Here is a 54,666-nt window from a genome sequence, read left to right on the forward strand (position 1 = left end):
CGCTGTACTCCGGCGAGATCCGCATCGAATCGCTGGAGAAGATGCTGTCCCTGGTCAGCACCGTGTCGCTGGAACCGGAGGCCATTCCGCTCGACGTGAAGGTGGTGATCGTCGGCGACCGCATGACCTATTACCTGCTGCATGAATACGACCCGGACTTCGCCGAGCTGTTCAAGGTGGCCGCCGACTTCGAGGGCCGTATTCCGCGCAACGACGACAACAAGCGCATCTACGCCCAGCTCATCGCCACCCTGGCGCGCAAGGAAAAACTGCGCCCCTTTGACCGGCACGCCGTGGCGCGCGTCATCGAACACGGCTCGCGCCTGGTGGAAGATACCGAACACCTCACCGCCCACATGCGCTCCATTGCCGACGTGCTGCGCGAGGCGGACTACTGGGCCGGCGAGGCCGGTCACGCGGTGGTCGGCTCCGCCGACATCCAACAGGCCATCGAGCACCAGGTACACCGCTCCTCGCGCGTGCGCGAACACCTGCTGGAGGAGATCCGCCGCGGCACCATCATGATCGACACCGACGGCAGCCGGGTCGGCCAGATCAACGGCCTGTCGGTGCTGTCCATGGGCGACTTCGCCTTCGGCCAGCCCTCGCGCATCACTGCGACGGTGCATATCGGCGAGGGCAGCGTGGTGGACATCGAACGCGAGGTGGAGCTGGGCGGCGCCATCCATTCCAAGGGCGTGCTGATCCTGTCGTCCTTCCTCGCCGCGCGCTACGCCACCCATCACCCGCTGGCGCTGTCCGCCAGCCTGGTGTTCGAGCAGAACTACGGCATGGTGGACGGCGACTCCGCCTCGCTGGCCGAACTGTGCGCCCTGCTCTCCGCCATCGCCGGGCTGCCGATCCTGCAATCCTTCGCCGTCACCGGCTCGGTGAACCAGCACGGCCAGGTGCAGCCCATCGGCGGCGTGAATGAAAAGATCGAAGGTTTCTTCGATGTCTGCCGCCTCAAGGGCCTCAACGGCCGGCAGGGCGTACTGATCCCGGCCAGCAATGTAAAGCATCTGATGCTGCGCCAGGACGTGGTACAGGCGGTGAGCGAGGGCCAGTTCCACGTCTATGCGGTAGAGACGGTCGATCAGGCCCTCAGCCTGCTGCTCGATACCGAGGCCGGCGTGCAGGACGCCGACGGCAACTGGCCGGAGGACAGCGTCAACGGCCGCGTGCAGGCGCGCCTGTCCGAGATGGCACACATCCGCGCCAGCTTCGGCGACCACGCCAGGGACAAGGGCGACGGCAGCCCGGCGCCGGACACCAGCGATGCCGACGCCCCGCCCCGCCATGTCGACTGAAGACACCCGCCGCACCGTGCGCCGCATCCTGCTCGCCCTCGACTCGGCGCAGGATGCCTCGGCACTGGAACTGGCGGCGCAACTGGCCGCCCTGTTGCAAGGGACGCTGCACGGCGTGTTCGTGGAAAACAGCGAACTCCTGCGTCTGGCGCAACTGCCCTTTGCCCACGAGATCGCCCTCGACTCCGCGGCGATCCGCCGGCTGGAAACGGCGCAGTTGGAGCGCGATCTGCGCGCCCAGGCCGAACAGGTGCGCCGCCTGCTGGAAAGCCAGGCACAACAATACCGCGTGGCATGGACCTTCCGCATCGAACGCGGCGCCCTCACCACCACACTTGCCGCCAGCGGCGGCACCGACGTGGTGATGCTGGGGCGCAGCACTGTTGCAACGCGTGAGCAACGGGCCACCACGCCGGTGCTCATCGCCTTTGACGGCAGCCCCGCCGCCCGGCGCGCCCTCGACACCGCCGCCGACCTTGCCGGCGAGGATCTGCTAGTGCTGCTTCCTGCGGAGGGTGCGGCAGAACTGCGCCGTGCAGCAAGCGCACAACTGACCGCGCGCGGCCTGCGCGCCAGTTATCTGATGCTCCCCGAACTGTCCCCGCACCACCTCATCGCCGCCGGCCGCCGCCACCACTGCCGCATACTGGTCCTGGCCGGCAACCCCGCGGAGTTGCTGCCGCGCATGCAACATGCCAGCTGTCCGGTGGCGGTGGTGCAGTAAAGACAGATACAAGTGACCAGTGGGTTGATGGGGTGCGCTACGCTCCACCCCTACCGCTGTACCAATGGCACGAACGCCACCGGCAGTACCGCGCGCCGGGTGATGGCGCCGTTCGCGCCCTTCTCCACCACCAGCAGTTCCTGCGGTCCGCCCTGCTCGCCCACCGGTATGACCAGGCGTGCACCCGGCTTCAGTTGGGCGAGGAGTGCCGTGGGGATGCAGGGCGCGGCGGCGGTAACGATGATGCCGTCGTAAGGGGCGTGCTCAGGCCAGCCGGCGTAGCCGTCGCTGTTGTGCACCTCGACGTTGGCGCAGCCCAGTTGCCGCAGGCGGGACGCAGCGGCCGTGGCCAGAGCGGTGACGATCTCCAGGCTGTAGACCTGGCGCACCAGCCGTGCCAGCACCGCCGTCTGATAGCCCGAGCCGGTCCCTACTTCAAGCACCACATCATCGGGACGCGGCCGCAGCAGGTCGGTCATCAGGGCAACGATATAGGGTTGGGAAATGGTCTGGCCGTGGCCGATGGGCAGGGGGCCATTGTCGTAGGCGGCCTCCTGCAACTCCGGCGGCACGAAGTAATGACGCGGCACCAGCGCCAGCGCCGTCATCACGCGTTCGCTGAAGGCATCCTGGCCGATGTAATCGCGGGTATAGCGCAACTCACGGCCGATGTCGTCCAGCATGCGCCGCAACCCTTGCGGGTCGGGCGTCACCGGAGATGCGGGTGCAGAGTCGATTACTCCTCCCACTCCAGCGTATCCAGCGGCCCGGACCAGTCCTCCGGATGACGCACCATCTCGGTATCGCCGAAATCATCCCTCTCCAGGTCATCGAAGGGACCGGACCAGTCCTCCGGCGCCTCACGCTGGATCAGTTCCATCTCGTACCAGGTATCCATATCCAGCTCTTCCACGGCGCCGTCGAAGTACTGGATCTCGACGATGCCTTCCTGCTCGTCGACGGCGATGACCTCGAAGGACTCGCCCTCCAGATTTTTGTACCACGCACCGATTTCGGGGTTGAATGCCGTAGCCATGTCACACCTCCACTGCATGTATACATGCCTATAGTAGTCCCATTATCCGCCGGCCGAGAACCGTCAATTTACAGCACACGGTTCCACCTTTGACTTGGATCCCTTGCCGCGCCTATGCTAGCGCCCGGCATTTCATCCCAATGCTACAGAAAATCATACAGATACGGTCCACATCTAAAAATTTGATGAAGCGCACGGACAGTCCACAAAATCCGCTCCGCCTCTGTCGGCTCTCCAGTCTGCGCAACCGTTATCTGGCTGCCACGCTGCTGCTCACCGCCCTGTTCACCGCCAGCGCCCTGCTGCTGCAACACTATGTCACCACCGTGCGCAGTGAACGCACCGCCAGCATCGAAAGCCGCCAGCAGGCCACTCAGCAGAGCCGGTTGCTGCGCGAGGCCATGCTCGACACCGAGCGAGCGCTCATCGCCTATTTCTGGGCGCCATCACCGCTACAACGCCAGACCGTACGCGGCGCCATGGATGTCGCCCTTGAACGCCAGCATCGGCTGACCGACCTTCCTTGGGTACGGCAACATGCCGAGCCCGCTGCATTGGAGGCAGAGATGCAGACCCTGCGCAGCCGCCTCGATCAATTGATGACCACACGGGAGGACAGCGCCCTGCCGCCGCCCGCTGATATCTTCGCGCCGTTCTGGCAGCAACTGCAGGTCTTGGACCGACGCCTGGAGGAGTCGGCCAGCAACGAAATCGCCTATATTCTGCGTGCCTCCAACCACATCATCGGCAGCATCTGGGTGCTGGCCCTTGCCACCCTGTTGCTGATGCTGCTCGGCTTCTTTCTGTTCCAGCGCTACGTGCTCGGCCCCATTTCGATCATCGCCCGCGCCCTGCGCGACGAGGCCCATGGCAAGCACGACCTGATCCTGCCCCTGCCGGCCACGGCGGAGACCCAGCATCTGGTCGATGCCTTCAAGGAGATGCGCCGCCAGGTCGCGGAACGGCAGGCGGCACTGGAACATCAGGCGCTGCACGACGCCCTCACCGGCCTGCCCAACCGCGTGCTGCTGCAGGATCGGGTGCAGCACGCCATCCAACAGCAGCGCCGTGCCGGACATGGCGGTCTGGCCCTACTGATCATGGACCTCGACGGCTTCAAGGAGATCAACGACACCCTGGGTCACCCCATCGGCGACGGCCTGCTGCAGCAACTGGCCGATCGCCTGCAGCGCGAGGTGCGCGACAGCGACACGGTGGCCCGCCTCGGCGGCGATGAGTTTGCCGTGCTGCTGGAGCAGGCCGACGAGACGGAGGCACGCCACATGGCCGGCCGCATCCTGCGCCTGCTCGATCAGCCCTTCGAGGTGGCCGGCCAGAGCCTGTATGTCGCCGGCAGCATCGGCCTGGCGCTCTATCCGCAGCACGCCCACACGCCGCAGGAACTGTCGCGCCGCGCCGACGTGGCGATGTATGTGGCGAAGCGCGAGAAGAACGGCATCGCCGTGTACGACCCGGCCCAGGACCACTACACCCTGCAGCGCCTGGCCCAGGCCAGCGACCTGCGCAGCGCCATCGGCAACGAACACCTGCTGCTGCACTTCCAGCCGCAGATCGACCTGCGCAGCGGCCTGTTCAGCGGCGTCGAGGCCCTGCTGCGCTGGCAGCACCCGCAACTGGGCTACATCTCGCCCGACGATTTCATCCCGGTGGCCGAGCAGACCGGCCTGATCCGCCACCTCACCTACTGGGTACTGGACAACGCCCTGGCCCACATGGCGGCCTGGCGCCATCACGGTCTGCCGCTCGGCACCATCGCCGTCAACCTGTCCGCCTATAACCTGCAGGACGCCGGCCTCGCCCTGGAAGTGGCGCGGCTGATCAGGAAGTGGGGCGTGCAACCCTGGCGGCTGGTGCTGGAGATCACGGAAAGCTCCATGATGGCCAACCCGGCACGCGCCCTGGCGACGCTGGAAAAGCTCAACGACATCGGCGTGCAGATCGCCATCGACGACTTCGGCACCGGTTACTCCTCGCTGTCCTATCTGAAGCAGCTGCCGGTGGACAAGCTGAAGATCGACAAGTCCTTCGTGATACACATGAACGAGGATGACAGTGACGCGATGATCGTGCGTTCCACCATCGATCTGGCACACAACCTGGGGCTGGAAGTGGTGGCGGAAGGTGTGGAAAGCGCCGAGGCGCTGGAACTGCTGCGCATCCTCGACTGCGATGCGGCCCAGGGCTACTTCATCAGCCGCCCGCTGGCGGCAGCGGCACTGGAGGAGTGGCTGGCCTCGAGCGATTACTGCCGCGGCTTTCAGGAGGCCGAGGGACCGGACGACGCGCCGGAACCGGACCTGCCGACCACCCACTGACAAGACAGGCACGAGGGGCAAGGGACGAGAGGCGGGGGGGTTGAGCGCTGCGCGCTGGTTTGATCACGAACACTGTGAGTGCAGCGAATTCACTCCTCGTATCTTGTTCCTCGCCTCTCGTCCCTTGATTCGAGTTTACTGGCCGTAGCTGAACTCGCGGCTGACCAGCACCTCGCCGTTGGCGTCCACCACGTTGACCATCCAGGTGCCGGCCCACTCCGGCATCATGTTCTTGCTCGACCAGACACGCCAGCGCGGACCGTTGACGTCGAAGCCCACCTCGGCCATCACCGTATCGTTGTGCACCCAGCGGTGCAGCACGCGCTGCCCCTGCATGCCGCGCAGCTCGGTGAAGAAATAGACCTGGGTCATCTCACCGGCCACCTGGTTCAGCTCGTCCACCGGCTCGCGCTCATTGATGCCGCTGGTCACGACGGCGCGCGCCACCGACCATTGCGCCGGGGGCGCAGCCTCCTCGGCCAGCGCCGGCAAGGCGGCGGCCAGCAAACCCAGTGACAGTACCCAAGAAATCATCCGCATGATCAATCTCCCTGTTGCTTGTTGTGTGAATTTCGCCCACGGCGTGGCCGCCGCGGGCGCAGGGAAAGGTATAGACCAGAAAGGGATGAAAAACCGCGACCCCCTCGGCAGAAAGCGGGGAATTGCCGGCGTAATCACACCCCGGCGGCGAACACGTAAGGCGTTTCCTGCCGTGCGCGGTAGGCGGTGGCGTCCTGCACCGTGCCGTCCGCCACCTGGCCGCGGGCGCGGCGCAGGGCGACCTCGATACGGCGGTCGCGCAGGTGATAGCGCGCATCCAGACCGATCGCGGCCAGCGCCGGACAGTCCTCGCCGAATACATGGCGGTACAGCTCGGTCATCATGCCGTAGCGAGCCGCCATCAGGGTATTGGTGGCGTTCTTGATGGCGTCGATGTCCTGCTGCTCGCGGGCGTAAAAGCTGGTCACCAGCATCACGGCGATGGCGTGCAGCACGTCGTAGCGCACATGCGCGATGAACACGAACAGATGACGCTGGGTCAGCGGCACATGGTGCTCCTTGGCGAAACGGATCATGCCACCGAGCAGCAGGCTGAAGAACTCCGGTACGCCCCATTCCATGCCCAGCCCCACCGAGGCCAGCGATTCCAGCGGCGTGAACTCCTCGCTGCCCGCCACCAGACGCTGGGTCAGCACGTTGTCGGCCACGCCCGGCAACATGGGAATGTCCTGTTGCTCGAACGGAACGCCCAGCCCCTCGAACAACTGGCGGTACATGACGATGTGGGTGGTGGACTGGAACAGCCCGCCCATGGTCGGGTAGTCCTCCACCGCGTGGCTGCCGACGCCGTACTCGTCGGCCACCAGCTGCGCCAGCACGATCTGGGTCAGCTCGGAGATGCGCTCGTTGAGCACGCCGTAGGGCAGCGCCATCACGCCGGAGAAACGCCCCAGCGACAGCGCCACGCACTGGCGCGTGTTCTTGATCTGGTTGAAGTAGTGCAGCGCGAAGGCGGTCAGCTGCGGCTGGGTGATGCGGCCCTCGAACACGCGCACGAAGAACGGATGGCGCCACACCGGATGCTCCATCACATGGTTGTGCAGGTCGAGGAACATCGCCTGCAGGGCGCCCGGTGCGAACAGGCGGTGCTGCGCAAAGGGGTTGCCCGGCTGGGCGGCGGCAATGGCGCGCAGCTCGTGCAGCATCCGGTGCAGCGGATTGGCCGGGTCTTCCAGCTCCTGGATCACGCGGCTGAAATCCGCCTGCTGGCTGTCCTTGAAGCGCGCCAGCACCTGCTCGGCGGACAGCTCCAGCAGGTCGGCCATGGGATGCACCGCCTCCGGCAGGCGGATGGAACCGTCGGCCAGGACTTCGGCCAGATCGGAGAACAGGGTGCCGGCAGTGCGGCCTTCGGCGGTCATGGACATGGGGCGGGGCTCCTGAATACGATGGGCGCTACGTTAACGCCTGTAGGTGGGGTCGCCAATGACAAATATCAAAAAATCACCCGAAACACCTGCGATCCGTATTGGAATAAGCGCCTGCCTGCTGGGCGAGAAGGTGCGCTTCGACGCCAACCACAAGCTCGACACCTACATCCGCGACACCCTGGGCCAGTACTTCGACTTCGTGCCGGTCTGCCCCGAGGTGGCCATCGGCCTGGGGGTGCCGCGCCCGACCCTGCGCCTGGTGGGCGACCCGGCCCGGCCGCGCGCGGTGGGCGTGCTCGACCCGAGCCGCGACGTCACCGCCGCCTTGGAGGATTACGGCCGGCGCATGGCGCAGGAGCTGCCGCCCCTGGCCGGCTACCTGCTGAAGAGCAAATCACCCTCCTGCGGCATGGAACGGGTCAAGGTCTACCAGGACAAGGGCATACCGAAACTCGGTCGCGGCCTGTTCGCGCGCGAACTGATGGCGGGCCGCCCGCTCCTGCCGGTGGAAGAGGAAGGCCGCCTCGGCGACCCGGTGCTGCGCGAGAACTTCATCGAGCGCGTATTCTGCTACCACCGCTGGCAACAGATGGCGGCGCAGGGCCTCACCCCGGCGCGACTGGTGGAGTTCCATTCCCGCCACAAGCTGGTGCTGATGAGCCACGGCGCCGAATACTACCGCGCCCTCGGCCGCCTGGTGGCCGCTGCCGGCAGCACCGACATCAAGGCACTGGCGCAGGAATACATCCACGGCTTCATGGCCGCCCTGGCCCGCCCCGCCACGCGCAAGCGCCACACCAACGTCCTGCAACACCTGATGGGCTACCTGAAAAAGCAGCTCGACAGCGCCGACAAGGCCGAACTGCTGGAGATCATCGAGGCCTACCGCCTGGGCGAGGTGCCGCTCATCGTCCCCGTCACCCTGCTCAACCACCACTTCCGCCGCCATCCCAATGACTACGTGGCGCAGCAGGTCTACCTCGCCCCGCACCCGCGCGAGCTGATGTTGCGCAACCATATCTGACGCCGGGCGCGCATCCAGGTCGCAAGCTGTATATAATCACAGCATCCGACCGTGAGGCACGACCATGCACGACCTTACCCCCCGCCAGGCCGAGATCCTGGAACTCATCCGCCAGACCGTGAAAGCAACCGGCATGCCGCCCACCCGCGCGGAGATCGCCGAGGCCTTCGGCTTCAGCTCGCCCAATGCCGCCGAGCAGCACCTGCGCGCCCTCGCCCGCAAGGGCGTGATCGACATGGTGCCCGGCGCCTCGCGCGGCATCCGCCTCAAGGAGACGGTTGACGGGCTGCCGGTGGTGGGACGCGTCGCCGCCGGTACGCCGATCCTGGCCGAACAGCACATCGACGATCACCTGCGCATCGACCCGCGCATGTTCAGCCCCCACGCCGACTACCTGTTGCGCGTGCGTGGTCTCAGCATGATGGACATCGGCATCCTCGACGGCGACCTGCTCGCCGTGCACCGCACCCCCGAGGCGCGCAACGGGCAGATCGTGGTGGCACGCATCAACGACGAGGTGACGGTGAAGCGCTACCGCCGCCGCGGCAACAAGGTCACCCTCAGCGCCGAAAACCCCGACTTCGACCCCATCGAGGCCGATCTGAAACAGGACGATTTCGCCATCGAGGGCATTGCCGTCGGCATCATCCGCAACGGCGGGCCGCTGTGAACCTGCGGAAAATCCTGCCGCGCCCGGCGCGGCGGACTACACAGCGGCAACACACGCCTGAATCGTGCTGCGGCCCCCCCCTCCGGGGAACGAATTCCCCCCGCAGGGTGGGGCGCGCTGCACCGCAGGGCCGGCTTCAGCCGGTCAAGCCGGGACAAACCGGCCTACACGTCCGAAAACTATCCTCCCTGCCGGCAGCGCACCTGTGCTGACACCTTATTGACTCAATCCAACAGACCATTCTCCCCCTGTATCCCGCATCAGTCTTTTTATAACCCCATACACAAAAGCTCGTTGCGCCTTCCATTCGCGCCTGTGCAAACTCGGATACATGCCCACTGCAACGCTGGGTCTTTGATAACTGGAGGGAGAAAACATGCTGGTAAAAGATGTCATGAGCCGCACCGTGCGTACCGTTGATCCGGAGACGAGCATGCTGGAAGTCTCCTCGCTGATGTGCCTGTACCGCTTCAGCGGTCTGCCGGTGGTGGACGACGGCAAACTGGTCGGTTTCGTTGCCGAGAAGGACGTGCTGGATCGCCTGTTTCCCTCCATCGAGGAATTCATGGAAGGCACCGCCGCCATGAAGCTGGACGACATGCAGGGCCAGTACCGCGACCTGGTCAAACTGAAGGCCGCCGATCTGATGGCCCGCAACGTCATCACCGTCTCCCCCGACATGCATGCCCTGCGCGCCGCCGCCGTGATGGTGCGCAACCGTTTCCGCCGCATCCCGGTCGCCGAAGGCGACAAGCTGATCGGCATGCTCAGCCTGGGCGACATCCACAAAGCGATATTCCACTCCAGCATCGCCAAGATGCGCTGCACACCGGAATAAACACTCGTTCACCGCCATCCCGCACCGCCGCTCCGGGCAACCGCAGCGGCGGTTTTGTTTTCACAGCGCGCGCCGCCCGCCTCGGCAACGGCGCCGTGCACCACGGCGACGGAAACAACGGTTCATGGTGTCTACCAGCAACCACACCCGCCGGTATGACATGCCCATTTCGTGTGCCGGCGCAGAAATGGAGCCGCTACGCACCAGCGCATCCAGCAGAACAGCCTTGCCCGCTCCCAGGGCTACATCGGGGCCAAAAAGGATACGTAACCGAGGAGCAGATTGCCGTGCCATATCAGACCCCGCCGACCGCCATATATGTGCTTATATAGCGGCATACGCCATGAACTCGAAGCCGGATTGAAGCCGGCTTGCCGGACGGTTCCGTCGCCACCCGAGGCCTCAATCCTCGATGACGCGGCCGCGATATACCCGCTTCGGCCTGGCGGGGGTCGCCGGCGCGGCCTCCGGCGGCGCGGCCGCAGCCGGAGCCGCCGGAGTGGCCGGCGCCTCCTGCACCACTCCGCGATAAGTACGCGTGGCGGCCGTCAGCTCGGCAGGCGGTGCCTCCGCCTGATCCGGCACCATCGCCCCGCGATAGATATGCGCGCCCTGCGCCACCAGCTCGCGGATCTCGTTCGCCGTCAGCAGGCCGACGAAGGCGTCGTAGTAGCGACGATACTCCTGATTCAGCGAATGCAGCGCGAAGTTGATGATGGCAACGATATCCTCGTCGCGGCTCAGCTTCGCCCGCTTGCCCTGTTCGCGCTGATAGATCAGGCTCATGCGCGTGAGCATCATGCGCGCATCCAGCGACATGTCGATGGGCACCATGTGATCCTCCTTGTTATTACTTTCCGTTACCCTTCCTCCGCCTCGACCCAGGCCACCACCACCCCACTGGCAGCGGCAGGATCGCTGGTCAGACCGAGGCAATGACCGCCGCCGTCGACCAGATACAGATTGAAGCCCTCCCGTTCCAGCACCGGCCGTGCACCGATGATGTCGTCATCGGCGCACACCGTGACATGCAGGTCGGGAAATTGCGCATGCAGGCGTGCCGCCAGGTCCGGCGCCGTGGCGTCATCCACGGCAGCGGCGATGGCGGCAAGTCGCTCCGGTTGCAGTCCCACTAGCCGGCCTCTTCCTCGGTCAATACGAAGCGCCCGAGGCCGGCGTTCTTGCCCATGATGCGCGCCAGCCAGGGCGGCGGCGATCCGGCCAGAACCTGTTGCAGGTCGGCGATAATTTCCCGGGCCACGCCGCCGTGCGGATACTTGATCGGATGCACCCCGGCCTTCACCACCTTGGCCGCCGCCGGGCCGCCGATCGACACCACGCAGAGCAACTGGCAATCACGCAGCTGCTCGGCGCGCGAGGCGTTCTTGTCGACGCCGACACCGTCGGTGTTGGCCCGGCGCACATCCACCAGCCGCGCCTCGTCCGGCGTTACCTGATACACCAGGAAACGGAGGCAGCTACCGTAGTGACCGTCCAGATTCTCACCGCTGTTGGAGGCCAGCGCGACGCGGATCGAACCCGGCATGTCGCCGTCCCGATACGGCAGCGGCCTGGGCAGGTCCGGATCATCGACATCGACACCGGCCTTGCCCCAGAGATAATCCAGCGCGCCCTTCAGCGCCGGCATCGAGACATTGCCGAAGCGGCCGTCGTCTGCCGCGCGCAGGGTACGCACCGTCAGCTGCGCCAGTTTGTCCTCGGTAACAGGCATTCCCAGTGCAGCCACCAGCACCTTCATCAGTTGGGCAGCGTCGGTATCCGGCAGCATCCGTGCCGCCAGACCGATACGCAGCGCAGCCTCGCGGGACAGCCCCGGCGCGCTCATCGACTTACGCCTCCAGCGGCAGGATGCAGTTGTCGATGGGGCAGACATCGACGCACTGCGGATCGTCGAAGTCGCCTTCGCACTCCGTGCAGGTGTCGGCGTTGATGGCGTACAAGCCCTTCTTCTTGACGATGGACTGCGTCGGGCAAACCGGTTCGCAATCACCGCAGGAGGTGCACTCTTCTTTAACGATATACAAGGCCATGATCGTATCTCCGAATGGTCATGAGGGTGCGCAACGACGGCACCCTACAGTTTTTTCGCGCGCACGGTGATCGGCAGCCTGGGTGCCGGCATCGGATCGATGTAGAACAGCGAGCCGTCGGTCAGCTTTACCTCGCCGCCCCATTTGTCGGACGCTGCGAACTCCATCGTCTCGATGGTTTCTTCCAGATCCTTCTTCGCGACATAACAGGACAGCTTGCCGTCTGCCGTCTGTCGAATCATCACGCTGGGCATGGATGCTCTCCATTGGGTTGGAGGGCCGGACCGAAGCCCGGCCCCCGTTCCAGGTTAACGCACCAGGTCGAAGTTGTAGTCGGTGGTGCCCATGCCCATGGTCTCTTCGTCGAGGCGTTCCAACACGGCGTTGACCAGGGTGGTGAGGATGTACATGGCCCCCTCGTAGCCCAGGGTGGTCATGCGGTGCAGGTGGTGACGATCGAAGATCGGGAAGCCGAGGCGAATCAGCGGCACCTCGAATTCCTTGCCCTTGTACAGCGTGTCGCGCTGGATGAACTTGCCGTAGCTGTTGCCGATGAGGAAATCCGGCTTGTTGGTGAAGCACAGCGAGCGCAGGTGCCACAGGTCTTTGCCGATGTGTACCTCGGTCTCCTTGCCGTACGGCGACTCATCCAGCATCTTCTTCATCGCCTTGGCCCACTTCTTCGAACCGTTGTGACAGACGATATCGGTCGGCTCGGCACCCAGCTCCAGCAGGAACTTCGTCAGGCCCATGAGGAAGTCCGGATCACCGTACAGGGCAAACTTCTTGCCATGCAGCCAGGCGTAGCTGTCGGTCATCATGTCCACCAGGCGGCCGCGCTCCAGGGTCAGCGAGGCCGGGATGGCCTTGCCGGTCAGCTCGGAGATCTTCATCAGGAATTCGTCGGTCCAGGCAAGGCCCATGGGGATATTCAGCTTGGGCACCTCGTGATTCCAGGTGGTTTCGACGTACTTGCGGGTCTTCTCCAACTGCGACGGCTGCAGCAACACGGTGGTGATGGCGTTGGGCGCATCCTTGATCGCGTCCTGGGTGGTACCACCGGCGTACATGCGGAATTCACCGTCGGCCGGTGTGTCCAGTACCTCGGTCGGATCGGACAGTAGGGTGGCGTCGACGCCCATCTCGGCCATCATGCGCTTGATCACGCGGTAGTTGCCCAGATAGGTCTCGAAACCCGGCACGAAATTGATCTTGCCGTTCTTGCCCGGCGCCTTGCCCTCCATGCTGTTCAGCGTGAAATAGCGCAGGATACCCTCCTCCATGTTGTCCCAGCCGGTGGTGTGGCTGCCGACGAAGGAGGGGGTATGGGCAAACGGGATCGGGAACTCGGTCGGGATGTGACCGGCCTTCTTGGCGTTGCCGATGAAGGCGTTGAGGTCGTCACCGATAACCTCGGCCATGCAGGTGGTGGACACGGCGATCATGTCCGGCTGGTACAGCGCCTTGGCGTTCTCCAGGCCGGCGAACATGTTCTTCTGGCCGCCGAACACCGCCGCGTCTTCGGTCATGGAGTCGGACACGCAGGCAACCGGCTCCTTGAAGTGGCGGTTGAAGTAGCTGCGGAAGTAGGCCACGCAGCCCTGCGAGCCGTGCACGTAGGGCAGGGTCTTCTCGTAACCCAGCGCGCACAGCACGGCGCCCAAAGGCTGGCAGGCCTTGGCCGGGTCGACGGTCAGGGCCTCACGCTGGAAGTTGAGGTCCTGATATTCCTTGGTGGTGGTCCACTGGAACACTTCGTCGATTTTGGCCTGCGGCACGACGTTTTCGTACTTCGCCTTCTTGTTGGCGAGGGTCTCCTTGTATTCCGGCTCGCGGAACAAGGGATAGCAAGGCATCACTTTTTCAGCAGACTGGCTCATGTCATTTCTCCTGCCGCGCCACTCATCCGTGGACTACGGCCAATTGGATAAAGAGTTCAACGCAAAGAGCGCAAAGAAACCCGCATAACAGCCTTCAAACCTTTGCGCCCTTTGCGTACTTGGCGCCTTTGCGTTTCGCTTCTTTGATTACTCGTTGACCGCCTTCGCAGCGGGGGCCACAGCGCCAGCCAGCCAGGGAGCCTTCATCTTGCTCCAGGTCGGGCTGTTGATGGCCATGTCCATGTCGCGGGCGAAGATGGCGAAACCGTCATAGCCGTGGTATGGCCCCGAGTAGTCCCAGCTGTGCATCTGGCGGAAGGGGATGCCCATCTTCTGGAAGATGTACTTTTCCTTGATGCCGGAACCGATCAGATCGGGCTTGAGCTTCTTGACGAACTCCTCGAACTCGTAGCCGGTGACGTCGTCATAGATCAGCGTGGCGTTGCCCATTTCCTTCACGGTGCGGTCGTAGTCGTCGTTGTGGGCGAATTCATAGCCCGTGCCGACCACTTCCATGCCGAGGTCTTCGTAGGCGCCGATGACATGACGCGGGCGCAGGCCGCCGACGTACAGCATCACCTTCTTTCCTTCCAGACGCGGCTTGTACTTGTCCAGTACGGCCTGCATCAGCGGCTGATACTTGGCGATAACCTTCTCGGCGCCTTCCTTGATCTTGTCGTCGAAGTGGGCGGCGATGGCGCGCAGCGACTCCGCAATCTTGGTGGGGCCGAAGAAGTTGTACTCCATCCATGGGATGCCGTACTTCTCTTCCATGAAGCGGGAGATGTAGTTCATTGAGCGGTAGCAGTGCAGCAGATTGAGCTTGACCTGCGGGCAGGCCTTCATCTCTTCCACCGTGCCGTCACCGGACCACTGCGCCACGACGTTGAGGCCCATTTCCTCCAGCAGGATGCGGGAAGACCAGGCGTCGCCGCCGATGTTGTAGTCGCCGATGATGGATACGTCGTAGGGACCGCCTTCCTTCTTCTCGACGCCTTCCAGCATATGGTCGCGGATGGCGTCGTTGGCGATGTGGTGACCGAGGGACTGCGACACGCCGCGGAAACCCTCGCAGCGCACCGGCACCACCGGCTTGCTGATGGCGGCGGAGGCCTTCTTGGCAACGGCCTCGATGTCGTCACCGATAAGGCCGATGGGGCACTCGGACTGCACGGAGATGCCCTTGTTGAGCGGGAACAGGGTTTCCACTTCCTCAATCAGCTTGGCCAGCTTCTTGTCACCGCCGAACACGATGTCCTTCTCCTGGAAATCCGAGGTGAAGTTCATGGTGCCGAAGGTATTGATGCCGGTGGTGCCGACGTAGTAATTGCGGCGGCCGGCACGGGAGTACTGGCCGCAGCCCACCGGGCCGTGGGAGATGTGGATCATGTCCTTGATCGGACCCCACACCACGCCCTTGGAGCCGGCGTAGGCGCAGCCGCGGATGGTCATCACGCCGGGCAGTGACTTGCGGTTGGAGGTAATGCACTTACCGGCCTTGTCTATCGTGGGATCATTGGCCATCAAATGCTTGGCACGATCCTCCTTGGCCTCGGCCGGGTAGACCTCGAGTACCTCGGCAATGAGGGCTTCGGTCTCTTCACGAGTCATCGTCGTCATGGTTTTCTCCTCTCGCCGCCCAATCCGGCGGACGAAGTAAAAGAATGTTTAACCGCAAAGTTCGCGAAGGAACGCAAGTCACGGCACGTCATAGGCAGCGCAACTTCGCGCCCTTCGCGGCGCGTCTTTCATCAGGCAGTGGCCAGTTCTTCGGCAGTCTTGCCGACGATGGACTCGTCCTCGGCTTCCATGATGCCGAACTCCATCAGCAGGGCCTCCAGCTCGTCCATGGTAAGCGGGGTCGGGATAACGAACTTCTTGTTGTCCATGACCTTGCGCGCCAAGGCACGATACTCGTCAGCCTGACCGGCCTTCGGGTTGTACTCGATGACCGTCATACGGCGGATCTCGGCGTGCTGCACGACGTTGTCGCGCGGCACGAAGTGGATCATCTGCGTGCCGAGCTTGGCGGCCAGCGCCTCGATGAGCTCGTCCTCACGGTCGGTGTTGCGCGAGTTGCAGATCAGGCCGGCCAGGCGCACACCGCCGGAATTGGCGTACTTTACGATGCCCTTGGCGATGTTGTTGGCGGCGAACATGGCCATCATCTCACCGGACACGACGATGTAGATTTCCTGCGCCTTGTTCTCACGAATCGGCATGGCGAAACCACCGCACACCACGTCACCCAGCACGTCGTAGAACACGAAGTCGAGGTCTTCGTCATAGGCGCCTTCCTCTTCCAGGAAGTTGATGGCGGTGATGACACCACGACCGGCACAACCAACGCCGGGCTCCGGGCCGCCGGACTCGACGCACTTCACACCGCCGTAACCGACGGACAGTACATCTTCCAGCTCCAGGTCTTCGACCGAACCGGCCTCGGCGGCCAGGTGCATGACGGTGGTCTGCGCCTTGGAGTGCAGAATCAGACGGGTGGAGTCGGCCTTGGGATCGCAGCCGACAATCATCACCTTCTTGCCGGCCTCGGCGAGGGCGGCCACCAGGTTCTGGGTAGTGGTGGACTTGCCGATACCGCCCTTGCCGTAAATCGCGCATTGACGTAGTGCCATGGTATGTTCTCCTTGCGTTGGGACACGGATACTGCTGTCGAACAGGTATCAGCAACGCCCGTGCCAACAACAACAACACACTTCATCACACTGTAAACGTTGAAGTTTTTTACTCACGACACGCTGTGCGCGGCAGTGTCATATGCGACAAAGGCATAGCGGCTGTATGGTTAGCGACAAAGCATCTGCAACAGACCAGTCGACCACGCTGCCGGCCTGCGCGCGCCTGCCCATCAACCGCTGCAATCTGCCCGCCGTGATCCTCGGCAGCCTCACCTTCCAGCAACATCCCACCGCGCTGCACATCGACGGTGTCGCCGAGCTGCACCGTGAACTGTTCCGCCTGCTGGCGCCACTGGAGCGCGCCGAGCATCGCGCCCATCTGTTCATGGACTATCTCGCCGCCCACTTCCTGCTCGATGCACCGGAGGAGGCCGGACTGGATCGCAAGGCGCGCGTGCGCCGCGACAAGGCGGACTATCTGCGCGTGCTGCGCGGCTGGTCATTCGATGCGGACGGACGGGAGGCGGCGGTACTGAAGGGCTGGGTGGAATCGCGCTTCGGCCTGCTGCCGCGCTACCACGGCGCGCCGATCCGCGACGCCGGCGACGATGCCTACCATGCCTACATGGAGGCGCGCGCGCAGGGGCTGTACAACACCAATGCCCTGGAGGCGCAGCTCGACCTGCTGTACGCGTATTGCCAGTACGAACTGGCGCGGCAGCATCCGGGCCACAGCCATCTGCGCCTGTACCGTGGCGTCAACCGCCTCGACCAGCACGATCTGCTGGCGGCCGGGGAGCGGCAGTCGGTGGTGCTGCTCAACAACGCCAACTCCTTCACCGACCAGCGCGAACGCGCCGACGAATTCGGCGATCGCATCCTCGAGGCCGAGGTGCCGCTGCCCAAGATCCTGGCCTACAGCCGCCTGCTGCCCGGCCGCCTCCGGGGCGAGGACGAGTACATCGTCATCGGCGGCGTGTATCAGGTGCGCACCAGCACCTGAACACGGCACACCTCTGTAGCAAACGCTACATTGTGGTGCATCCTCCGTGACTGCCATGGAAAAAATCCAGCCAAAACAGTTGCATCAGAGGTAGGCCCGCTAATTGCAATGCTTACTCCCGACAAGCATGCACGGAGCGACCCATGACCCTTCCGACCATTGATGAACTGAGTGCCGGCCTGCGTGACGGCAGCATCGCCGCCTACCTCGGCCCCGCCGCGCTGCGCGGTGCCGTCGACGCCGCCGGCACCCCCATCCCCGCCGACAGCGAGTCGCTGATCCTGGCGATGAACGGCGGCCGGCCGATGGCGCCCAAGCTGATGTATGAATTTCCGCGCGCCGCCATGAATCTGGAACTGAAGAAGGGGCGCAGCTTCGTCAACCGCTTCCTCAGCAAGACCTACGCCGACACCGCCTGGAGTCGCGCGCCGCTGCACGACTGGCTGGCAGCCGTCAAACCGCGCTACGTGATAGACATCAACCGCGACACCCAGCTGCAGGACAGCTACAAGGACACGCCGCACCTGCTGATACAGGGCATCGCGCGCATGGCCGGCGGCTTCCGCTTCCGCATCTACCAGTGGGACGGCGCGAGCTATCACACAGTGACGCAGGACGAAGCAGACACCGCGCTGCCGGTACTGTTCAAGCCCATGGGTTGCCCGCACCCCGAACCAAGCTATATCGCCGCCGATGCCGACTATGTGGACTACATCACCAAGCTGATGGGAGGCTTCGCCATCCCCTCCTTCCTCAAGCAGCGGCGCCAAGGTCTGCGCTACCTGCTGCTCGGCCTGCGCCTGACGCGCGATACCGAACGCATGGTGATGTCCAACATCGTCTGCAACGCGGCGCAGCCGGCCGGCTGGGCGCTGCTCCCGGACGCCACACCGAAGGAGCGGCGCTTCTGCGCCAACCTCGGCATCGAGATTATCGACGCCGATTACAGCGCCCTGCTGGATGGCGTGCTTCCGAACCAGGAGCAGTCCGCCGCCTTGTAGGAGCCGAGTCCTCTCGGCGAACGGGCTCGGGACAGGCACCGTTTTCACCCACGACGTGGGCTCCAACAAAAGAAGATTGGAAACTGAAGGCCATGCAATTCACCACCTGCGTCAACCGCACCGCCTGCACCGAGGATGGCGTCCACTGCCGCGCCTGTGGCCGCTCCCATGACGAGATCGCCCGCCTGCGTCAGCTCACCGACATCGTCGCGGCCTTTGCGCTCGAAATGGACTACGACAACCTGGACGATTTCCTCAACTACCTCACCGCCAAGGTGAGCAAGAAAGTCAATGCCACCCGGAATGAACGCCCCCTGTGAATTTACCGTCCCTGACATGCCGGACTCGTCGCCTCCCCCCGTGTGCCGCCGCGCATCAGGGCCACCCTCCCTGCTCGGCCAGCTGTTGCATGACAACGTGCAGTACCAGGGTACCTGTGCCACGGCACAATTCAGGAACTACCGGCTGAGCAGCGCCTTTCAGCCGATCTTCGGCCTGGCCCACCGCCGTCCCGTCGGCTATGAGGCCCTGCTGCGCGCCAGCGACGAAACGGGCATGGCGGTATCGCCGCTGCAGGTATTCCGCAGCGCGGCCACCGACGAGGGCACCGTCCACCTCGACCGCACCTGCCGCCTCCTGCACGCCCACAACTACCAGCCGCTGGCCAGCCGCGAACACTGGCTGTTTCTCAACATCAATCCCCGCGTGGTGGTGGAGGGAACGCGCTATGGTCCGTTCTTCTCCGAACTGCTGCGCCGCCACCAGCTGGCGCCGGCCCAGGTGGTGGTGGAAATACTGGAAAACGAGATCACCGACGAAGGCCTGCTGGCCGATTCGGTGAATTACTACAAGGAGCTGGGCTGCCCGGTCGCCATCGACGATTTCGGCGCCGGCCATTCCAATTTCGACCGCATCCTGCGCCTGGCACCGGACATGGTCAAACTGGATCGCGGGCTGCTGCAGCAGGCGCGGCACACCCCGACGGCCCGGCGCATGCTGCCCAACCTGGTGTCCCTGCTGCACGAGGCCGGTTGCATGGTGGTGCTGGAGGGGATCGAGGACGAAACCGAGGCCTTGCTGGCGCTGGAGGCCGGCGCCGATTTCGCCCAGGGCTATTTCTTCGCCCGTCCGGCCGCAGCACAGCACATCAGCACACTGGCCACCGCTGCCTTCGACCGCCTCAGCCGCAGGGCGCGCGATGATCTGCACCAGGAAACCAGCCGCCGCAACGCCATGCTGCAACCGATCATCGATGCCTTTCAGCGCTGCAGCGCCGACTACGGCGCCGGTGCGGCGCTGGCCCTCGCCGCCGCCCACCTTGTCGGCACGCATGAGGTGCTGCGCTGCTACGTGCTGGATGGCGACGGCATACAGATCGGCAGCAACGTCACACCGCCGGGCGCCGAACACACCCTGCACCCGCGCTATGCGCCGCTGCGCTCCACCACCGGCAGCGACTGGAGCGGCCGGCCCTATTTCCGCGCCGCCCTGGCCGAGCCCGGCGCACTGCAGATCACCCGCCCCTACTTCTCCATTACCGACGCCGCCATGAACGTGACGCTGTCCATCGCTATGCGCCGCGACGGCGCCCTGCACGTGGTGTGCTGCGATATTCGCTATCCGTGACTGATTCGTTCCCTGCGTAGGATGGACAAAGCACAGCGTGCCCATCATAGATGTCGGTGTGCGTCTGATGGGCACGCTGCGCTTTGCCCATCCTACGGAGGACCGTGCTTCGTTACGCTCCGGTCACCGAGGCGGATCAGCGCCCGCGCCTGCCGTTCGCACGCCTCACGCACCGCGGGATTGAGCGCCCGCACCCACGGTGCCGGGATCGCTTCCAGTCCGAAGCAGGCGCCGGCCAGCATGCCGGCGATGGCCCCGGTGGTATCCGCATCGCCGCCACGGTTCACCGTTTCCACCACGCAGTCGGCGAAGCTGTCGGTATCGAAGAAACACTGGAACACGGTCTGCAGGGTATCGACCACGTAGCCGGAGGGGTTTTCGCGCGGCTTGCCGCCGCGAAAGCGGAAGGGGGGATATTGCTCGATCAGGGGATACACCTGCTCGTGCATCACCTCGGCGCGACTGCGTCCGACAAGAAAGGCCTGCACCATCTCGATGACGCACACGGTGGCGGCATCGGACAAGGGATGGTTGTGGGTGACGTGCGCCTGCGCCAGCGCGGCCGCGCGCACCGCGTTACGATCACTGTGCACTGTGGCCAGGGCCACCGGCAGGGTGCGCATGCAGGCGCCATTGCCGGCATCGTGTTCATTGGGGGGCGTGCAGGCCTCGCCCGTCTGGCGGAAGCGCAGGATGCCGCGCCGCACCGTGTTGCCGATATCCACCGGCTTGGCGCGCATCCAGCCATCAAACGCGCGTGCCACGGCAAGCGCCTCCACACGCCCCTGCTCCAGGATCGACTGCCCCAGCGCCAGGGCCATGGTGGTATCGTCGGTCACCTCGCCGCTTTTCAGCTTGAGCCAGCCACCGCCGCGGATGGTGTCGTGCACGCCGTATTCGGCACGAATCTCCCGCGGCGTCATGAACTCCACCGTGGCGCCGAGGGCATCGCCGATGGCAAGGCCCAGATAGGCGGCAACGGCGCGCTCTTCGACCGCCTCGTTCACTCCTCCGGCCCGAAGCAGCGCACGTAGTCGTCACACACCTCGCACGACGGCGAGCGGCAGGTATAGACCCCCTCCTGCACGCACAGCTGCTTGTAGAAGAAGCGCTTCCACTTCATGTCGCGATCGTTCTTCGCCTTCAGCGCCGGGAAGTTGTGCTCGATCAGCCCGGAGAGGTCCTGGCGCGACCACAGGCCGAGGTCCTGCCACAGGTGATCGCTGCCGAGGCATCCGGCGGCAAGAATCTCTGCCATCCATTCCTTCTCCGGCGCAACCTTTGGGCAATGGGCCAGAAACAGCGTGCGCAATTCCGCGAGCTCCGGCGCGCGCGCCAGATCGATCTCGGCGCCGCCCATCCAGTGTTCCGCCACCGCGCCGGGAAAGTGCAGCCGCATCATGGCGGTGAACTGTTTGTGCGACAGGCCGAGACACAACGGCATGGCGCCGATACCGGCGCGCTGGCTCGCCAGCATGCGAGCCAGCGGCTCGTCGTTGCCAAGACCGGCCGCCTGGCTCTTCAGTTCGCCATACAGGTCGCGCACATCCAGCGTCATCGCCTCTTTCATCGTCAGCGCCATCGTGACTGTCTCCTTCACCGGTATCCGGCCGGCGTGCAGCCGGCCGCCACTACATCAATCGCAGCGGTGCCCATCACGACGCGGACAGGATTCATCCGCCTGCGCCGCATTCAGATCAATACCCAGCAGCGCCATCACATCCGCCGCCTCGAACCCCACCGAGCGCCAGCCATCCACATCCAGCAGCGGGCGGCGGATGAGCAGCGGATCGGCCAGCATCAGCGCCAGAGCCTGATGCTCGTTCAATCCGGCGGGGTCGACGTCGCCGGCCGTGACAGCCGGCGCGCTGCGGTTGAACCACTCCGCCACCGGTCGCATGCCGAAGAAGCTGCGCAAGAATGGTGCCGTCCATGCCTCGGCCAGCAGGTTGCGAGCCTCCACCTCCAGTCCGGCGGCCAGCAGGAGGGCCTTCTGCCGCGTGTTATTGACGCAGCCGGGCTTTTCGTAAAACAGCACGCGCATGGTCGTCAGCGCCTGGTGCTGTAGTGCAACAACGCGCTGTGGCGCACGCGCACCCGTTGCGGCAGATGGCCGAATGCGCCATGACCTGCCAGCGGGAAACACAATTTCAGCATCCGCAGCCACATGATGGTCACCCCAGAGCCGCCAGGCGTTCCGGCGGGATATTGGTCAGCGAGCCCGGCGGATTGAGCGGCACACCGGCGGCATCGACGATGGCACACTCGATGGGGCAGATACTGGCACACTGGGCATCGGCATAATCGCCGTCACACTCGGTACATTTCTTGGCGTCGATGACGAAATGCGGCACCGCGGCGGAAATCGCCTGCGACGGACAGAGCGGCTCGCAGGCCCAGCAATTGACACAGGCGGCAACGATCTTCAGTGCCATGATGTTTCTCCTTCCGGTTCAGGCGACGCTGGCGCCGGCGGCCGGTGCCGCCGTCAGTTCGCCCGCCTCGGCCATGGCCGCATACAGCGCTGCCACCGCCTCCTCGATGGGCTCCATGGCATGGTCGCTGTCCGGCTTGATGCCGGCCGCCTCCAGCGCCTCCCATGGCGTGATGCCGATGCGGGCACACAGCACGGCACGGCAGCCCTCCAGCGCGCTGATGGTGCGCGCCAGCGTGTCCTCGCCCTCGTCACAGTGGTCGGACCCGACGCAGTACTGATCGGTGCGGCGCGTGCCGACAAAGCGCACGCCATTGGCGGAGGCCTCGTAGACCAGGAACTCGGTGGCATGACCGAAGTGCTGATTGACCACATTGCCGCCGTTGCTCGCCACCGCCATCAGCACCGGCGGCATCGCCGCGGCACGCCGCCTGAGCGAGGCCAACGACACCGTCGCCACCTGCACCTTGGGCTTGTTCATCTCCGCGGCGATGGACGCCTGCACCGCCGCACGGCGGGCACGGATTTCCTCATAGTCGAATTCCATCGCCTCGATCTTGTCCAGGGTGAACTCGGCGCCGCGATCCTCGCCCAGCAGGCCGACCGCATCGGCGCGGCACTGGCGACAATGACGCATCATGTTCATGTCGCCGGCACAGGCATCCTGCAGTGCCTGCAATTCCTGTGCGCTGGGGGAGCGCTGCTCCATGATGCCGTAGTAGGTGCCGTGCTCGGGCTCGGCGATGAGCGGCATGACGTTGTGCAGGAAGGCGCCTTTGGACTTCACCACGCGGCTCACCTCCTTCAGGTGAGCATCATTGACGCCGGGGATCATCACCGAGTTCACCTTCACCAGCACGCCGCGCTCGGTGAGCATCTCCAGGCCGCGCTGCTGCTGCTCTATGAGGATGCGCGCCGCGGCGCGGCCGCGCACGCGCTTGTGATTCCAGAACACCCACGGGTAGATCTCGGCGCCGATCTCCTCGTCCAGGGTATTGATGGTGATGGTGACGTGGTCGATGTTGTGGCGCGACAGCTCGTCGATGTGCTGCGGCAGCGACAGACCGTTGGTGGACACGCACAGCTTGATGTCCGGCGCATACTCGGCGATGCCGCGGAAGGTGGCGAAGGTGCGCTCGGGATTGGCCAGCGGATCGCCGGGACCGGCAATGCCGACCACCGTCATCTGCGGAATCGCCGCCGCCACCGCCAGCACCTTCTTCACCGCCTGCTCCGGATGCAGCACCTCCGACACCACGCCGGGACGCGACTCGTTGGCACAGTCGTACTTGCGGTTGCAGTAGTTGCACTGGATGTTGCACGCCGGCGCCACCGCCACATGCATGCGCGCAAAGTGATGATGCGCCTGCTCGGAATAACAGGGATGGTTGAACACCCGCTCGCGGATATGCGCGGGCAGGTGCGACATCTGATCCGCCGTGCTGCCGCAGGATGATGCGCTGCAACCGCTCTGCTTGCCGATTTCGATAGGGGTGGTCGTGGCCATCGCATAGCTCCCGTTGGTCTTTGCCTAGGGCAGTGCAAGGGCCGTGCCTGAACACTAAACCATTGAATATTCTTCGATATAACTAATCCAACGGGGCCGTTTGTGGGGAAGGCTACGCGGATCGGGCGGGGTGTTGGAGGGGATGTGACATTACGCCCCTACCCCGCGGATGCGGGGGAAGCCGGGAGGGGTTTACTACTCCTCCCCCATGAACATGGGGGAGGCCGGGAGGGGGCGCATGGGATGGTGCGCTGCGCGCGCTGCATATGCGGGGGATTCCGTCCCCCTACGCCGGGATACTTTTCTTTGCTCGGCCAAAGAAAACTAACGAAAAGAAAGGCCGCCCGACTCCCGCGCCGCTATCGCGGTCCCCTGCGCTTCTCGCCCGAATCGGCGCGGCAAACGGGGGTTCAAACCCGGCTCGCCTTCGGCATCGCACGGCTGCCGGGCGCTACGCACCCGCTTGGAGATGACCTGAATCCCCCTTGCCCAGTCCCCTCAATACGGTATCCTTGCCTTAATCCCAACCAATGTCCCCTTTCCCAAGGACCGGCCGAAAGCACCATGACGAAGAACAAAGCCATAAACGCCTATCGGCCCACGCCGAAGAGCTGCGACGCGACTTCGCTGTGGCGCACCTGGACATCTTCGGCTCTGTCGCCCGTGACGAAACCGGTCCTGACAGCGACATCGACATCCTGGTCGAATTCCTGCCTGAAGCCGAAATTGGATTGTTCGAGTTCTATCGTCTGAAATCCCGCCTCGAAGAGATCATGGACGTCCGCGTCGATCTCGCCACCACCGACGCACTCAAAGCCCAACTGAAAGAACAAATCATGAGGGAAAAGATACGTGCCGCCTAGGGAATGGCAGTTCCGCATTCAGGACATCCTCGACTCCGTCGGGAGTTTTTTACTCTGACCCAAACAACTTTCAGAAATCAAAACTTGGAAGAGCCATAGGAAGAGCGAACATATGAGTTCACGGCTGGAAACATTAAGAAAATACTTCGAGTCCGGCACTGCCGAAGGAGATAGCTCATTTCTGAGCGAGGTGTTTGTTGCGCCTGAAGAATACCCCAACTTTATTTCGGTTCCAGTTTTTTCAGTGACTGGAGCCTATGGATCGCGTTAAAGAACTGAGCGATGCTTCTGTTCCATTTGGATTTGATGTTCACGCCATGATCTACTCGGAAAACGATCCGGAACAAGAAGCTAGTTTACATACGGAGCTCGAACAAAGACGCGTAAATCTTGTTAATGGACGCAAAGAGTTTTTCAATGCATCCCTCCAAGAGATCGAGCAAATTGTAAAGCGCAAGAAATCTGATATTGAATTCATTCGCCTCGCGGAATCGAGAGATTATCGCGAGTCGTTAGCGATCATAAGAAATAGTGAAATTCCTCCTGAGACCGACGCGAAGCACACTTTGCTGGATAAATTTCCGGAAAACATATAACACAGTTCGGAGTTTGGTGTCAGAGAGTTCTGGAACAGTGGGTCAATTTGAGACTGTAAATCAAATTGGAATAACCGGAATAACCGGGGACAGACCACGGATCCCAAATGACTCGCGGGCGCGAAGCGCCCGCCACCCGCGCGATGCCGCAGGCGAGCCGGTTTGAAATCCCCTTTGTCTCGCCGAGTAGCGCAGCTCAAAACGGTTAAGGCCCGCAGGGGGCGCGCCAGGGATGGCGCGTCTTTCGCCGTCGGGACAGGGACGTCCCGTCGGCGAAACCCCGTTTTGAGCGAGCAACGCAGGGCACCCGCAGGGCGAGACATCGGGGCCGCCTTCCTTTGGTTACTTTCGTTGGCGGGATAACGAAAGTGACCCGCGCGCGGGGCGGCTCCCCGCATCGAAATCAATCCGCGCGATAGCGCACCATCCCACGCGCCCCCTCCCTGCCTCCCCCATATTCATGGGGAGGAGCAGCGGCGCCGGGGCGCACACAGCGGCCAAGCGTGCCCCGGCCCTCATGAAGTCGCCACGGGACATCCAAGTCACCCTGGCGACATTCGGACTCGGGGCAATTATGCGCTTCGCGCGGCCGCGGCACGTCCTGCGGCTTCGGGCCTCCTTGAGGCCCTGGCCACAATGACTCTACGGCGACACACCTTGGCTGCTTCGCCCGCCAAGGCTCGCCTACCGCGGGCTCCTCGGCTCCTGCCTCGTTCGTCAGCGCGCAGCGAAGAAATCCCCGCCCGGGATCAACTCCAATCCCTCCACCGGCCGGTTGTAGATATAGACCCACGCCGCGATGGTGTGCCCGTTGTGCAGGCGAACCTGGTGCAGCTCGCGCACGTATTCGGTGGGATGGGCGAACCCCGGCCCGCAGGCCTCGTAGCGGTCGAGTTCGGCAAGGGCGAACAGCGGGCGGCGCAGGCGGTAGACCTCGCCATGCACCAACTCGGCGGGATCGTCGGACGGCACGGCGCCGGGATAGAAGTCCACCCGGTACAGCCTCCCCTGCCACGTCGCGTGGGCGATGAAGTCGGACTCGCGGGCAAGAAAGTCGTGCATCGGGTTGGCGCCCCCCTGGCGCAGGGTGCCGTAGACGAACAGATGGGACTCGAACACGGTGTGCGTCAATCCTTGCGGCAAGCGGAATGCGCGGTATTTTCCCGTATCGCCAGGTGGGCTGCCAGCGCGCTGTCCATGGTGGCGGCATGAACGGAAAACCAGGACGGTATCTGTTCGGCCACATAACTGCGCGCCAGGGTGATTCTGCCCTGCATGACACGCTGGCCCAGCGCCCGCAACTCCCCCAGCACGCGCCAGTGTTCGGCGCGATGTTCGGCACTGGCAGGAAAGCCGGACTCCTCCATCAACGCCTCTTCGGCACCGAAGTGGTCGCTGGTATGGTCGAGCAGCGCCAGAAACAAGGTCTGGAACTCGCGCCCCTCGGCCGTGGTCAGGCGATTGACCAGCGCGACGAACTCGGCATGGGTGGCATCCATGCCGGGGTTGCCGAGGAGATAGTTTGAGGGCCAGGGGATCAGGGGCATTTTTCTTGCAGCTTGGAACTGCCTTTAAAACTGTTTCACCTTGATGTTCAGCGTCTGAATGCGGTAGGCGATCTGCCGCGGCGTCATGTCGAGCAGGCGCGCCGCCTTGGCCTGCACCCAGCCGGACTGTTCCAGGGCGGCGATGACGCGTTCGCGCTCGTCCAGGTTGGGCGAGTCGAGGTCGACCGGGCGCGCTGCCGGACGGGCGATGGGCATCTGTTCCTCGATGCCTGTGAGGCTGACGGCGTCGCGGTCGATGCTGCCGTCCTCGCTCATGATGGCCGCGCGTTCCAGGCAGTTTTCCAGTTCGCGCACATTGCCCGGCCAATTGTGACGCATGAGCAGGCGCACGGCGCTTTCGGTGATCGACAGTTCGCGTCCCTGCGCCTTGGCGATCTTCTGCACCAGGAACTGGGCCAGGGCCGGGATATCCTCGGCGCGATCGCGCAGGGCGGGCACCTGGATCGGCATGACGTTGAGACGATAGTAGAGGTCTTCGCGGAACTCGCCCTTCTCCACCGCGCCTTCCAGATCGCGGTTGGTGGCGGCGATGACGCGCACGTCGACCTTGATGGTCTGATTGCTGCCGACGCGCTCGAACTCGCCCTCCTGCAGCACGCGCAGCAGCTTGGCCTGGAAGGTGGGCGAGATCTCGCCGATTTCGTCCAGGAAGATGGTGCCGCCGTGGGCCTGCTCGAAGCGGCCCTTGCGCTGCGCGGCGGCGCCGGTAAAGGCGCCCTTCTCGTGGCCGAACAGTTCGGATTCCAGCAGGTTGTCCGGCAGCGCGGCGCAGTTGAGCTTGACGAAAGCGCCGTTGGCGCGCGGCGAGTTGTAGTGGATGGCATGGGCGATGAGTTCCTTGCCGGTGCCGGACTCGCCGCGGATCAGTACGGTGGTGTTCCATTTCGCCACCTGGCGCACCATCTCGAACACGCGACGCATGGCGCTGGTGTGGCCCACCATGTTGTCGAAACCGAAGTTGCCGCGCACGGTGCGGCGCAGCTGGTCGCGCTCGTCCTTGAGGTCGCGCCGCTCGCGCTCCACCTCCCAGGACAGGCGCACGCTCTGGGCGATGAGGTTGGCCACCATTTCCATGAAGCGGGCGCGATCCTCCAGCAGGCCATCGAGGTGATCGGCCGGCTGCGCGGCGAGCACGCCCACCGGTTTGCCGTCGCCGATCTTGATGGGCACGCCGACGAAGGGCAGGTGCGGTTCGTACAGCCCGGTGCGCGACAGGAAACGCGGCTCGTCGGCGATGCACTCCACTACAACGGTTTTGCCCGCCTCGAGGATGGCGCCGACCACGCCCTCGCCGGGGCGGTAACGCACGGTGTCCACTGCACTCTGCTCGCTGGTGTACAGACCACGCACCAGCATCTCGCCGGTCTCCGGCTCGACCAGAGCCACCATGCCGCGCTCCAGACCGCCGAGGCGATGCAGTGTCTCCAGCACACCCTGCAGCGTGGTGCGCAGGTTGAGCGAGCGGCTCAACACCTTGCTCACTTCATATAACGCCTCCAGTTCACGCTCGATGAGACGGGAACGGGCGGGATTGATGGTTTCGTGTCGCGTGGCCATTACGCGTCCTGTATCGTGTCGCTGCCCATGGGAATGCGCAGGCACAGACGGCAACCGTCGCGCCAGGCCGGATCGATCTCCAGTGTGCCTGCATGCTGATTGACCACCTCCTGTGCGATTGCCAGCCCCATGCCGGCATGTTTGCCGCCCTTGGTGGTGAAGAACGGCTCGAACACCTTGAAGCGCAGTTCCGGCGCGATGCCGGGACCGCTGTCCTCGAACAGAACGGCAACGAAATCACCGTCGATGCGGCTGGCGATGCGCAGCTCGCGCCGCTCGCCGCCGCCCTCTTCCACCGCCTCGACGGCGTTGTCCACCAGTTGCTTGATGAGATTGCGCAGGCGCCGTTCGCGGCCGTTGACCGCGGGCAGATCGGCCTGCGGCAGCCAGTCGATGACGATGCTGGCGGCGAGCAGGCGCGGCGTGCTCACCAGCAGCACCTCGTGGATCAGCTGATTGAGGTTCACCGGCAACACAGGCTCCGGCGCCTCCTGTGGCACGCAGGCGCGCAGCGTCGCCACCGCCGCGCTGCCCTCGTCGCGCACCTGGCGCAGCACGTCCAGCAACGGGTCATCGCCGTCGCTGCGCCGTTCCAGCATGCCCACCGCGGCGTTGAGCAGGTTGAGCGGACGCTGCATCTGGTGCAAGGCACCGGTGAGCGTCTCGCGCAGGCTGCGCCCCAGCGCCTCCTCCGCCATCAGGGCGCGCAGGGCGTTCATGCGCACCTCTTCCTGCTGGCGCTTGATCTCGCTGACCTCGTGCGCCACCAGCAGCAGGTAGGGCACGTCGCGCGCGCTGAAGTAGGCGTCGGCGCTGCCGTCGCGCGCCAGGAAGCGGCTCGCCTGGCAGACGAACCAGCGCGTCGACCCGTCGGGGAAATCCAGGCGCACTTCACGCGCCTGCGGCACGGTCTCGCCGCCGGGCACGCCGCCGTACAGCAGCTGCACGGGGTCATGCCCCTGCAGGTCGGCGAGCAGACGGCGATAGGCACGATTCTGCAGCACCGCCGCGCCGGCCTCGTTCAACACCGCGATCACCACCGGCGCCACGTCCACCACCGAGTCGATGAGTTCCTTCTGGTTTTGCAGCTCCTGCTGCAACTGGAACACCTCGGTGATGTCGCGGTGCATGCCCAGGTAGTGGGTGGTGGTGCCGGCGGCATCCACCACCGGGGCAACCATCAGCTCGGCCACGTAGCGCTCGCCGTTCTTGCGCCGGTTGACCAGCATGCCGTTCCAGCTCTTCTGCTGCATAAGTCGGCCCCACAGCGCCTGGTAGACGATGGCCGGCGTGCTCTTGTCCGACAGCGCCGACTCGTTGTGTCCCACGACCTCAGCGGCACTGTAGCCGGTGACCTGGGTGAAGGCCGCGTTGGCGTAGAGGATGTTGGCGGCGGTGTCGGTGATGGAGATGGCCACCGGCGCCTGCTCCACCGCCTCCATGAACAGGCGCGGCATCAGGCCGGGGCGGCGGTCGCCGTGCAGCGCCGTGCCCAGCATCTGCAACACCGCCGCCGGCACCTCCGGCGCCGGCGCGCTCAGGAAGCGCTCCACCGCCTCGATGGCCTCCTGGGTGAGTGCGGACTGTTTGGGCTGGGACATGGGCTGCACCGTATATGAACCTTGCGGTGCTCAATGCAGGATGCGTGCCCGACAAAGGCAGGTGCGAGATACGCGATACAAGGTACGAACGGCGCCTCTGCGTACGGCGTTTGTTTTGTTGTATGTGCGACAAGCGCCTGTAGCATCACGGGTCCGAATGACAAAAGTTTCACACTTTCCTGCACCAAAGCCGTGCAACGGCACGACAAATCGGTGCAAACACTGTGGGTATCGTGGTGCAGACGGCCCGCCGCCGCCGTGGCACGGTTGATGCAAAAACCTCTGCAACGATGAAGAGGTATGCAACGTGACCGAATATCTCCTGCTCCTGCTCGGCACCGCCCTGGTGAACAACGTGGTCCTGGTGAAGTTCCTCGGCCTGTGTCCGTTCATGGGCGTATCCAGCAAGGTGGACTCCGCCCTCGGCATGGGTCTGGCCACCACCTTCGTGCTCACCCTCGCCGCCTTTGCCGGCTGGCTGCTGGAGCACTTCGTGCTGCAGCCGCTCGGCATCGGCTTCCTGCGCATCCTCGCCTTCATCCTGGTCATCGCCGCGGTGGTGCAGTTCACCGAGATGGTGGTGCGCAAGACCAGCCCGGCCCTGTACCAGATGCTCGGCATCTTCCTGCCGCTGATCACCACCAATTGCGCCGTGCTCGGCGTCGCCCTGCTCAACGTGCAGGAGGGCAACGGCTTCGTGCACAGCCTGCTGTACGGCTTCGGTTCGGCCCTCGGCTTCACCCTGGTGATGGTGCTGTTCGCCGGCATGCGCGAGCGCCTGGCCCTCGCCGCGGTACCGGCGCTGTTCAAGGGCGCGCCCATCGGCTTCATCGTCGCCGGTCTGCTGTCGCTGGCGTTCATGGGCTTCGGCGGGCTGCCGGTGAAGTAGGAGCCCACTCCGTGGGCGAAAAGCCGTATAACCGGCCCCGAGCGAATGAATGGATTGTTGCAAATGACGTACAGAGGTAACCGATCATGTTCGCTGCCGTACTGAGTCTGACCGTGCTGGGCCTGGCCCTGGGCTGGCTGCTCGGCCTCGCCGCGCGCCGCTTCAAGGTGGAGGTCGATCCGCGCGTGGCGCAGGTGGAGGCGCTGATGCCGGGATCGCAGTGCGGCCAGTGCGGCTTCCCCGGCTGTGGCCCCGCCGCGCTGGCGGTGGTCAACGGCGAGGCGCCGCTGACCCTGTGCCCGCCCGGCGGCAAGGCGCTGGTGGAGGCGCTCGGCAACACCCTCGGCGTCAGCGTCGACACCTCGGCGATGAACGACGGCGGCCCGCGCCTGGCGCGCGTCGACGAGTCCATCTGCATCGGCTGCATCAAATGCCTGCGCACCTGCCCCACCGACGCCATCATCGGCGCGCCGAAGCAGATCCACGTGGTGATGGAACGCGCCTGCACCGGCTGCGGCGCCTGCATCGACATCTGCCCCACCGGCGCCCTCGCCCTGGTGGAGGAGCAACCCACCCTGCGCACCTGGCGCTGGAGCAAACCCGAACTCGTCGCGGCATGAACGCGCCCCGTGAAATCGCCGACAACTCCGTGAGGTGACCGCATGAAAAACGCATACACCGTCCATCGCCAAGACACCGCAGCACGGAACACCGCGCCCCGCCTCACCCCCGCCGCGCGCAACGGCTGGCGTCTCGGCAGCGACGCGCCGCACCGCTGCGCCGAGGCGGAAACCCGCCGGCTGGTGCTGCTCATGGAATCCGTGGCATGAAACTGTTCCGCTTCCGCGGCGGCATCCACCCGCCCACCCGCAAGGAGCTGAGCGCCGACGCGGCCATCGAGACCATGCCGCTGCCGGAACGGCTGTACATCCCGATGCAGCAGCACATCGGCGTGCCCGCCGAACCGGCGGTGAAGATCGGCCAGCACGTGCTCAAGGGCCAGTTGCTGGCGCGCGCCAGCGGCGCGCTGTCGGCGCCGATCCACGCCCCCACCTCGGGCTGGGTGCGCGCCGTCACCGACTTCACCGCGCCGCATCCCTCCGGCCTGCCGATCCTCACCGTGGTGCTGGAGCCGGACGGCAAGGACGAGTGGGATGAATTCCCGCAGCCGAAGGACCCGTTCGAGATGCCGCCGGAACTGATCGCCGAGCGCGTCGCCGCGGCCGGCATCGTCGGCATGGGCGGCGCCACCTTCCCCACCGCGGTGAAGCTGAGTGGCGCCACCAACAAGCACATCCACACCCTGCTCATCAACGGCGGCGAGTGCGAGCCCTACCTCACCTGCGACGATCGCCTGATGCGCGAGCGCGCCGCGGAGATCATCGACGGCGTGCGCCTGATCCTGCACGGCATCCGCTGGGGCCGCGCCCTCATCGCCATCGAGGACAACAAGCCGGAAGCCCTCGCCGCGATGCGCGAGGCGGCCAAGGGCCATGGCCAGCTGGAAGTGGTCGCCGTGCCGACGCTGTATCCGATGGGTTCGGAGAAGCAGCTGATCAAGACCGTCACCGGACTCGAAGTCCCCGCCGGCGGTCTTGCCGCGCAGGTGGGCGTGCTGGTGCAGAACGTCGCCACCGCCTACGCCGTGCACGAGGCGATCCGCTACGGCCGTCCGCTGGTGCGGCGCATCGTCACGGTGAGCGGCGGCGCGGTGCGCGACCGGCGCAACCTGGAGGTGCCCATCGGCACCCTGGTGGACGACCTGCTGCGTCACTGCGGCCTCAACGGCGAACCGGCCCGCCTGCTGATGGGCGGGCCGATGATGGGCACGGTGCTACCGCACAGCATGGTGCCCATCGTCAAGGGCAGCAACGGCGTGCTGGCGCTGGACCGTCCGGAACTGCCGGAGGGCGCCGCCTCGCCCTGCATCCGCTGCGGCTCCTGCGTGCGCGTCTGCCCGGTGGGCCTGATGCCGCTGGAACTGATGAAACGCGCACAGGCCAACGACCTCGACGCCGCCGTGGATTACGGCCTGTCCGATTGCCTGTCCTGCGGCACCTGCGCCTACGTCTGCCCGGCGCACCTGCCGCTGACCCACTACTTCAACTACGCCAAGGGCGAACTCGCCGCGCGCGCGCAGCAGAAGCGCAAGAACGACTACACCAAACAGCTGGTGCAGGCGCGCCAGGCACGCCTGGAACGCGAGGCCCAGGCCAAGGCCGCGGCGGCGGCCAAACGCAAGGCCGAACGCGCGGCGAAGAAGGCGCAGGAGGCAGAGGCATGACCACCCCCATCAGCGGCCCCCACTATCACGGCCAGCGCAGCGTGCGCGGCATCATGCTGCAGGTGATGCTGGCGCTGGTGCCGGCCACCCTCTTCGCCCTGTGGCAGTTCGGCTGGCCGGCGCTGTTCCTGTTCGTCATTACGCTGCTCAGCGCCATCGCCACCGAGGCGCTGTCGCTGCATCTCGCCGGCAAGGCGCAGCGCGTGTTCCTGCTCGACGGTTCCGGCCTGCTCACCGCCTGGCTGCTGGCGCTGAGCCTGCCGCCCTGGGCGCCGTGGTGGCTCGGCGTGGTGGGCGGCGCCTTCGCCATCGTGCTCGGCAAGCAGGTGTTCGGCGGCATCGGCCAGAACCTGTTCAACCCGGCGATGCTGGCGCGGGTCGCCTTGCTCATCTCCTTCCCCGTCGTCATGACGCGCTGGACCGTCCCGCAGCCGCTGTTCAGCGCCGGCGCGCCGGGCTTCATCGACAGCCTGCGCATCACCTTCGGCGGCAGCGCCGATCACGACAGTCTCACCGGCGCCACCGTGCTCGGCCACAGCAAGACCGAACTCACGCGCGGCATCGGCCTCGACGTTTCGCTGACGGATGTCTACACGCCGCTGGATTACCTGTTCGGCGTCAGCAGCGGCAGCCTGGGCGAAACCTCCGCGCTGCTGTTGCTGCTCGGCGGCGTGTTCCTGCTCGCGCGCCGCATCATCACCTGGCAGATCCCCGTGGCCATGCTGGCGACGGTGGCGCTGCTCGCCGGTGTGATGCACCTGATCGACCCGCTGCGTTACGCCGACCCGCTGCTGCACATCCTCGCCGGCGGTCTGATGCTCGGCGCCTTCTTCATCGCCACCGACCCGGTGACCTCGCCGAGCAGCGGAGCCGGCCAACTGGTATTCGGCGCCGGCTGTGGTGCGCTGGTCTATGTCATCCGCACCTGGGGCGGTTTCCCCGAGGGGCTCGCCTTCGCCGTGCTGATCATGAACGCCGCCACCCCGCTCATCGATCACTACCTGCGTCCCCGCGTCTACGGCCGCAACCGCCGCGGCGCACCGCTGACCTACACGCCGGAACAACTGGGGCGGGAGAGAGAATGACACACAAGGCCAATCCGGAACCGGAATACCGCAAGCGCCTCGCCTACTCCGCGGCGCTGCTCGGCGGCTTCGCCATGCTGGCCGGCGCCGCGCTCACCCTCGGCCACGTCCATACCCGCGACGACATCGCCGCGCGCCTGGCCGAGGACCGCAAGGCCTCCCTCAGCCAGGTGATCCCCGACGCGCTGCACGACAACGACCTCCTCGCCGCCCCGTTGCAGCTTGACCTCGGCGCAGCCGGCAGCAAGACCGTGTTCCGCGCCACGCAGAACGGCGCAGTCAGCGCCGTTGCCTTCGAGATGATCGGCCAGGGCTACGGCGGCGCCATCGTCGTCCTGCTCGGCCTCGACCGCGACGGCAGGGTGCTCGGCGCCCGCGTCATCGCCCACAACGAAACGCCGGGCCTCGGCGACAAGATCGAGGTGAAGAAGGATCGCTGGATCACCAGCCTCGACGGCCACAGCCTCGCCGAGCTGGGCCACGGCGGCTGGCAGGTAAAGAAAGACGGCGGCCAATTCGATCAGTTCACCGGCGCAACGATCACGCCGCGTGCGGTGATAACGGCAGTGCGCAACGGCCTCGAACTGTTCGCCACTCACCGTGAAGAGTTGCTGGCCATGAGTACAAAGGATGAAAACAAGGACACGATGAACAAGAAAACACAGGATTGACAAGATAGCAATCTTGTCAATCTTGAAACATCTTGTTCATCTTGTCTGAGGTTTTGACTGTAAGTGCTCCGTGGTCGAGGGGCACTTGCAACTTGAAACTTTTTACTTGCAACTGGGGTTCATCATGACCGACTACAAACGCATCGTCCGCGACGGCCTGTGGGACAACAATGTGGTATTCGCGCAGATGCTGGCGCTGTGCCCGCTGCTCGCCGTCACCGGCACCGCCACCAACGGCCTCGGCATGGGCCTCGCCTCCGCCGCGGTGATGGTGCTGTCCGGTATGGTCATCGCCCTGTTCCGCGGCCTGGTCACCCCCGAGGTGCGCATTCCGGTGTTCGTCCTGCTCATCGCCGCCATCGTCACCCTGGTGGACATGATGATGAACGCCTGGCTGCACGAACTGTACAAGGTGCTCGGCTTGTTCATCCCGCTGATCGTCACCAACTGCGCCATCCTCGGCCGCGCCGAATCCTTCGCCTCGAAAAACCCGGTGCTGGCCTCCGCCGCCGACGGCCTGTTCATGGGACTGGGCTTCACCTTCGCCCTGGTCGTGCTCGGCGCCGTGCGCGAGATCATCGGCAGCGGCACCCTGTTCGCCAACGCCGCCCTGCTGCTGGGCGAGCCGTTCCATTTCATGGAACTCACCCTGCTGCCCGGCTACGACGGCTTCCTGCTGATGATCCTGCCGCCCGGCGGCTTCCTCGCCCTCGGCTTCCTGCTCGCCGGCAAGCGCCTGCTCGACGCCCGCCGCAGCCGCGCCGCGGTGCAGCCCGAGCCGACCCCGGCAGCGGAACCCGTCACAGGGTGATGAAGACCAGATGATAAATGTGGGTGGGTTGCAACCCGCCAACTTATATCTCCCTTCCCCCTGAGAGGCCAGGGTGAGGGAATCCATACAACCCTCGCAGAGGAGCAACACCATGCGCATCAGCATCGCCTACGCCGAACCGCACTACCAGTTCTGGCAAGAACTCGACATCGACGACGGCGCCACCGTCGCCTACGCCATCGAGCGTTCCGGCATTCTCGGCCGCTTCCCCGAGATCGATCTGGAGGAACAGAAGGTGGGCGTATTCGGCAAGGTGGTGAAGATGGACGCCGTGCTCAACGAAGGCGACCGCCTGGAGATCTACCGGCCGATCACCGCCGACCCGGAGACGGTGCCGCGAAAGGATGGCGGGGAGGAAGACGAGGATTGACGTTCGCCAAAACCGGCGAGCGGATGTGGCGCGAGGTTGGCGAAGCGGGTGTCCCGCAGCCCAGGTGCCAACCGAGCGGCGATGACAAGCGGTGGACTGAAGTCAGCCCTACGCTACGAGGTTGCCAGCCACTGGCGCAGGAACTGCTTACGTTTGCGTTCGCCGAGGTGGTCGATGATCTTGCTGCGTACCTCGCTGAACGGGATGACGCCGCCGGGCTCGATGGCCTCGCACCAGAGGATGTGCAGGCCGATTTCCGATTCGAGCACCTCGCTCACCTCGCCGGCGGCCAGCGTGAACAGCGCAGCGTCGAGGGCGGCGTAGAGCATGCCCGGTTTGACGCGGCCGAGACGGCCGCCCTCGAGGGCGCTGGGGCATTCGGAATGGCGCCGGGCCATGGCCGCGAACTGCTGCATCGGGTCGGTGATCTCGCGGCGGATCTGCTGCAGGCGCGGCAGGGCGCGGTCGCGGCGGTTGTCCGCATAGGCCTCGTTGAGGGTGATGAGGATGTGGCGGACGGTACGGATCTCCGGGCGGGTGAAGCGCTCGGGGTGCTGATAGTAGTAGATGGCCGCCTCGTCGTCGCTGACGGTGCAGTGCGCGGCGGAGACACGCTCGATGACGGCATCGACGCGCAGTTCGCGCTCCAGCGCACCGCGCAGTGTGAGCGGGTCCAGGCCGTTGCCGGCCAGATCGTCGCGGAAAGATTCTTCGTTGTCGTAGCGGACGCGGATGGATTGCACCGCCTGCTCCACCACCGCCGCCGGCACATGCACATCCTGCGCGGCAGCATGCGCCAACACGCGGTCCTGCAACGCCGCCGCACGTGCGACCTGCAGGTCCACCGCCTGCCGCTCGTCGTCCGACAGCTGCGCCGGGGTGCGCTGGAAACCGGCCAGGGCGGTGCGCAGGCGCAGGTAGTTGTCGGTGGTCATGCCTGTTCCTCCACGGGATTCAGGCCGCGCTCCGGCACGCGCAGGGTCAGGTCGTGAAAGATGACGTCGTAGCTGACGCCAGTTTCATCGTCGCGCCACACCTTGAGGATCTGGCCACGCGCGCCGGCCTGCACCAACACCTTGCCCTGATGGGCCAAGGTCAGCGCGGCGCTGACGTATTCGCGGCTTTCGAAGCGGCTCGGCACCCAATGCGCGGCGGCGTCGATCAGTTCCTCTTCGCGGCAGCCGACCACGCGTTCGTCGTCCAGGAAGTGCACCTCGTAGATGATCTGATCCTGCAGAAAGGTGCCGATGTTGCGCACAAAGCCGACGCTGCCACGGCGCACCAGCAGGTCGCCGGTGGCCATGCCCGGAAAGGTGCCGTCATTGCGCACGTTGCGGATCACGCGCACCTTGTCGCCGTAGTCGAATTGCGGTCGCATCAGAAGCTCCTGATATCCGTGAACGTCACCGGTACCTTGCGCGGCGCGGCGGCCTGGAACACCTTGAACACCTTTTCGGTCACCGCATCGGACAGCACGAAGTCTTGATAGGCGGCAGCCAGTGCCTCGCGGTAGGCAGCACGCTGTGCATCCTCGTCCTCCGGCAGGCTCACCCGCTGCATGTAGTCATGGAAGCGTTGCAGGATGTGCAGGCGGTAGACCTGCACCACGGCACGCTCGTAACCGATGCCGAAGTAGTCGAGGAAATCCTCGGTGCTTTCCAGATCCTGCAAATCGTCGTTCAGCGTGCTCATGATTGCCTCCTGATATGTTTGTCCTGCCTATCGCTGACCGGCTGCAACTGGCCGGGCTGCGTGAAACTGGCGCAACAACCTTCGCACCACCGGCGTGGAATGAAAGCAGCCGTGGCTACACCGCCGCCGACAGTGTGGCGGTTTGACACACCGCCAGCAGCGCACCGGCGCCGAGCCGGTCCGCCGCGTCCAGTTCGCGCACCTTGGCCAGACGCGCAAAGCCTTCGTCGTGCCTTCCCAGGCGTAGCAGCAGCAGCCCTTCCGCCTTGAGGGCGAGCAGGCAGAAGCGTACCAGGCCCATGGAGTGCCGCACGGCATCGCTCAGCCAGGGCAGGTCGAGCGAGCGCCAGTCGCCGGGAAATCCCAGCATCGCCCCGGCTGCCAGCCGCGCCTGCTCGGCGATGCGCAATGCCTCGTCCAGCTGGTGCTGGTAATAGAAGTAGCGATACAGCGCGACCAGGACCGTGAGATTGCCGGGCGCCAGCACATAGGCGCGCAGTAGCGGCTGCTCCGCCGCACCGCCGGCATAGCCGTCGGCGGCCTCGTTCAGCAGCGCCTCGACGCGCGCCGGCAACGGCGCATCGAAGTACAGGCTGTAGTCATTGAATTCGAGCAGGTCCATGTCAGCGCTTCGCGTGGGGACCGTCGTGATCGAAGGCATGGGCGTCGCAGTGGCCGCCTTCGGCGCACTCGCCGCAGGCGCCGTCCGGCATCTGCGCCAGCTTCTTTTCCAGGTGTTCGATGCGCTCCATCAGGCAGCCGATGGCGCGGCCCACCGGATCTGGGATCAGGTGGTGGTCCAGATCGATGCCGTGCACGGTGCGGCGGGCGGCGTTGCGGGCGCGCACGATGCGGCCGGGGATGCCGACCACCGTGCGCCCTGCCGGCACGTCCTGCACCACCACCGAATTGGCGCCGACGCGCACGCCATCGGCCAGATGGATCGCGCCAAGGACTTTGGCGCCGGCGCCGACCAGCACGCCGTTGCCCAGCTGCGGATGACGACGGCCCTTGTTCCAGCTGGTGCCGCCGAGGGTGACGCCGTGGTACAGCGTGCAGTCGTCGCCTACGATGGCGGTCTCGCCGATCACCACACCGGCGCCGTGGTCGATGAAGAAGCGGCGGCCGATCTGCGCGCCGGGATGGATGTCGATGTTGGTGGTGAGGCGCACCATGAACGCCAGTAGGCGCGCAAGATAGCGCCAGCCACGGCGCCACAGCTTGTGGGCCACGCGATGCAGCATGATGGCGTGCACGCCGGGATAGGTGGTCAGCACCTCGAAACGGTTGCGCGCCGCCGGGTCACGTTCGAACACGCAGGCGATGTCCTCGCGCCACAGCGCGAACAGGCCCGGGGCGGGCGCAGAAACTTCATTGATGGCCAACTCTGCACTGTTCATCATTGCCTCCGTTTTGCTTGCGCGTAGTGCACGGTGCGCACCCTACAAACACACCTGCTTTGCGGCCTTTGTGTCTTGGCGTTCAACGGTTTTGCTCAGTTCGGCCCGGTAGATGACCTCCAGCTCAGCCGCCTCCGGCGCGCGTTTGTGCTGCACGGCGAAGGCGCGGATCCGCGGCAACAGCCGCTGCGCCTGTTCCTCGCTCAGACGGATGCCCAGCTCGGCATAGCCGCGCATCACGCCGTGACTGCCCGAGTGCTTGCCCAGCACCAGGCGATGGGCACGGCCGAGCAGCGCCGGGTCGAAGCCCTGGTAGTTGCGCGGATCCTTGAGCAGGCCGTCGACATGGATGCCGGATTCGTGGGTGAACACCCCCTCGCCCACCACGCTCTTCTGCCACGGCAGCGGCCGCCCCGAGGCCTCGGCCACCAGCTGCGACACCGCATCGATGCCGCGCAGTTCGATGCCGCTGTCGAGGCCGTGCAGACAGCGCAGCGCCATCGCCACCTCTTCCAGCGCGGCATTGCCGGCGCGCTCGCCGAGACCATTGACGGTGGTGTTGACGTGCGTCGCGCCGGCGCGCACCGCGGCGAGCGTATTGGCTGTGGCCAGACCGAGGTCGTCGTGGGCATGCATCTCGATGGCGAGGTCGGTGGCGCGGCGCAGGCGCGCGATGCGTTCGTACACGGCGAAGGGATCGAGCACGCCGAGGGTGTCGGCGAAACGGAACCGTGTTGCACCGGCGGCCTGTGCCGTCTCCGCCACCTGCAACAGAAAATCGTCGTCGGCACGCGAGGCATCCTCGCCGCCCACGCACACCTCCAGCCCGAGTTCCAGCGCACGCGGTATGCAGCGTTCGATGTTGGCCAGCACCCAGGCACGGTCACGCCCCAGCTTGCGGGCAATCTGCTGCTCGGACACCGGGATGGAGAGATCCACCATCTGCACGCCGAGATCGGCACACAGGGCGATGTCGTCGTCGCGCATGCGCGCCCACACCAGCAGGTGTGCATTCAGCCCGAGCGTGGCCAGCGCCTGTATGCCCTCACGTTCCTCGGCCCCCATCGCCGGTATCCCCACCTCCAGCTCCGGCACGCCGATGCCGTCCAGGGCGCGGGCGATGGCCAGCTTCTCGTCCAGCGAGAAGGCCACGCCGGCGGTCTGTTCGCCGTCGCGCAGGGTGGTGTCGTCGATGATGAGGGGGCGTGGATTCATGGCTTGCTCCTGTTGTATTTCTCAGAGCAAGCGCTGTGCCAGCATAAGATTATTTGTGTATCAATGAGTTGCAAGGCACTCGCCGTGCGCAGTTACAACGCGGACCAGATCATTGTCGTGTTTGCGACAGGGCAATGGGCAGCTATCCCGTAGGATGTGCGAAAAAAATCCGCGGAGGACGCCCCGCCGACTTCGCTGACCGAAGTGACAGACCATCTCCGCGTGGGAGCACAAAATGCGCCAAAGAGGGGTATCCGATCAGGCGAAACTCGGTGTGAAGGCCTGCTGCGGATCTTGCACCGGCAGGTTGTTCTTGACATCCCAGTACGGTGACAGGCGGCGCAGCTGCGCGACGATGGACGGCACCGCCTCGATCACCCGCGTCACCTCGTCCATGGTGTTGTAGCGCGAGAACGAGAAACGCACCGAACCGTGCGCCGCGGTATAGGGAATGTCCATGGCACGCATCACGTGCGACGGCTCCAGCGAACCGGAGGTGCAGGCCGAGCCGCTGGAGGCGGCGATGCCGGCCTTGTTGAGCAGCAGCAGGATCGCCTCGCCCTCGATGTATTCGAAGGCGATGTTGCTGGTATTGGGCAGACGGTGGTGCGGATCGCCGGTGACGAAACTGTTGGGCACGCGGCCGATGATACCCTGCTCCAGCGTGTCGCGCAGACGGCGCACGGCGCTGTTCTCGTGCTCCATGTAATGCAGCGCCAGCTCCGCCGCCACGCCCAGGCCGACGATGCCGGCAGCGTTCTCGGTGCCGGCACGACGGCCGCGCTCCTGATGGCCGCCGCGCAGCAGCGGGCGATAGCGCAGGCCACGGCGCAGATACAGCACGCCGACGCCCTTGGGGGCATGCAGCTTGTGGCCGGACAGTGACAGCATGTCGATGGCCGTGGATTTCAGATCGATGGGAATCTTGCCGGCGGCCTGCACGGCATCGGTATGGAACAGCACACCGGCGCTGCGCGCCAGTTCGGCCATCTCGCGCACCGGAAACAGCGTGCCGGTTTCGTTGTTGGCCCACATCACCGACACCAGCGCCACGCGCGGCGACAGCACGGCGCGGTACTGGTCGAGGTCGAGGCGGCCCTGCCGGTCGACCTGGAGGTAATGCACCGTATAGCCTTCGTCCTGTTCCAGGTGCTGACACAGGTTCAGCACCGCCGGATGCTCCACGGTGGTGGTGATGATCTCGCGCCGTTCGGGCTGGGTCTTCAGGGCGGACAGGAGCGCCGTGCTGTTGGATTCGGTGCCGCAGGAGGTGAACACGATCTCGCTGTCGTGCGCCGCGCCGAGCAGCGCCTGCACCTGGCTGCGTGCCTGCTTGAGGGCGCGGCCCACCTTGTCGCCGAAGCCGTGCATGCTGGAGGGATTGCCGTACTGCTCGGTGAAGAACGGCAGCATGGCCTGCACCACGGCGTCGTCGACGCGTGTGGTGGCGTTGTTGTCGAGATAGATGTCGGCCATGATCAGCGCCCTCCCGCCGCAGCGCGCTTCAGTTCGCTCGCCGGCACCACGCGCACCATCTCGCCCAGCGCCTCGATGAGCTTCTGCTGGATGCCGCCCAGGGTGGCGCCGGCCATCATGCAGCCGGTGCAGGCGCCGATCAGGTTGACGTAAATGGTGTTGCCGTCCACCTCCACCAGCTCGACATCGCCGTGGTCGCGGCGCAGCATCGGGCGCAGTTCTTCCAGTACCTGCTCGATGCGGCGGATGCGTTGCAGATTGGTCAGGCCGCCACAGGGCACCACCTCGGCCAGCACCGGCCCCGGCGCGGGGGCTTCCCCCCAGATCCCGGCCAGCACCTTTTCGATCCCTTCGTGGCAGGTGGCGCAACTGCCGCCGGCCTTGGTGTAGTTGGTGATGTCGGCGATGGTGCGCAGATTGTTGGCGCGTGCGGTCTGCTCGATCATCGCCGCGTCGATGCCGAAGCACTTGCAGATCAGCGCCCCTTCCTCATGGTCGTCATGCCATTCCTCGCCACGGTAGTTGGCGATGGCGGCGGCCAGCGCCTCGCGGCCCATCACCGAGCAGTGCATCTTCTCCGCCGGCAGGCCGTCGAGATAATCGGCGATGTCCTGGTTGGAAATCTTCAGCGCCTGCTCCAGCGTCAGGCCCTTCACCATCTCGGTGAGCGCCGACGACGAGGCGATGGCCGAACCGCAGCCGAAGGTCTGGAAGCCGGCGTCGACGATGGTGTCGCTCTGCGGGTCCACCTTCAGCGTCAGGCGCAGCGCATCGCCGCAGGAGATGGAACCCACTTCACCGACGGCATTGGCCCCCTCCACCGCCCCGGCGTTGCGCGGATTGAAGAAATGCTCCTTCACCTTCTCCGAGTATTCCCACATGGCGCACCTCCTCAGGCGGAAAACGACTTGCCGCAGCCGCAGGTGGAACTGGCGTTGGGGTTGTGGAAGGTGAAGCCGCTCTCCGCCAGGGTGTCGACGAAGTCGACGGTGACGCCGCTCAGCATCTGCGCGCTGGCCGGGTCGAGATAGATCCGCACGCCATGCGCCTCCACCACCGTATCGCCGAGGGCGGGGTCGTTTTCCAGCTTCATCTCGTACTGAAAGCCGGAACAGCCGCCGCCGGTGACGGCGAGGCGCAGGGCCTTGGCGGGGGTGTCGTTGCCGCGGATGAAACGGCGGGCGGCCTTGGCGGCACGTTCTGTCACGGTAATCATGGTTTTCCCTCCTGGTGAAAAGCCTGTGCTTTACACTCAGCAATGGCCGTGCCACTTCGGGATATGATTTTTTCCCGCTGTTTTTTCAGTAGTTTTTGGCGCGCGAGAAAAAATGGGCTGTGCCGTAACAATCATCGGGGGAGGGTTTGTCGCAGATGCGACAAGCCGCTGGAGGATCACTGGGCGGATGACGCCGCCGGATACTTGCGCCAGGCCTGCAACTGCGTCGTCTGCCAGCCGCGCCGGCGGTAGAACGCCAGGGCCGGGGCATTGGCGGTGTCGGCGAGCAGTTGCAGGCGCGTGATGCCGCGTGCGCCGCACCACGCCTCCAGTGCGTCGAGCAGGGCGCTGCCGATACCGCTGCCGCGGCGGTCGTGACGTACCACCACATCCTCCACCAGGGCCGCCTCGCCGCCCTCGGCGGTGGAGATCAGCACTTGAGCAGTACACATGCCGCACACCGCGCCGCCGTCTTCCGCCACCAGCACCAGGGCCTGTTGCGGCCGCTGCAGCAGGCGCTCCAGCGCCACCCATTGCCGCGCCGGATCGGGCTGAAAATCCGCTTCGATGCTGAAGAGTTCCCCGAGCAGGGCGCACAGGGCGGGGAGATCGCCGGCCGTGGCCGGGCGCACGCGGCAGGCCATGCTCAGCCGCCCATCACGTGCTGGTAGGCGCGGCGCAACAACTCCAGTTCCACGCGTGGCAGATCGCGCGCCTGGGTCAGGTCGATGAAGGTGGCGCCGTGCGCCGCGGCGGCGGCAAAGGGCGGATCAATGGAGGTGAGACGCGCCAGATAGACGGTCAGCGGACCATCCGGCACGTCGACGCGCACAACGAATCCGCCGTCGAGTTCGACGCTGCCGTCCGGCAGGCCGAGCAGCTGTTCCATGCGTCCGGCGAGCGGCGCCGGATGCGGCACGACGGCCGGCTCGAAACGCGCCTTTTCTTCCGGTTCCACCACGGCGGCAAGCGCCGGCAGGGCGCCGAAGCCGCACACCGTATGGTCGGCGAGACGCAGGAAGCGCAAGCGCGCACTGGTCGCCTGCTTGTGGTAGACGATCAAACGCGCGGCGGCGCCCACGTCAACCCCACAGGTCCGGCGGGGCGAGCAGCGCCGCCACCGGCGCGCCGCCGACGAGATGCTGCTCGACGATGGTGCCGACATCCTCCTTCTTCAGGCCGCTGTACATCACGCCTTCCGGATAGACCAGCACATTGGGACCCACGCCGCACGGGCCGATGCAGGCGGTGGTGGTGAGCTGCACCGGGCCGAGCAGGTTGCGGCCCTGCAACTGGAACCAGAATTCCTCGGCGATGGCGGCGCACCCCTTCTGCTGGCAGGAGCCGCGCGGGTGGCCTTCCGGCCGCGCCTGCGTGCAGACGAACACATGTTTCTGCGGTTTCGGCATACGTCCCCCGACTCACGCGCTCAACGCGGCAGCGGCATGGCTGTGACACTTCTTGGAGCAGACACGGGCACAGGAGCCGCAGCCGATGCAGTCCAGCGCATCCACGATGGTCATCACCATGGCGACGTCGTCGGAGAAATCGTCATCCTCATCCTCGTCGTCGCCTTCGCGCTCGACCAGTTCGAACACATTGCGCGGGCACACCTTGTAGCAACGACCGCAACCGATGCACTCCTTCTGGTTGATGGCCACGATGAATTCAGGTGTCCAGGCGGCACCACCGCGGGTCAGGCCGGTAATCATTTCACTCATTTACATAGGCTCCGTTGTCATTGTCCGGCCTGCGCCGCCTGCCAGGCCTGGTTGGCCTCGGCCCACGACTTGCAGGCATCGTAGGTGGACTGCGCGATAGCCGGCAGTTCGTCGTAGGCGGCCGGCAGTTTGTCTTCGACCAGGTCGTGCAACTGCGAGGCCCATTCCGAGGCGATGCGCTTGCGCTTCTTCACCTCTTTCTCCAGTTCTTTTAGCTCTTCTTCAGTCATATAAAAGACCTCAACGCAAAGACGCCAAGACCGCAAAGGACGCAAAATTTCATGTAGAACCCAGCTCAAAAATACCTTGCTTCTCCTCCCCCACGGATGTGGGGGAGGCCGGGAGGGGGAGACCATGCCGGATTCGCCGCCCAGCCCCTCCCCAACCCTCCCCACAACGTGGGGAGGGAGTATTTTTGAGATGGGTTCTAGTAGCGATTCAGTCGCGGCATCACGCATCCCATCCTGCCCCTACCGCATGCGCAAGACATTCTGTTCTTGGCGCCCTTTGCGGTCTTGGCGTCTTTGCGTTTAACGATTTACAGCCCGGCAACCTTGGAGTACGTGCCGATCAGTTCCAGCGCCACCGACAGCAGCTTGTCGGCCTCATCCTTCATCTTGGACAGGCTGGCGAAACCGAAGCGGTGCACGTCGCGCAGGCTCCTGTCCAGCACCACCAGCTTGCCCACGGTGATCACCACACGGCCGAAACCTTCATGACTCAGCACCATCATCGGCACCGCCATCAGGCCACACTCCTTTTCGATCAGCGTGGAGATGGCGTTATAGAACGCCTTGACGCGCGCCATGGTCTCCTCGTCGGGATCACCGACCACCGGAATCTCCTTCTTGCGTTCCGGCGTCAGCACCAGCGGCTCCAGTATCTCCGCGGCACTCTTGCCTTCCCACACGCCATAGCTGTCCAGGGCGCGCATCTGCCTGACCATTTCCCGGATGAAATCCGTGTCCATGATCGGGGCGTTTTCCACCACTGCATCGTTCATTGCCGTACTCCTCTGTCGAATACCGTCGGGGATGCGGCATACGGGCGACGTAACTCGCCCCCGAATTACCACGTTAGTCCCGTATCCCGCATCCCGGACGATACTCAGTCCTCCCATCCCTCCGCGGCCATCGCATCGAAGCGACGGCGATCACGCCTCTGCCGTTCCAGGGCGCGGCTCACCCAGCCCGGCGCCGCCGAGGCAATCTCCTGCTGCAACACGGACAACAGCGCACTGATCGAGCTGCCCTCCGCCACGCGCATCGGCTGGATGCCCAGCCCCAGCAGCTGGCGCACGGCGGACGGGCCGATGGCCTGGCTGTACACCGCGGCGCAGCCGTCCAGCAATACGAACTTTTCCAGCAGCTTGTTCTCGTTGCCGTCCTGCTGCTGGCTGCCGAACTCCGCCACCTGCGACAGGGTCACGCGCCCCGCCTCGACGCGGTAGATGGCGAAGCGCTCGGCGGAGCCGAAATGCTGATCGACGTGTTTCAGGTCCGAGGTGGCGAAGGCCACCTGCAACGCGCGCTGCCCGGCGTCGCCCTCGCTCTCCAGCACCCGTAATTTCCTCTGCATCGCCATGGCTAGTCTCCCACCTTGTAGACGGAGCGGTACGGTTCGATCGCATGATGGCCGTGCTCCAGCATCAGATTGGCCAGGTCGAACAGCAGCGCGCGCGTGCCGCGATAACCGATGGCGGTGCGCTGATAACCGCCCACCAGGTCGTAGAGCGGGAAACCGATGCGCAGCAGCGGGATCTGCAACCGCGCGGCCGCCTGGCCGCAATGGGAGTTGCCCAGCAGAAGTTCGGCGTGGCCGGCGCGGGCCATCTGCTCCAGATCCTCCAGATCACCTATCTTCACCTCGGCCAGTGCCAGCCGCTCCAGCGCCGGGCCGCGGCTCGGCGCGACAGCGGCGACGACCTCCATCCCGACGCCCTGCGCCAGCTCGCTGAGTGCCAACAGCTGATCGGGCTCCGCCGCAATGGCGACCCGGCGCATGCCGAGCATGAAATGCGTATCCACCAACGCATCCTGCAACTGCGCGCGCTGACGATTGATCCGCCCCGGCACCGGCCGCTGCGCGATACGGCTGAGGGTATGCACAAAACTGTCCACCGCATCGAGGCCGAGCAGATGATCGAAGCGGTAGTCCGGCACGCCGGTACGCTCGGCCAGCACATCGGCGGCAGCATTCAGCGCCGCGCCGAACACCAGCGTGGCCGCCGACTCCCCCATCAGTTCGATATCGGACAGCGGCGTGCCGCCGACGGTGTGCGGGGTGAAATCGTTCGGCGTGAGGTGGCCGTCGAGCGAATCGGCAATGTCCGGCAATATCACCGGACGCAGCTCGAAGTCCTCCAGCAACTCCTTCAGCGCCTCGACGTCACCCGGCGTCAGGTGGGCGCCGGCCAGCACGTTGACCTGGCGCTGGCGCATACCGGCGCGCTGCGTCTGCGGCACCACGGTTTCAATCACGGCCCTCACCGCCAGAGAAAAACCGCTTTCTAATCCGCCGACGTAGTCCGGTGTGTCCACCGGCACCACATGGCAAGCGGCGAATTCCGGCTGGGCGTCGCGGAACATCTTCACGGCACGGCGTATGTCCGCCCCCTGGATCTCCGACAGGCCGGTGGTCATCAGGCCGATGAGCCGCGGCTTGTTCTTGCTGAAGATGGTGGTGAGCGCCTCGACGATGCTGTCGTCGGCTCCCATCACCGTGCTGATCTGATCCATGGCCGTGGTCTGCAGGGGGATCGGCTCGCGGAAGTGGCGCACGAACATCACCTTGGCAAAGGCGGTGCAGCCCTGCGAGCCATGCATCAGCGGCATCGCCTTGTTGATGCCGAGGAAGGCCAGCGTCGCGCCGACCGGCTGGCTCACCTTCAACGGATTGACCGTCAGCGCTTTGTTGCGTTTCAGGATGGTGACGCTCATGACACCACCTCCCACGGCGCGCTCTTGCGCACGGCCGGCCACACCGGACTCTCGATGGTGAGCGCCAGCTGGCGCGCCAGTTCCACCATGCCGGCATAACCGGCGTAGCCGAATTCGCGTTCCTGATTGATGTCGAGGAAGGGGATGCGCGCCTTCAGTGCCGTGTACATGTTGCGGCCGCCGGCGATGAGGACGTCGGCCTGGTAGCTGCGCACGGTATCGAGCAGGGCGCGCGGACTGCCCTCGTCCAGCATCTTCACCTCCGGCCCCATCAGTTCGCGGATGCGCGCCTTGTCTTCCTCGGTGGACTTGTTGGTGCCGGTGGCCACCACCTTGAGGCCGAGGTCCTGCAGGGCGGAGATCACCGACCAGGATTTCACGCCGCCGGTATAGAGCAGGGCGCGCCGCCCCTGCAGGCGTTCGCGCCAGGGCTGCAGCAGGGCATCGGCCTTGGCCTCCTCGCGCGCAATGAGACGTTCCGTGCGCTCGCTCAGATCCGCATCGCCGATCAGGCGGGCGAAATCGCGCAACGCCTGGCTGACGTCGCGCACGCCGTAGAAACTGCCCTCGAACCAGGGCGTGCCGTACTGTTTCTCCAGCTTGCGCGCCACATTCACCATCGCCTTGGAACAGACCATCATGTTCACCTCCGCGCGGTGCATGGTCTGCACCTCGCGGAAACGCGCATTCCCGGACAGGGTGCACAGCACGCGCAGGCCGAGCTCGTCGAACAGCGGCAGCACGTGCCACAGCTCGCCGGCGATGTTGTATTCACCGATCAGGTTGATGTCGTGCACCCGGATGCCGGGACGCACGCTCGCCGGCGGCAGCGGGTCGGGTTCGCGGGTGCCGATGACGTGCTTGACCATCGCCTCGCCGGCGATGCGGTTGCCGAGATTCTTGGTGCCGTAGAAACCGGCGCTGTCCACCGGCACCACCGGCACACCCCACTGCTTCGTGGCCGCCTTGCACACCGCGTCGACGTCGTCGCCGATAAGGGCCGGCACACAGGTGTTGTAGACGAACACCGCCGCCGGCGCGTAGCTGTCGATGGCCTGCCTGATGGAGTGGAACAGGCGCTTCTCCGAACGGCCCATGATCACATCCTGTTCGGTCAGGTCGGTGGTCATGCCGATGCGGTACAGGGTCGGTCCGGTGGAACGGGTGCCGCGGTTGTCCCAGGAGGAACCGGCACAGGCAATGGGACCGTGGACGATGTGCGCCACGTCGGCGATGGGCAGCAGGGCGATCTGCGCGCCGTCGAAGGCGCAGCCGCCGGCGGTGGCGCCCGGTTTGGGACGGGCGCAGCCGGACTTCTCCTTGCTGTTGTGGGCGCAGGCCGGCTCGTCGAGCAGGGCGGCGATGTCTTTCGGCTGCATGGCGGCACCTCGGGGGCTGAAGGCTTGTGTTTCCTTCAGCAACCGTCATGCCAGATGCTATGTGTCTGTATTTAAGAAGAATTTCTGCGTTGTCGTTTGTAACAAACGTAACAATGGGAAGAAATGCAACACGCGGCGGCCCAGCGACAGGACGCCGCCGGACCAATGCGCGAGGAGTGTTTCAGCGCAGCAACAACACCGGTACCGTGGCGTTGCGCATGACGCTGGTGGTGGTGCTGCCGACCAGGAAGCGGCGGATCACGGAATGGCCGTAGGCGCCCATCACCAGCAGGTCGATGTCGTGCTCGGCGCGGTAGTCGCACAGGGCACGCTCGACTTCGCCGCCACGCAGCGAGATGTGCACCTCGAAACCGGCCGCCTCCAGGCAGTCACGCGCCCAGGCCAGCTGGCCCTGGTTGACCTTGTTGTCCGCACCGATCAGCAGCAGGTGACAGGGCAGGTTGCGGAACAGCGGGCTGGCGGCAATCATTTCCACACCCTTGCGGGTGGTCTCGCTGCCGTCGAAGGCCACCATGAAGCGGCGTGGCGGGCGGAAGGTGTCGGTGGTAACCAGGATCGGTCGGTGCATGGTGCGCACCACGTTTTCCAGGCGGCTGCCGATGTGTGCGTTGAGATTCTCGTCGTGCTTGCCCAGTACCAGCAGGCGGGTTTCCGGTTCCATCTCCACCAGTGTCTCGATCAGACTGCCATGGCGCTGGCGCGTGACGGGATTCGCCACACCGTCGTTGATCACGCGGTGCTGCGCCTCTTCCAGCATCAGGCGGCCCTGCTCCAGGGCCAGACGGCTGCGCTTCTGATCCAGCGCCGCCAGCTCTTCCAGCAGGGCCTCGCGGCTGCCGAGACCGATGTTGCCGGTGAGATTGCTCTGGGTCGGATATTCCGATTTGTCCAGCACGTGCAGCAGGATCAGCGGCGCTTCCAGGCGCAGGCTGGCCCAGGCGGCGTAGTCGCACACGGCGGGGGTGACGGCGGTGCCGTCGATGCAGGCGATCACATTGATCATGTTATCGTTCTCCTCAGTGGCCCATCAGCTGGTCTACGGCATCCGGCTTGTCGTGCACCGCGAAGCGGTCGACGATGGTGGCGCTGGCCTCGTTGAGGCCGATGATCTCCACCTCGGTGCCTTCGCGGCGGAACTTGAGCACCACCTTGTCCAGGGCCGCCACCGCGGTGATGTCCCAGAAGTGCGCCTGGCACAGGTCGATGACCACCTTGTCGATGGCCTCCTTGAAATCGAAGAATTCGACGAACTTGTCGGCCGAGGCAAAGAATACCTGGCCGACGACCTTATAGGTGCGGGTCAGGCCATCCTCACTCAGTTCGGAGCTGACGTATTTGTACTGCGCCACCTTGTTGGCGAAGAACATCGCCGCCAGCAGCACGCCGACGAACACGCCGTAGGCCAGGTTGTGGGTCGCCACCACCACCACCACCGTGGTGATCATCACCGTACTGGTACTCACCGGGTGCTTCTTCAGGTTGGCCAGCGATTCCCAACTGAAGGTACCGATGGCGACCATGATCATCACCGCCACCAGTGCCGCCATGGGGATCTGCGCTACCCAGTCACCGAGGAACACCACCATCAACAACAGGAACACGCCTGCGGCAAGCGTCGACAACCGGGTGCGACCGCCGGACTTCACGTTGATTACCGACTGGCCGATCATCGCGCAGCCGGCCATGCCGCCCATCAGGCCGGAAGCGATGTTGGCCACGCCCTGCCCCTTGCACTCGCGGTTCTTGTCGCTGCCGGTATCGGTGAGATCATCGACGATGGTGGCCGTCATCAGCGACTCCAGCAGGCCCACCATCGCCAGCGATACCGAATAGGGGAAGATGATCGCCAGGGTCTCGAAGGTGAGCGGCACCTCCGGCCAGAGGAACACTGGCAGGGTATCCGGCAGCTCGCCCATGTCGCCCACGGTGCGGATGTCGAGGTCGAGCACGATGGCCACGACGGTCAGCACCACGATGGTAACCAGCGGCGAGGGTATCGCCTTGGTGAGGTAGGGGAACAGATAGATGATGCCGAGTCCTGCCGCGGTCATGGCGTAGACGTGCCAGGTTACGTTGGTCAACTCGGGCAACTGCGCCATGAAGATCAGGATCGCCAGCGCATTGACGAAGCCGGTGACCACCGAGCGCGACACGAAGCGCATCAGTGAACCGAGCTTGAGGTAGCCGGCGATGATCTGCAGCACGCCGGTGAGCAGGGTGGCGGCGAGCAGGTATTGCAGGCCGTGTTCCTTCACCAGGGTCACCATCAGCAGCGCCATGGCGCCGGTGGCGGCGGAGATCATGCCGGGACGGCCGCCGACGAAGGCGATCACCACCGCGATGCAGAACGAGGCATACAGACCCACCTTGGGATCGACCCCGGCAATGATGGAAAAGGCGATGGCCTCGGGGATCAGCGCCAGCGCCACCACCAGACCGGCAAGTACATCGCCACGGACATTGGAAAACCAGCTATTGCGTACGGATTTGATCATTCAGCTCGAACCTGCAAACGGCTTCACGTCACAGCCCACATGGCGGCGCTGTGGCGAACGGGGCGAAAAACGGTGTCAGCATGCGGGCCGCGCAGCGACCCGAAAGGAAAACCGAAGAGGGATGATTATGGCGGCGTGATACGCATGAGGCGCCGGATGTTAATCCATATACCGGCATATATCAATAACGTGGGCCCATATGTGCGCCCGCTGGCCAGCGCATGATAGCGGCCAGTTCTGGCCATTCAACACCTGACGGCCTATCATCAGGGCCCGACGTTGCAGAGCATTCCTGTCCAGTCATGACTATCGACGTGCCCGCTATCGAGCATTTCCGCAGCAAGCTGTGCGCCGCCCGCGCGACGCTCCTGGCCCTGGCCGAGACCCGTGACGCCTCCACGGCCACCGTGGAACTGGACCAGTCCAGTGTCGGGCGTCTGTCGCGCATGGACGCCATGCAGCAGCAGGCCATGGCGCAAAACACCCGCCAACGGGCGGAGCTGGAACTGCGCCGCATCGAGGCGGCATTGCGCCGTTGCGATGATGGCAGCTACGGCTATTGCGCCGACTGCGACGAACCCATCGACCCGCGCCGCCTGGAACTCGATCCGGCGGCCACCCTGTGCATCACCTGTGCCGAAAGACGGGGGCAGTGATGCGGCCGCCATGGTGAACCGGAATAAGCAACACCTGTTCTATCCGTGTTGACTCAGCATCGCTAGGGATTGCCGTGAACGGTTTCCGTCGCCACCGCGTCCAGTGACAAGCGGCGACCTTCAACCAGCATCCGCTCGATGTCGGCAGCGGGCAGCGGCTTGCTGAACAGGAAACCCTGCACCTGATCGCAGCCGTGGGCACGCAGGAACTGCAGCTGCTCCATGGTCTCGACACCCTCGGCCAGCACGTGCAGATTGAGGCTGTGGCCCATGGCGATGATGGTGCCGGCGATGGCGGCATCGTCGGTGTCGGTAGTCACGTCGCGCACGAAAGACTGATCGATCTTCAGGGTATCGATGGGGAAGCGCTTCAGATAACTGAGCGAGGAATAGCCGGTGCCGAAATCGTCCACCGACAGTGAAATGCCCAGCGCCTTCAGCTGGCGCAGCATGGCGGCGCCGGCCTCGGCGTTGCCCATCAGGCTGCTCTCGGTGATCTCCAGCTCCAGCCAGGCCGGATCGGCGCCGCTTGCCGCCAGCGCAGCACGCACGGTCTGCAACAGATTGCTCTGACAGAACTGGCGCGGCGACAGGTTCACCGCCACACGCAGGGGCGCAAATCCCGCCTGTTGCCAGCGCGCGATCTGCTGGCAGGCTGCATGCAGCACCCACTCGCCCACCTGCACGATCATGCCGCTCTCCTCCAGCACCGGGATGAACTGCGACGGCATCACCATGCCGAGGTCCGGATGGCGCCAGCGCAGCAGCACCTCGACGCCGATGATGCGGCCGTCGTGCAAGGCATTCTGCGGCTGGAAATACAGCTCGAATTCCTCGCGCTCGAGGGCGCGGCGCAGGCTGTTCTCCATCACCAGCCGCTCGAAGGCGGAGGCATTCATCTCGCTGCGATAGAACTGGTAGTTGTTACGCCCGGCCTCCTTGGCGTGATACATCGCGGTATCGGCGTATTTGATCATGTCATCCAGCGACTGGGCATCCTGCGGGTACACGCTGATGCCGACACTGGTGGTGACGAACACCTCATGTCCGAGCAGTTGGAACGGTGCGCCCATCGCCGTAAGCACCTTTTGCGCAATGTGGGCGATCTCCGTCTCGTGAGTCAGGTCGGTGAGCATGATGACGAATTCGTCGCCGCCGAGGCGGGCCACGGTGTCGCAATCGCGCACGTGCATCGACAGGCGCCGCGCCGCCTCCTTGAGCAGTTCGTCGCCGATGAAGTGGCCCAAGGTGTCGTTGATGTTCTTGAAACGGTCCAGATCGATATACAGCAGCGCCACCATGCGCCGGCTGCGCTTGGCCTCGGCCATGGCCTGCAGCAGGCGGCCATGGAACATGGTGCGGTTGGGCAGCTCGGTGAGCGGGTCGTAGTAGGCCAGGTGATAGATGCGCTGCTCCGCCTCTTTCTTTTCGGTGATGTCGCTGAAAATGGCCACGTAGTGGCTGGCCTGGCCGCTGGCATCGGGCAGTAGGTTGATGGATAGCCACTCCGGATACACCTCGCCATTCTTGCGCCGGTTCCAGATCTCGCCCTGCCACTTGCCCTCGGCATGCAGCCGTGCCCACATGGTCTGATAGAAATCCTCGCCGTGGCGTCCCGACTTGAGCACCGCCGGCGTCTTGCCGAGGATTTCCTCTTCGGTATAACCGGTGATCGCGGTGAAGGCATGATTGACGCGCAGGATGTGGCCGCCGGCATCGGTGACCAGGATGCCCTCGACGCTGTTGTCGAAGACCTTGGCGGCGAGGCGCATGTTTTCCTCCGCCGCGCGGCGTTCGGTGAGATCGCGCAGCGCGGCGATGAACAGCGGCTGCTCCTGCTGCGTGGCCTCGGACAGGGAGATTTCCAGCGGGAAGGTGCTGCCGTCGCTCCGCACGCCCACCATTTCGCGCGTGCGGCCCAGTGCCTGACTGCTGTCGCGCGCGGTGAGGTAGCGGTGCACGAAGGCCTCGTGCTGACTGCGGTAGGGTTCCGGCATCAACAGGGTCACGCTGCGGCCGATGATCTCGCCGGCGCGATAGCCGAAGATCCGCTCTGCCGCATGGTTGAAGCCGGTGATCAGGCCGTTGCCGTCGATGGTGACGATACCGTCGAGGATGTTTTCCAGCACCGCC

63 protein-coding genes (2 of these 63 only partly in view) are annotated in these 54,666 nt (G+C 64.9%); 21 read left to right on the forward strand and 42 right to left on the reverse strand.

Annotated features, from left to right (window positions below):
- Positions 1 to 1,310, forward strand: partial view of a Lon protease family protein gene (locus tag EP379_RS09720; RefSeq protein ID WP_127477619.1) — the 3' portion only. It extends 1,144 nt beyond the left edge of the window; the window shows 1,310 of its 2,454 coding nt (coding positions 1,145–2,454); its start codon lies off the left edge, out of view; it ends in the stop codon at positions 1,308 to 1,310.
- Positions 1,279 to 2,034: a universal stress protein gene (locus tag EP379_RS09725; protein ID WP_127477620.1), complete on the forward strand. Its 756-nt coding sequence runs from the start codon at positions 1,279 to 1,281 to the stop codon at positions 2,032 to 2,034. The genes EP379_RS09720 and EP379_RS09725 overlap by 32 nt, the downstream gene beginning before the upstream one ends.
- Before the next feature lie 50 nt (positions 2,035 to 2,084).
- On the opposite strand, the gene EP379_RS09730 is transcribed toward EP379_RS09725, so the two are convergent.
- A complete protein-coding gene (locus tag EP379_RS09730; RefSeq protein WP_127477621.1) occupies positions 2,085 to 2,717 on the reverse strand; it encodes a protein-L-isoaspartate(D-aspartate) O-methyltransferase in 633 nt (210 codons plus the stop codon).
- 53 nt (positions 2,718 to 2,770) lie between these two features.
- The gene (locus EP379_RS09735) at positions 2,771 to 3,070 is read right to left on the reverse strand and encodes a DUF6763 family protein (RefSeq protein WP_127477622.1); all 300 of its coding nucleotides are present in this window, start codon (positions 3,068 to 3,070) and stop codon (positions 2,771 to 2,773) included.
- 185 nt (positions 3,071 to 3,255) lie between these two features.
- Between EP379_RS09735 and EP379_RS09740 the strand changes: the two genes are divergently transcribed.
- Positions 3,256 to 5,406 carry a putative bifunctional diguanylate cyclase/phosphodiesterase gene (locus EP379_RS09740; protein ID WP_172600435.1) on the forward strand — a complete coding sequence of 717 codons (2,151 nt, stop codon included), beginning with the start codon at positions 3,256 to 3,258 and terminating at the stop codon, positions 5,404 to 5,406.
- 135 nt (positions 5,407 to 5,541) lie between these two features.
- Here EP379_RS09740 and EP379_RS09745 read toward each other — a convergent pair whose 3' ends face one another.
- Positions 5,542 to 5,946, reverse strand: coding sequence for a DUF2914 domain-containing protein (locus tag EP379_RS09745; protein ID WP_127477624.1), 405 nt, complete (start codon positions 5,944 to 5,946; stop codon positions 5,542 to 5,544).
- Positions 5,947 to 6,080: 134 nt separating this feature from the next.
- On the reverse strand, positions 6,081 to 7,334 hold the full coding sequence (locus tag EP379_RS09750) for an iron-containing redox enzyme family protein (RefSeq protein ID WP_127477625.1): 1,254 nt from the start codon (positions 7,332 to 7,334) through the stop codon (positions 6,081 to 6,083).
- A 58-nt stretch (positions 7,335 to 7,392) separates the two neighbouring features.
- Between EP379_RS09750 and EP379_RS09755 the strand changes: the two genes are divergently transcribed.
- From EP379_RS09755 to EP379_RS09765, 3 genes are all read left to right on the forward strand, one after another.
- Entirely contained in the window at positions 7,393 to 8,361 is a 969-nt protein-coding gene (locus EP379_RS09755) for a YbgA family protein (protein ID WP_127477626.1), read from the forward strand.
- Positions 8,362 to 8,425: 64 nt separating this feature from the next.
- Positions 8,426 to 9,031 (forward strand): transcriptional repressor LexA, encoded by a 606-nt coding sequence (gene lexA / locus EP379_RS09760; RefSeq protein WP_127477627.1) that lies wholly within the window; start codon positions 8,426 to 8,428, stop codon positions 9,029 to 9,031.
- 376 nt (positions 9,032 to 9,407) lie between these two features.
- Positions 9,408 to 9,869, forward strand: a complete 462-nt coding sequence (locus EP379_RS09765; RefSeq protein ID WP_127477628.1) for a CBS domain-containing protein — start codon at positions 9,408 to 9,410, stop codon at positions 9,867 to 9,869.
- Between the two features lie 402 nt (positions 9,870 to 10,271).
- Here EP379_RS09765 and EP379_RS16520 read toward each other — a convergent pair whose 3' ends face one another.
- The 8 genes from EP379_RS16520 to nifH form a co-directional block, all read right to left on the reverse strand.
- Positions 10,272 to 10,703 (reverse strand): hypothetical protein, encoded by a 432-nt coding sequence (locus EP379_RS16520; RefSeq protein ID WP_197722769.1) that lies wholly within the window; start codon positions 10,701 to 10,703, stop codon positions 10,272 to 10,274.
- A 26-nt stretch (positions 10,704 to 10,729) separates the two neighbouring features.
- Positions 10,730 to 11,002, reverse strand: coding sequence for a DUF6129 family protein (locus EP379_RS09775; RefSeq protein ID WP_127477629.1), 273 nt, complete (start codon positions 11,000 to 11,002; stop codon positions 10,730 to 10,732).
- Complete coding sequence (locus EP379_RS09780) at positions 11,002 to 11,715, reverse strand: dinitrogenase iron-molybdenum cofactor biosynthesis protein (RefSeq protein ID WP_127477630.1); 714 nt, start codon at positions 11,713 to 11,715, stop codon at positions 11,002 to 11,004. Before EP379_RS09780 ends, EP379_RS09775 begins: the two co-directional genes overlap by 1 nt.
- Positions 11,716 to 11,719: 4 nt before the next feature.
- Positions 11,720 to 11,920: a 4Fe-4S binding protein gene (locus EP379_RS09785; protein WP_127477631.1), complete on the reverse strand. Its 201-nt coding sequence runs from the start codon at positions 11,918 to 11,920 to the stop codon at positions 11,720 to 11,722.
- A 44-nt stretch (positions 11,921 to 11,964) separates the two neighbouring features.
- On the reverse strand, positions 11,965 to 12,174 hold the full coding sequence (nifT, locus tag EP379_RS09790; protein ID WP_127477632.1) for a putative nitrogen fixation protein NifT: 210 nt from the start codon (positions 12,172 to 12,174) through the stop codon (positions 11,965 to 11,967).
- 54 nt (positions 12,175 to 12,228) lie between these two features.
- Positions 12,229 to 13,800 (reverse strand): nitrogenase molybdenum-iron protein subunit beta, encoded by a 1,572-nt coding sequence (nifK, locus tag EP379_RS09795; RefSeq protein ID WP_127477633.1) that lies wholly within the window; start codon positions 13,798 to 13,800, stop codon positions 12,229 to 12,231.
- A gap of 147 nt (positions 13,801 to 13,947) precedes the next feature.
- Positions 13,948 to 15,420, reverse strand: a complete 1,473-nt coding sequence (gene nifD, locus EP379_RS09800) for a nitrogenase molybdenum-iron protein alpha chain (RefSeq protein ID WP_127477634.1) — start codon at positions 15,418 to 15,420, stop codon at positions 13,948 to 13,950.
- Positions 15,421 to 15,551: 131 nt separating this feature from the next.
- Positions 15,552 to 16,433, reverse strand: coding sequence for a nitrogenase iron protein (gene nifH / locus EP379_RS09805; protein ID WP_127477635.1), 882 nt, complete (start codon positions 16,431 to 16,433; stop codon positions 15,552 to 15,554).
- Between the two features lie 166 nt (positions 16,434 to 16,599).
- On the opposite strand from nifH, the gene EP379_RS09810 reads away from it, so the two are divergent.
- The 4 genes from EP379_RS09810 to EP379_RS09825 all read left to right on the forward strand — a co-directional run bounded on the left by EP379_RS09810 (position 16,600) and on the right by EP379_RS09825 (position 20,066).
- Entirely contained in the window at positions 16,600 to 17,439 is an 840-nt protein-coding gene (locus EP379_RS09810; protein WP_127477636.1) for an NAD(+)--dinitrogen-reductase ADP-D-ribosyltransferase, read from the forward strand.
- A 143-nt stretch (positions 17,440 to 17,582) separates the two neighbouring features.
- On the forward strand, positions 17,583 to 18,440 hold the full coding sequence (locus EP379_RS09815; protein WP_127477637.1) for an SIR2 family protein: 858 nt from the start codon (positions 17,583 to 17,585) through the stop codon (positions 18,438 to 18,440).
- A gap of 92 nt (positions 18,441 to 18,532) precedes the next feature.
- A complete protein-coding gene (locus EP379_RS09820) occupies positions 18,533 to 18,760 on the forward strand; it encodes a DUF1289 domain-containing protein (RefSeq protein WP_127477638.1) in 228 nt (75 codons plus the stop codon).
- Positions 18,761 to 18,800: 40 nt separating this feature from the next.
- Entirely contained in the window at positions 18,801 to 20,066 is a 1,266-nt protein-coding gene (locus EP379_RS09825) for a sensor domain-containing phosphodiesterase (protein ID WP_172600436.1), read from the forward strand.
- Between the two features lie 92 nt (positions 20,067 to 20,158).
- Here the strand turns inward: EP379_RS09825 and draG are convergent, their stop codons facing one another.
- The 5 genes from draG to nifB all read right to left on the reverse strand — a co-directional run bounded on the left by draG (position 20,159) and on the right by nifB (position 24,007).
- Positions 20,159 to 21,073 carry an ADP-ribosyl-[dinitrogen reductase] hydrolase gene (draG, locus tag EP379_RS09830; protein WP_127477640.1) on the reverse strand — a complete coding sequence of 305 codons (915 nt, stop codon included), beginning with the start codon at positions 21,071 to 21,073 and terminating at the stop codon, positions 20,159 to 20,161.
- A complete protein-coding gene (locus EP379_RS09835; protein WP_127477641.1) occupies positions 21,070 to 21,648 on the reverse strand; it encodes a nitrogen fixation protein NifQ in 579 nt (192 codons plus the stop codon). The genes draG and EP379_RS09835 overlap by 4 nt, the downstream gene beginning before the upstream one ends.
- A gap of 54 nt (positions 21,649 to 21,702) precedes the next feature.
- Complete coding sequence (locus EP379_RS09840) at positions 21,703 to 22,110, reverse strand: ArsC/Spx/MgsR family protein (protein WP_127477642.1); 408 nt, start codon at positions 22,108 to 22,110, stop codon at positions 21,703 to 21,705.
- Positions 22,111 to 22,240: 130 nt separating this feature from the next.
- Positions 22,241 to 22,501, reverse strand: a complete 261-nt coding sequence (locus EP379_RS09845; RefSeq protein ID WP_127477643.1) for a 4Fe-4S dicluster domain-containing protein — start codon at positions 22,499 to 22,501, stop codon at positions 22,241 to 22,243.
- Between the two features lie 18 nt (positions 22,502 to 22,519).
- Positions 22,520 to 24,007 carry a nitrogenase cofactor biosynthesis protein NifB gene (nifB, locus tag EP379_RS09850; protein WP_127477644.1) on the reverse strand — a complete coding sequence of 496 codons (1,488 nt, stop codon included), beginning with the start codon at positions 24,005 to 24,007 and terminating at the stop codon, positions 22,520 to 22,522.
- A 530-nt stretch (positions 24,008 to 24,537) separates the two neighbouring features.
- On the opposite strand from nifB, the gene EP379_RS09855 reads away from it, so the two are divergent.
- Positions 24,538 to 24,870: a nucleotidyltransferase family protein gene (locus EP379_RS09855; RefSeq protein ID WP_127477645.1), complete on the forward strand. Its 333-nt coding sequence runs from the start codon at positions 24,538 to 24,540 to the stop codon at positions 24,868 to 24,870.
- 257 nt (positions 24,871 to 25,127) lie between these two features.
- On the forward strand, positions 25,128 to 25,466 hold the full coding sequence (locus EP379_RS09860; protein WP_127477646.1) for a GIY-YIG nuclease family protein: 339 nt from the start codon (positions 25,128 to 25,130) through the stop codon (positions 25,464 to 25,466).
- A 717-nt stretch (positions 25,467 to 26,183) separates the two neighbouring features.
- On the opposite strand, the gene EP379_RS09865 is transcribed toward EP379_RS09860, so the two are convergent.
- From EP379_RS09865 to nifL, 4 genes are read right to left on the reverse strand one after another with little or no spacing between them, the layout of a single operon-like run.
- Positions 26,184 to 26,585, reverse strand: a complete 402-nt coding sequence (locus EP379_RS09865; RefSeq protein ID WP_127477647.1) for a gamma-glutamylcyclotransferase family protein — start codon at positions 26,583 to 26,585, stop codon at positions 26,184 to 26,186.
- An 8-nt stretch (positions 26,586 to 26,593) separates the two neighbouring features.
- A complete protein-coding gene (locus EP379_RS09870) occupies positions 26,594 to 27,013 on the reverse strand; it encodes a bacteriohemerythrin (protein ID WP_127477648.1) in 420 nt (139 codons plus the stop codon).
- A gap of 24 nt (positions 27,014 to 27,037) precedes the next feature.
- Entirely contained in the window at positions 27,038 to 28,591 is a 1,554-nt protein-coding gene (gene nifA / locus EP379_RS09875) for a nif-specific transcriptional activator NifA (protein ID WP_127477649.1), read from the reverse strand.
- On the reverse strand, positions 28,591 to 30,192 hold the full coding sequence (gene nifL, locus EP379_RS09880; protein WP_232023892.1) for a nitrogen fixation negative regulator NifL: 1,602 nt from the start codon (positions 30,190 to 30,192) through the stop codon (positions 28,591 to 28,593). Before nifL ends, nifA begins: the two co-directional genes overlap by 1 nt.
- 307 nt (positions 30,193 to 30,499) lie before the next feature.
- Here nifL and rsxA point away from each other — a divergent pair, with 307 nt between their 5' ends.
- From rsxA to EP379_RS09915, 8 genes are all read left to right on the forward strand, one after another.
- Complete coding sequence (gene rsxA / locus EP379_RS09885) at positions 30,500 to 31,081, forward strand: electron transport complex subunit RsxA (RefSeq protein ID WP_127477650.1); 582 nt, start codon at positions 30,500 to 30,502, stop codon at positions 31,079 to 31,081.
- Between the two features lie 86 nt (positions 31,082 to 31,167).
- Complete coding sequence (locus tag EP379_RS09890) at positions 31,168 to 31,701, forward strand: RnfABCDGE type electron transport complex subunit B (protein WP_127477651.1); 534 nt, start codon at positions 31,168 to 31,170, stop codon at positions 31,699 to 31,701.
- A 42-nt stretch (positions 31,702 to 31,743) separates the two neighbouring features.
- Complete coding sequence (locus EP379_RS16390; RefSeq protein ID WP_172600437.1) at positions 31,744 to 31,911, forward strand: hypothetical protein; 168 nt, start codon at positions 31,744 to 31,746, stop codon at positions 31,909 to 31,911.
- Positions 31,908 to 33,365 carry an electron transport complex subunit RsxC gene (gene rsxC, locus EP379_RS09895; RefSeq protein WP_127477652.1) on the forward strand — a complete coding sequence of 486 codons (1,458 nt, stop codon included), beginning with the start codon at positions 31,908 to 31,910 and terminating at the stop codon, positions 33,363 to 33,365. The genes EP379_RS16390 and rsxC overlap by 4 nt, the downstream gene beginning before the upstream one ends.
- A complete protein-coding gene (locus tag EP379_RS09900; RefSeq protein ID WP_127477653.1) occupies positions 33,362 to 34,450 on the forward strand; it encodes an RnfABCDGE type electron transport complex subunit D in 1,089 nt (362 codons plus the stop codon). The genes rsxC and EP379_RS09900 overlap by 4 nt, the downstream gene beginning before the upstream one ends.
- Positions 34,447 to 35,121: an electron transport complex subunit RsxG gene (gene rsxG / locus EP379_RS09905; RefSeq protein WP_127477654.1), complete on the forward strand. Its 675-nt coding sequence runs from the start codon at positions 34,447 to 34,449 to the stop codon at positions 35,119 to 35,121. The genes EP379_RS09900 and rsxG overlap by 4 nt, the downstream gene beginning before the upstream one ends.
- Before the next feature lie 124 nt (positions 35,122 to 35,245).
- Positions 35,246 to 35,932, forward strand: coding sequence for an electron transport complex subunit E (locus EP379_RS09910; protein WP_127477655.1), 687 nt, complete (start codon positions 35,246 to 35,248; stop codon positions 35,930 to 35,932).
- 112 nt (positions 35,933 to 36,044) lie between these two features.
- A complete protein-coding gene (locus EP379_RS09915; RefSeq protein WP_127477656.1) occupies positions 36,045 to 36,323 on the forward strand; it encodes an RnfH family protein in 279 nt (92 codons plus the stop codon).
- 113 nt (positions 36,324 to 36,436) lie between these two features.
- On the opposite strand, the gene nifM is transcribed toward EP379_RS09915, so the two are convergent.
- The 20 genes from nifM to EP379_RS10015 form a co-directional block, all read right to left on the reverse strand.
- Complete coding sequence (gene nifM, locus EP379_RS09920; RefSeq protein WP_127477657.1) at positions 36,437 to 37,258, reverse strand: nitrogen fixation protein NifM; 822 nt, start codon at positions 37,256 to 37,258, stop codon at positions 36,437 to 36,439.
- Complete coding sequence (locus EP379_RS09925) at positions 37,255 to 37,701, reverse strand: nitrogen fixation protein NifZ (protein WP_127477658.1); 447 nt, start codon at positions 37,699 to 37,701, stop codon at positions 37,255 to 37,257. The genes nifM and EP379_RS09925 overlap by 4 nt, the downstream gene beginning before the upstream one ends.
- Positions 37,701 to 38,015: a nitrogenase-stabilizing/protective protein NifW gene (locus EP379_RS09930; RefSeq protein WP_127477659.1), complete on the reverse strand. Its 315-nt coding sequence runs from the start codon at positions 38,013 to 38,015 to the stop codon at positions 37,701 to 37,703. Before EP379_RS09930 ends, EP379_RS09925 begins: the two co-directional genes overlap by 1 nt.
- A gap of 115 nt (positions 38,016 to 38,130) precedes the next feature.
- Complete coding sequence (locus EP379_RS09935) at positions 38,131 to 38,637, reverse strand: hypothetical protein (protein ID WP_127477660.1); 507 nt, start codon at positions 38,635 to 38,637, stop codon at positions 38,131 to 38,133.
- Position 38,638: 1 nt separating this feature from the next.
- A complete protein-coding gene (gene cysE, locus EP379_RS09940; RefSeq protein WP_127478883.1) occupies positions 38,639 to 39,415 on the reverse strand; it encodes a serine O-acetyltransferase in 777 nt (258 codons plus the stop codon).
- Between the two features lie 42 nt (positions 39,416 to 39,457).
- Positions 39,458 to 40,630, reverse strand: coding sequence for a homocitrate synthase (gene nifV / locus EP379_RS09945; protein WP_127477661.1), 1,173 nt, complete (start codon positions 40,628 to 40,630; stop codon positions 39,458 to 39,460).
- Positions 40,631 to 40,888: 258 nt separating this feature from the next.
- The gene (gene nifS, locus EP379_RS09950) at positions 40,889 to 42,106 is read right to left on the reverse strand and encodes a cysteine desulfurase NifS (RefSeq protein WP_127477662.1); all 1,218 of its coding nucleotides are present in this window, start codon (positions 42,104 to 42,106) and stop codon (positions 40,889 to 40,891) included.
- Between the two features lie 2 nt (positions 42,107 to 42,108).
- Positions 42,109 to 42,987, reverse strand: coding sequence for a Fe-S cluster assembly protein NifU (gene nifU, locus EP379_RS09955; protein WP_127477663.1), 879 nt, complete (start codon positions 42,985 to 42,987; stop codon positions 42,109 to 42,111).
- Between the two features lie 11 nt (positions 42,988 to 42,998).
- Positions 42,999 to 43,322, reverse strand: coding sequence for a HesB/IscA family protein (locus EP379_RS09960; protein ID WP_127477664.1), 324 nt, complete (start codon positions 43,320 to 43,322; stop codon positions 42,999 to 43,001).
- A 176-nt stretch (positions 43,323 to 43,498) separates the two neighbouring features.
- A complete protein-coding gene (locus tag EP379_RS09965; protein ID WP_127477665.1) occupies positions 43,499 to 43,966 on the reverse strand; it encodes a GNAT family N-acetyltransferase in 468 nt (155 codons plus the stop codon).
- 2 nt (positions 43,967 to 43,968) lie between these two features.
- On the reverse strand, positions 43,969 to 44,403 hold the full coding sequence (locus EP379_RS09970) for a hypothetical protein (RefSeq protein WP_127477666.1): 435 nt from the start codon (positions 44,401 to 44,403) through the stop codon (positions 43,969 to 43,971).
- Position 44,404: 1 nt separating this feature from the next.
- A complete protein-coding gene (locus tag EP379_RS09975; protein WP_127477667.1) occupies positions 44,405 to 44,731 on the reverse strand; it encodes a (2Fe-2S) ferredoxin domain-containing protein in 327 nt (108 codons plus the stop codon).
- A 12-nt stretch (positions 44,732 to 44,743) separates the two neighbouring features.
- Positions 44,744 to 45,043 (reverse strand): ferredoxin III, nif-specific, encoded by a 300-nt coding sequence (gene fdxB, locus EP379_RS09980; RefSeq protein ID WP_127477668.1) that lies wholly within the window; start codon positions 45,041 to 45,043, stop codon positions 44,744 to 44,746.
- 17 nt (positions 45,044 to 45,060) lie between these two features.
- A complete protein-coding gene (locus EP379_RS09985) occupies positions 45,061 to 45,273 on the reverse strand; it encodes a CCE_0567 family metalloprotein (protein WP_127477669.1) in 213 nt (70 codons plus the stop codon).
- Between the two features lie 308 nt (positions 45,274 to 45,581).
- Positions 45,582 to 46,046, reverse strand: coding sequence for a NifX-associated nitrogen fixation protein (locus EP379_RS09990; protein ID WP_127477670.1), 465 nt, complete (start codon positions 46,044 to 46,046; stop codon positions 45,582 to 45,584).
- A 104-nt stretch (positions 46,047 to 46,150) separates the two neighbouring features.
- Entirely contained in the window at positions 46,151 to 46,627 is a 477-nt protein-coding gene (locus tag EP379_RS09995; RefSeq protein ID WP_127477671.1) for a NifB/NifX family molybdenum-iron cluster-binding protein, read from the reverse strand.
- A 2-nt stretch (positions 46,628 to 46,629) separates the two neighbouring features.
- Positions 46,630 to 47,982 (reverse strand): nitrogenase iron-molybdenum cofactor biosynthesis protein NifN, encoded by a 1,353-nt coding sequence (gene nifN, locus EP379_RS10000; protein ID WP_127477672.1) that lies wholly within the window; start codon positions 47,980 to 47,982, stop codon positions 46,630 to 46,632.
- Positions 47,979 to 49,361, reverse strand: coding sequence for a nitrogenase iron-molybdenum cofactor biosynthesis protein NifE (gene nifE, locus EP379_RS10005; RefSeq protein ID WP_127477673.1), 1,383 nt, complete (start codon positions 49,359 to 49,361; stop codon positions 47,979 to 47,981). The genes nifN and nifE overlap by 4 nt, the downstream gene beginning before the upstream one ends.
- A 181-nt stretch (positions 49,362 to 49,542) precedes the next feature.
- Positions 49,543 to 50,385 (reverse strand): universal stress protein, encoded by an 843-nt coding sequence (locus tag EP379_RS10010; RefSeq protein WP_127477674.1) that lies wholly within the window; start codon positions 50,383 to 50,385, stop codon positions 49,543 to 49,545.
- Between the two features lie 13 nt (positions 50,386 to 50,398).
- Entirely contained in the window at positions 50,399 to 51,877 is a 1,479-nt protein-coding gene (locus EP379_RS10015) for a SulP family inorganic anion transporter (protein ID WP_127477675.1), read from the reverse strand.
- 302 nt (positions 51,878 to 52,179) lie between these two features.
- Here EP379_RS10015 and EP379_RS10020 point away from each other — a divergent pair, with 302 nt between their 5' ends.
- A complete protein-coding gene (locus EP379_RS10020) occupies positions 52,180 to 52,533 on the forward strand; it encodes a TraR/DksA family transcriptional regulator (RefSeq protein WP_127477676.1) in 354 nt (117 codons plus the stop codon).
- 62 nt (positions 52,534 to 52,595) lie between these two features.
- On the opposite strand, the gene EP379_RS10025 is transcribed toward EP379_RS10020, so the two are convergent.
- Positions 52,596 to 54,666: the 3' portion of a PAS domain S-box protein gene (locus EP379_RS10025; RefSeq protein ID WP_172600438.1), read on the reverse strand. 1,814 nt of this gene lie beyond the right edge of the window; 2,071 of the gene's 3,885 nt are visible here — the last part of the coding sequence; its start codon lies beyond the right edge, outside the window; it ends in the stop codon at positions 52,596 to 52,598.

The organism is Sulfurivermis fontis (genome assembly GCF_004001245.1).
Classification (GTDB): domain Bacteria; phylum Pseudomonadota; class Gammaproteobacteria; order Thiohalomonadales; family Thiohalomonadaceae; genus Sulfurivermis; species Sulfurivermis fontis.

Excerpts from the sequence above, each read along its gene's own strand:
- EP379_RS09725 (WP_127477620.1), top strand. The coding sequence starts at position 1,279 with ATGCCGACGCCCCGCCCCGCCATGTCGACTGAAGACACCCGCCGCACC.
- EP379_RS09730 (WP_127477621.1), bottom strand. The coding sequence starts at position 2,717 with ATGCTGGACGACATCGGCCGTGAGTTGCGCTATACCCGCGATTACATC.
- EP379_RS09735 (WP_127477622.1), bottom strand. The coding sequence starts at position 3,070 with ATGGCTACGGCATTCAACCCCGAAATCGGTGCGTGGTACAAAAATCTG.
- EP379_RS09740 (WP_172600435.1), top strand. The coding sequence starts at position 3,256 with ATGAAGCGCACGGACAGTCCACAAAATCCGCTCCGCCTCTGTCGGCTC.
- EP379_RS09745 (WP_127477624.1), bottom strand. The coding sequence starts at position 5,946 with ATGCGGATGATTTCTTGGGTACTGTCACTGGGTTTGCTGGCCGCCGCC.
- EP379_RS09750 (WP_127477625.1), bottom strand. The coding sequence starts at position 7,334 with ATGTCCATGACCGCCGAAGGCCGCACTGCCGGCACCCTGTTCTCCGAT.
- EP379_RS09755 (WP_127477626.1), top strand. The coding sequence starts at position 7,393 with ATGACAAATATCAAAAAATCACCCGAAACACCTGCGATCCGTATTGGA.
- lexA (WP_127477627.1), top strand. The coding sequence starts at position 8,426 with ATGCACGACCTTACCCCCCGCCAGGCCGAGATCCTGGAACTCATCCGC.
- EP379_RS09765 (WP_127477628.1), top strand. The coding sequence starts at position 9,408 with ATGCTGGTAAAAGATGTCATGAGCCGCACCGTGCGTACCGTTGATCCG.
- EP379_RS16520 (WP_197722769.1), bottom strand. The coding sequence starts at position 10,703 with ATGGTGCCCATCGACATGTCGCTGGATGCGCGCATGATGCTCACGCGC.
- EP379_RS09780 (WP_127477630.1), bottom strand. The coding sequence starts at position 11,715 with ATGAGCGCGCCGGGGCTGTCCCGCGAGGCTGCGCTGCGTATCGGTCTG.
- EP379_RS09785 (WP_127477631.1), bottom strand. The coding sequence starts at position 11,920 with ATGGCCTTGTATATCGTTAAAGAAGAGTGCACCTCCTGCGGTGATTGC.
- nifT (WP_127477632.1), bottom strand. The coding sequence starts at position 12,174 with ATGCCCAGCGTGATGATTCGACAGACGGCAGACGGCAAGCTGTCCTGT.
- nifK (WP_127477633.1), bottom strand. The coding sequence starts at position 13,800 with ATGAGCCAGTCTGCTGAAAAAGTGATGCCTTGCTATCCCTTGTTCCGC.
- nifD (WP_127477634.1), bottom strand. The coding sequence starts at position 15,420 with ATGACGACGATGACTCGTGAAGAGACCGAAGCCCTCATTGCCGAGGTA.
- nifH (WP_127477635.1), bottom strand. The coding sequence starts at position 16,433 with ATGGCACTACGTCAATGCGCGATTTACGGCAAGGGCGGTATCGGCAAG.
- EP379_RS09810 (WP_127477636.1), top strand. The coding sequence starts at position 16,600 with ATGGTTAGCGACAAAGCATCTGCAACAGACCAGTCGACCACGCTGCCG.
- EP379_RS09815 (WP_127477637.1), top strand. The coding sequence starts at position 17,583 with ATGACCCTTCCGACCATTGATGAACTGAGTGCCGGCCTGCGTGACGGC.
- EP379_RS09820 (WP_127477638.1), top strand. The coding sequence starts at position 18,533 with ATGCAATTCACCACCTGCGTCAACCGCACCGCCTGCACCGAGGATGGC.
- EP379_RS09835 (WP_127477641.1), bottom strand. The coding sequence starts at position 21,648 with ATGGCGCTGACGATGAAAGAGGCGATGACGCTGGATGTGCGCGACCTG.
- EP379_RS09840 (WP_127477642.1), bottom strand. The coding sequence starts at position 22,110 with ATGCGCGTGCTGTTTTACGAAAAGCCCGGCTGCGTCAATAACACGCGG.
- EP379_RS09845 (WP_127477643.1), bottom strand. The coding sequence starts at position 22,501 with ATGGCACTGAAGATCGTTGCCGCCTGTGTCAATTGCTGGGCCTGCGAG.
- nifB (WP_127477644.1), bottom strand. The coding sequence starts at position 24,007 with ATGGCCACGACCACCCCTATCGAAATCGGCAAGCAGAGCGGTTGCAGC.
- EP379_RS09855 (WP_127477645.1), top strand. The coding sequence starts at position 24,538 with ATGTCCCCTTTCCCAAGGACCGGCCGAAAGCACCATGACGAAGAACAA.
- EP379_RS09860 (WP_127477646.1), top strand. The coding sequence starts at position 25,128 with ATGGATCGCGTTAAAGAACTGAGCGATGCTTCTGTTCCATTTGGATTT.
- EP379_RS09870 (WP_127477648.1), bottom strand. The coding sequence starts at position 27,013 with ATGCCCCTGATCCCCTGGCCCTCAAACTATCTCCTCGGCAACCCCGGC.
- nifA (WP_127477649.1), bottom strand. The coding sequence starts at position 28,591 with ATGGCCACGCGACACGAAACCATCAATCCCGCCCGTTCCCGTCTCATC.
- nifL (WP_232023892.1), bottom strand. The coding sequence starts at position 30,192 with ATGTCCCAGCCCAAACAGTCCGCACTCACCCAGGAGGCCATCGAGGCG.
- EP379_RS09890 (WP_127477651.1), top strand. The coding sequence starts at position 31,168 with ATGTTCGCTGCCGTACTGAGTCTGACCGTGCTGGGCCTGGCCCTGGGC.
- EP379_RS16390 (WP_172600437.1), top strand. The coding sequence starts at position 31,744 with ATGAAAAACGCATACACCGTCCATCGCCAAGACACCGCAGCACGGAAC.
- rsxC (WP_127477652.1), top strand. The coding sequence starts at position 31,908 with ATGAAACTGTTCCGCTTCCGCGGCGGCATCCACCCGCCCACCCGCAAG.
- EP379_RS09900 (WP_127477653.1), top strand. The coding sequence starts at position 33,362 with ATGACCACCCCCATCAGCGGCCCCCACTATCACGGCCAGCGCAGCGTG.
- rsxG (WP_127477654.1), top strand. The coding sequence starts at position 34,447 with ATGACACACAAGGCCAATCCGGAACCGGAATACCGCAAGCGCCTCGCC.
- EP379_RS09910 (WP_127477655.1), top strand. The coding sequence starts at position 35,246 with ATGACCGACTACAAACGCATCGTCCGCGACGGCCTGTGGGACAACAAT.
- EP379_RS09915 (WP_127477656.1), top strand. The coding sequence starts at position 36,045 with ATGCGCATCAGCATCGCCTACGCCGAACCGCACTACCAGTTCTGGCAA.
- nifM (WP_127477657.1), bottom strand. The coding sequence starts at position 37,258 with ATGACCACCGACAACTACCTGCGCCTGCGCACCGCCCTGGCCGGTTTC.
- EP379_RS09925 (WP_127477658.1), bottom strand. The coding sequence starts at position 37,701 with ATGCGACCGCAATTCGACTACGGCGACAAGGTGCGCGTGATCCGCAAC.
- EP379_RS09930 (WP_127477659.1), bottom strand. The coding sequence starts at position 38,015 with ATGAGCACGCTGAACGACGATTTGCAGGATCTGGAAAGCACCGAGGAT.
- EP379_RS09935 (WP_127477660.1), bottom strand. The coding sequence starts at position 38,637 with ATGGACCTGCTCGAATTCAATGACTACAGCCTGTACTTCGATGCGCCG.
- cysE (WP_127478883.1), bottom strand. The coding sequence starts at position 39,415 with ATGAACAGTGCAGAGTTGGCCATCAATGAAGTTTCTGCGCCCGCCCCG.
- nifV (WP_127477661.1), bottom strand. The coding sequence starts at position 40,630 with ATGAATCCACGCCCCCTCATCATCGACGACACCACCCTGCGCGACGGC.
- nifS (WP_127477662.1), bottom strand. The coding sequence starts at position 42,106 with ATGGCCGACATCTATCTCGACAACAACGCCACCACACGCGTCGACGAC.
- nifU (WP_127477663.1), bottom strand. The coding sequence starts at position 42,987 with ATGTGGGAATACTCGGAGAAGGTGAAGGAGCATTTCTTCAATCCGCGC.
- EP379_RS09960 (WP_127477664.1), bottom strand. The coding sequence starts at position 43,322 with ATGATTACCGTGACAGAACGTGCCGCCAAGGCCGCCCGCCGTTTCATC.
- EP379_RS09965 (WP_127477665.1), bottom strand. The coding sequence starts at position 43,966 with ATGGCCTGCCGCGTGCGCCCGGCCACGGCCGGCGATCTCCCCGCCCTG.
- EP379_RS09975 (WP_127477667.1), bottom strand. The coding sequence starts at position 44,731 with ATGCCGAAACCGCAGAAACATGTGTTCGTCTGCACGCAGGCGCGGCCG.
- fdxB (WP_127477668.1), bottom strand. The coding sequence starts at position 45,043 with ATGAGTGAAATGATTACCGGCCTGACCCGCGGTGGTGCCGCCTGGACA.
- EP379_RS09985 (WP_127477669.1), bottom strand. The coding sequence starts at position 45,273 with ATGACTGAAGAAGAGCTAAAAGAACTGGAGAAAGAGGTGAAGAAGCGC.
- EP379_RS09990 (WP_127477670.1), bottom strand. The coding sequence starts at position 46,046 with ATGAACGATGCAGTGGTGGAAAACGCCCCGATCATGGACACGGATTTC.
- EP379_RS09995 (WP_127477671.1), bottom strand. The coding sequence starts at position 46,627 with ATGGCGATGCAGAGGAAATTACGGGTGCTGGAGAGCGAGGGCGACGCC.
- nifN (WP_127477672.1), bottom strand. The coding sequence starts at position 47,982 with ATGAGCGTCACCATCCTGAAACGCAACAAAGCGCTGACGGTCAATCCG.
- nifE (WP_127477673.1), bottom strand. The coding sequence starts at position 49,361 with ATGCAGCCGAAAGACATCGCCGCCCTGCTCGACGAGCCGGCCTGCGCC.
- EP379_RS10010 (WP_127477674.1), bottom strand. The coding sequence starts at position 50,385 with ATGATCAATGTGATCGCCTGCATCGACGGCACCGCCGTCACCCCCGCC.
- EP379_RS10015 (WP_127477675.1), bottom strand. The coding sequence starts at position 51,877 with ATGATCAAATCCGTACGCAATAGCTGGTTTTCCAATGTCCGTGGCGAT.
- EP379_RS10020 (WP_127477676.1), top strand. The coding sequence starts at position 52,180 with ATGACTATCGACGTGCCCGCTATCGAGCATTTCCGCAGCAAGCTGTGC.